Origin of the sequence: Clostridium tunisiense TJ (assembly GCF_000300195.1) — a bacterium.
In the GTDB taxonomy this organism is placed as follows: domain Bacteria; phylum Bacillota; class Clostridia; order Clostridiales; family Clostridiaceae; genus Clostridium_J; species Clostridium_J tunisiense.
The window spans coordinates 1-57,671 of sequence record NZ_AMQH01000004.1; the positions used below are offsets into that span (position 1 = coordinate 1).

The window sequence follows — 57,671 nt, forward strand, 5'->3', positions numbered from 1 at the left end:
TATAGGGTTCCATGATAGAATTTTAACTTATTCATCTTCATAAACCCTTAAGGGAACCAGGGTAGGACTAATGTATAAGTTAAGTTTTAACTCTGGTTCCCTATATAGTAGTTATGGCAGTAAGTTTACTATTATTTAAATAAGATATTAAGAGAAATTCAAAAGAAAATAATAAGATATAGACTTTATAGCTATATTTGGAATGTGATGAGTTTTACAACCGCTACTATATAAAGTATACTTATTTAGAAGTTATACTACATATAGTAGTTGTTTTATATTAATACATAGATAGGGTAGTAAGTATCTCTGCATCTAAGTGTGGAGATTTTTTATGATATTTAACAAGGGAGAAAAAAGCATGAAAGATAAAAATGTTGAAATCCAGAAAGATTATAGAATAATAAAAAGGGATGGACGTATTGTAGATTTTCAAATTGAGAAGATTGCTAGAGCAGTAGAGAGATCTTTTGCAGCATCAGAAGAAGAGTATACCTATGAGTACTGCTTACAAATGGCAGAAGAAGTTTTTGAAGCACTTATTTTGAATAAGGAAAGTGCTCCAACAGTGGAAGAAATTCAAGATGAAGTAGAAAACTTGCTTATAAAAAAGGGATACTCTAAAACAGCAAAGGCTTATATTTTATATAGAGCTGAGCGAAGCAAAGTTCGTGAAATGAATTCAAATTTGATGAAAGCCTATGAGGATATAACCTTTAAAGCATCTAAGGATAGTGATTTAAAGAGAGAGAATGCAAATGTCAATGGAGATACTGCAATGGGCTCTATGCTTAAGTATGGTTCAGAAGGATCAAAGCATTTTTCGGAAATGTTTATATTAAGACCAGAACATTCTAAGGCACATAAAAATGGAGATATTCATATCCATGATTTAGATTTTTTAACTTTAACCACTACTTGTTGTCAAATAGATTTAATAAAATTGTTCAAGGACGGCTTTAGTACAGGACATGGAACCTTAAGGGAACCAAATGATATTGCAAGCTATTCAGCTCTTGCATGTATAGCAATTCAATCTAATCAAAATGATCAGCATGGTGGACAAAGTATACCTAACTTTGATTATGCCCTTGCCTTAGGTGTGAAAAAAACTTACATAAAAAATTATATTAAGAATATGTGTAAGGCACTAGAAATCATGTTAGATGTAGATAATGCAAAAGAGATAGTAACTGAAATTAATACAAAGCTTTTAAATGAAGGAACTGACCTTAGAATTGGGTATCATGAAGAATATTGTAAAAGAGAAAGAGACGTATTAGTCTTAAAAGGATACAATGACACACTAATTGAAAAGGCGCAAAGTTTCTCATTAAAGGAAGCTTGGAATGAAACAGATAAGACAACATATCAAGCAATGGAAGCTTTAATACATAACCTTAATACTATGAACTCGAGAGCAGGTGCACAAACACCATTTTCATCTATAAATTATGGAATGGATACTTCAGAGGAAGGAAGAATGGTGGTAAGGAATTTATTATTATCCTTAGAACGAGGTTTAGGAAATGGTGAAACTCCAATTTTCCCTATTCATATCTTTAAAGTGAAGGAAGGAATAAATGTAAACCCAAATGAACCTAACTATGATTTATTTAAATTGGCTTGTAGAGTAAGTTCTAAAAGATTATTCCCTAACTTTGCTTTCCAAGATGCACCTTTTAATGCAAAGTACTATAAACCAGGAAAACCTGAAACCGAGATAGCTTATATGGGCTGCAGAACCAGAGTTATAGCTAATGCTTATGATCCAGAAAGTGAAATTACTTATGGAAGAGGTAACTTAAGCTTTACGTCAATTAACTTACCAAGGATTGCACTTAACTCAAAGGGAGATAAAGAGGTTTTCTTTAAAAAGCTAGATGAGTTAATAGATCTTTGCACCCAACAACTTCTTGAAAGATTTAAAATTCAATGCAGTAAAAAAGTTAAGAATTATCCTTTCTTAATGGGTCAGGGCATCTGGAGAGATAGTGATAAGTTAGACTTTGAGGATGAAGTTGGTGAGGTATTAAAACATGGTACCTTAACTATAGGTTTCATAGGACTTGCAGAATGTTTAGTTGCTTTAGTTGGAAAACATCATGGTGAAGATGAAGAGGCTAGAAAGCTTGGATTTGAAATAGTAAGCCACATGAGAAATAGAATGGATGAAGAAGCTGAAAAGACTAAGTTAAACTTCTCCTTAATAGCAACTCCAGCAGAGGGGCTATCAGGAAGATTTATAAAAATGGATAAGGAAATCTTTGGGGAAATTAAAGGGGTTACTGACAGGGAATACTATACTAACAGTTTCCATATTCCAGTATATTATAAGATAAATGCCTACGATAAGATTACAATTGAAGCACCTTATCATGAATTAACTAATGGTGGACATATTACCTATGTAGAACTAGATGGAGATGCTTCAAAAAATGTAGAAGCTTTTGAAAAAATCATCAAAACTATGCATAAATCTGGTATAGGCTATGGTTCAATTAACCACCCTGTGGACAGAGACCCTGTATGTGGCTTTAGCGGAATAATTAACGATACATGTCCTAAGTGTGGTAGAACGGATAAGGATATGCCATTTGAGAGAATTAGACGTATTACAGGCTACTTAGTAGGCACTCTTGATAGATTTAATAATGCCAAGTTATCAGAGGTAAGAGATAGAGTAAAACATAATTAAAGGAATGAGATACTCATTGTTTTTGATTTTATAACACTATAGAGCTAAAGAGAGTAAAATACAATTAAAAGGATGAGTTTTATGAAGATAAAAGTATCTAATATAATCAATGATTCAATTGTAGATGGACCAGGAATAAGACTTGCAGTTTTTACCCAAGGCTGTACCCATAATTGCATAGGATGCCATAATCCTCAGACCCATGATATAAATGGTGGACACCCTATGGAGATGAAAGACATAATTGAAATGGTTAATAAGAATCCATTGCTAGATGGAGTAACTATTACTGGAGGAGAACCATTTCTGCAAAGCAAGGAACTTTCTAGTCTAGCTAAAGAGATAAAGAGACTTGGTTTAAATGTGATGGTGTATACAGGCTTTACCTGGGAAGAGCTCATGAGAAATTATGAGGTTCATAAGAGCTTTTTAAAGGAAATTGATGTATTAGTTGATGGAAGATTTATGCCAGATTTAAAGTCTTTGGATTTAAAATACAGAGGATCCTCAAATCAAAGAATTATTGATGTGAAGAAGACTTTAGAACTGAAAGCAATTAAAAAATTTGAGTTGTAAAGGCTATAAGCTATATAGGGAACCAAAGTTAAGAATTAACTTTGGTTTTCTTAAGGCCTTTTGAAGATCACTAAAATAAATGTTCACCTTGGAAGCTTATATATTAAAAGCATTTAAAAATCATAAATAAACAAGCATTTATAAGCAGGACATTTTAAAAACTCTCATATAAGAAAAATAATAACCCTAGGGAAACATTATCCCTAGGGTTATTTATGTACCAATTAATTTTAACAGTTGTTTCTTGTTACGTGGAATAATATCATCATTGATTAATTCTTTAGCTTTCAAAGCTTTATAAACTTCAAAGACTAAGGGCTTTTCTATAGCTCCTGCTTCTATCCAATGATCATTTTCAAAAACTTCTTCTGGGGTGCCTTCACCTACTAATTCACCATTTTTAAGAATAAATATGTAATCTGACCAAGAGTAAGCAAAATCAATATCATGAGTTGATAAAAGTAAGGTAGTGCCAGTTTTGTTGATATCATTTAGTAACTCCTCAATCATTGCACTATGCTTAGGGTCTAAAGAAGAAGTTGGTTCATCTAAGATAACTACCTCTGGCTCCATAACTAAGATATCAGCAATGGAAACTCTTTTTTTCTGACCATAACTTAAAAAATGAGTAGGCTTATCCTTAAAATCAAAAACATTAGTATCTTCAAGAGCCTTATCAACTCTACGCTTTACTTCAGCCTTTTCTAAATTTAAATTCATAGCACCAAAGGAAACTTCTTGATAGACATTAGCAGAAAAAAGCTGAGTATCAGGGTCTTGGAATACAATTCCGACCTTTTGTCTAATTTTTTTCAATTCTTTATGAGAATATTTTAGAGGAACCTTATTGAAAATTATTTCACCCTTTGTGGGTTTTAGGATGCCATTAAGGTGTAAAAATAAAGTGGATTTCCCTGCACCATTTATTCCAAGAAAAGAAATCTTTTTTCCTCTTTCAATTTTTAGATTTAAATTATTTATAGCTTTAGTACCATCACTATATTTAAAGGTTAAATTATTTAGTTCAATTATGTAATCCTTCACAATACACCTCATTTGTTACAGGAAAATTGCTAAAATTAAAAGCAATAATTCTATTGTAATTATTTTTGGTAGGGATAAAAATTCTTGAAAATCTTCCAATTCAATAACATTTAGGTATCCGTTGTACCCTCTGGACTCAAGAGCTGTAAAGGTATCAAAGGAGCGCTTATAAGATTTGATAAAAAGGTTTGAGCATAGAAGAGCAATGGACTTTATAGAACTTTTCAAGTTTAAATAACCAAGCCTAGAATTTTGAGAGATAATAATATTGGCTGAAGTATTTAATAAAATAAATATAAAATAATAGACTAAAGACATAAGTTCTATAAATAATACTGGGACCTTTAGCTTTTTTAGTGCAAGTAAAATATTTGTCATAGGAGTGGTAACTGTTAGAAAGTATAGACAACTAACAGAGCCTAAGGATTTACAAAAGGTTCTCAAAGAAGTCCATAGGCTTTCAGAAGTACAACCAATATAAGTATTATAAATTTTTATGTAGAATAGAGCACCAACACTTGAATCTAATTTGTTAATAGCTATAGTTAAAACTCCAGTAATTAAAAATACAGTTGGAATTAGAAGAAGTTTTAGGTAAAGGGAGAGTGGAACTCCCCCTTTTACAATTGAAACATAGGACATAAATAATATTACTCCCATAGAAATAAATACAGAATTGCTATATATGCAAATAAACATAGTTAGCAATGAAAATAAAAGTTTTTCAATGGGATTGCTATTACTAAGTTTTGAATTATAAGCATAGTTATCTATACTAATCATTTTCCCCCCTATGTTCCACAGAATGTTTACCCTTTCCGTAGCCTAAGTAATATCCGATTAATCCTGCACCTATTGCAGCCTGAAGAGCAAACAATAAACTTTCAATTTCACCACTTGGTGGCTCCCAGATTGATGAAAACCAAGGAGTATATTCTGGGTTAATTTCTGTAATTAGCTCCTCTGCTTGTCCGTCAGCACCACCAAATTCAGCTCCTTTGTTAAGGAAGAGAGGTAATACTGCAAGAAAAATAACTAGTGCAATTATAATTAAATTGTTAGGAAAACTTTTATGTTTTTTTTCTTTAATCATAGTTGACATTTTAAACCTCCTCACTTATAACCTTTAGCTCTTGTAATTCAGAGTAGTTGTAAGCTTTTAATGCTTTAAAGATTAATACAGTTAGTAGACCTTCACTAATTGCAAGGGGAATTTGAGTTAATGCAAACACTCCTAAAAATTTAATTAATGAAGCATAAAAACCACCTGTGGCACTTGGGTATGCAGCAGCTAACTGAATAGAAGTTACTACATAGGTTGCAAGGTCACCAAGAGTTGCGGCTAAAAACACTGCAAGTCCTTGAGAGCCCTTTGATTTTATAATTAACTTGTAAGTATAATAAGCAACTAAAGAACCGACTACTGCCATAGAAAAGGTGTTAGCACCTAGTGTGGTAATTCCGCCATGCGCCAGTAGCAGGGCTTGAAAGATTAAAACAATTAACCCAACAACACTCATAGCAGTTGGTCCAAAGAGAATTGCACCTAGGCCTATCCCCGTTGGGTGAGAACAGCTACCAGTTAAGGAAGGTAGTTTTAAAGCAGAAAGTACAAAGGTAAAGGCTGCTGCCACTGCTAATATAAATTTGAGTTTTGGATTTTCTTTAAGCTTACTGTTAATAGATCTTAAACCAACCACAATAAAGGGTAAAGTTATTACTCCCCAAGATAGGCTCCAAAGTGGAGAAAGAAAACCTTCCATTATGTGCATGGCAAACACAGTTTTAGAAAGTGTGAGAGAAAAAAGTAGTGACATTAGAAAAATTTCACGTTTTTTTAGCATAATTAATGCTCCCTTCTAAGGCATGTGAAAATAAATAATAAGTCAAAGATGAGAAGGATATTTGGAGTTAGACAAGGAAACAGGTTCCGCAGATAGTAGAGCTATCTAAGGGTTCTGTTGACGAAGTATAGCTCAAAATAGACAAGCATACTGACTTATTTATTTTTTGAAGATGCCTAAATTTAATTTTCATAGTTACTGCTTTAAGAAAAATAGAATACACTAACAAAATGAATTTATTTATTATTTAAAGGAAAGCCTTAATTATTGCTTATTGCAAATAAAAAAACCTAACTTTAGAAAAGTTAGGTTGCCATATTAACATAATTATAAACAGTGGGTTTATTTAATCTACTTTGTAAGCTAAGTTCACAAAGAGAAAGTACTATTTAAGCATATTAGGCATATAAACTTTCCATGGAAGTGTATACCAAACATTAAGCAGGTCTCCTGACTTATAGATCATAACTTATCCTAATCCTTCTCAAAATTTCTTTCAATGGTTTATTTAGGTAAGCTCCCTAGTTACAGTGGCCGGACCGTTGGAGACTTTCACTCCATTCCCTTTTAATTCTCCATACTTTTTATGGAAAAACTCAATGTACGAAATATTCTATTTTATTTAAAGTAAACTATCTAATGTGATTATAAGCAATAACATAAAATATGTCAATGTTTTCGCCCTTGTATACCTAAAGGGGTTTTTTATAGCTTTACTGAAATAATTTAACTTCTAGTAGTAGGCTACAAACAAAGAAACACTGTATCAAAAAGGGTTTAGTGTATCAGTCAGTGAAATAATTGATACACAGTCATGTAAACCTTTAGATATAAGAGTGTGAAAAGTTGGCACGGTTTTTGCTCTTATATTAGTGTAAACATATTTAAAGGAGGTATCATATGAAGGTTCTTATGGTGTGTTCAGGGGGGATGTCTAGCGCTATTGTAGTTAAGGCTATAAAAAAGGAAGCAGATAAGCAAGGCTTTCAATTAGAGATTAAAGCTGTGGGTACACAAGAGTTTGAAGAAGAACTTAAGACAGGAACATATGACCTTGCAATAGTTGCTCCACAGGTTAAACATAGATTCAATGTGTTTAAAGAGCAAGCAGCAAGTGCTAATGTACCAATAGAACTTATTGTTCCAATGGGATATACACCAATAGGTGCACCAAAGGTACTACTGCAAATTAAAAAATATATGAAGTAAGGGGGATTAGTATTTATGGAAAGATTTCTAAAATGGGTTGAAGAAAAATTCATGCCTCCAATGGCAAAGCTAGCTGAGCAGAGACATCTTAGAGCAATCAGAGACGGTATTATATCAACTTTATCCTTAATTATTGTAGGTAGTTTCTTTTTAATTATAGCATCACCACCAGTAGAGTCTTGGGCAAAAGCAGTAGCACCTTATGCAGGTAAAATCCTTATACCTTTTAGAATGACAATGGGACTAATGTCTCTTTATGCAGCTTATGGTATGGGATATAGTTTAGCTAAATCCTATAAGTTAGATGGAATTTCTGGTGGAGTTCTATCCTTAGCAGCCTTCTTATTAATGACTATTCCTTTAAATATGGATGCAGTGTTAAAGGAAGCTGCAAAAGCTGGAGTGCAAGGAGCTAATACTGTAGGTTGGATCCTTCCTATGGGTAACCTGGGAGGAGCAGGTATGTTTGCAGCAATACTTGCCATGATTTTTGCAGTTGAGATACTGAGGCTTTTAAAGAAATACAATATAACAATTAAAATGCCAGAACAAGTGCCAGAATCAGTAGCTAGATCCTTTGAAGCATTGATTCCAGCAGCAGTTATTATCATTGTGGTTTGGTTTGTAAGAGTATGGTTAAACTTCGATATTCAAAGCTTCCTTATCAAAGTGTTCTCACCAATAAAAGGCGTTGCAGGAAACAGTATTTGGGGAGTTATAGTACCAGTATTCTTTATTTGTCTTCTTTGGGCAGCGGGTATCCATGGAGTTTCCATTGTAGGAAGTATTTTAAGACCTGTATGGTTAGTACTTCTTGAAGAGAATGCATCCTTATTAGCGGCAGGTCAGCCAATGGTTAATATTTTACCAGAACAATTTTTCCAATGGTTTATTTGGATAGGAGGATCTGGTGCAACCTTAGGCCTTTGTATATTAATGGTATTCTCTAAGTCTGAGTATCTCAAGAGGGTAGGTAGGTTCTCCATTATTCCAGGAATATTTAATATAAATGAGCCTATTATCTTTGGAGCTCCAATGGTCATGAATCCATTGCTAGCAATACCATTTATTCTAGGACCTTTGGTAACAGGAATAATTTCCTATGTTGCAGTTTCAATGGGTATAGTTGGTAAGTTTGCTATTAATGCACCATGGACATTACCAGCACCTATAGGAGCATATTTTGCAACCAATGGTAATTTACCAGCAGTAATATTAGTTTTGGTAAATATATGTATAACTACATTGATTTATTATCCTTTCTTTAAAGTGTATGAAAAGAAAATGATTAAAGAAGAACAAGAAAGCTCTAATTTAGAAGCATAAAAATTTAAGTAGCTTAGCCATAAAGTATTGAAATTATAAATATAAAATACCCCTTTATAAGTATAAAGAGAATAATATTAAACTGGCTAGGCTACTTAATTTTAAATAGGAATAGTTTTATTTATATATAAGTTGTAACAGTATTTTTGCATTACTCAATAAAATAAAAGAAACTTGTATGAAAGAGAAGGCAAAAGTAGGTTTATTGACGATGTAGCCTCTTTATTTCCTTATATATATTTAAAATTTTATTTACATATTAAGAGAGGAGGAGCTAAATGAAGGGTTTAAAGATAGCAATAATTGGTGGAGGAAGTAGCTATACTCCTGAAATAATTGAGGGATTTATTAAAAGAAGCGAAGAACTTCCAGTGGAGGAAATACATTTAGTAGATATCGAAAGTGGAGAAAACAAACTTAATATAGTTGGAAACCTGGCTAGGAGAATGATTGATAAAGCAGGGGCAAGCATAAAAATAGTACTTACCTTTGATAGAAAAACAGCATTAAAGGATGCAGACTTTGTAGTTACACAGTTTAGGGTTGGAGGGCTACAGGCTAGAGCCATGGATGAAAGATTTCCATTAAAATATGGGGTGTTAGGACAGGAAACTACAGGTCCGGGAGGCTTTGCAAAGGCCCTAAGAACTATACCAGTAATTCTTGAAATATGTAAGGATATAGAAGAACTTTGTCCAGAGGCTTGGCTAATAAATTTTACTAATCCTTCGGGGATTATCACAGAAACAGTGCTAAAGCATACTAAGACAAAGTGTATAGGGTTATGTAATGTTCCAATACACATGACCATGAATATAGCTAAAATTCTTGAAGTAGAGCCTAAGGATATATTTATTGATTTTGTGGGACTAAATCATCTCTTATGGGGTAAAAAGGTTTGGTATAAAGAACAAGATGTCACATCCAAAATAATTGAAGGATTTTTAGATGATAAAAGTTTAACAATGAAAAATATTGTAGATTTAAAGTGGGATGGAGAGTTTTTAAGAGCACTTAACATGATTCCCTGTCCCTATCATAGATATTATTATATGACCGATACTCTTGTTAAAGAAGAAATACTTTTAGTAGACAGTGGGAAAGGCACCAGAGCAGAGCAGGTGCAAGAAGTAGAAAGGGTTCTCTTTAAGAAATATAGTGATCCAAGTCTAGATGTAAAACCTAAGGAATTAGAGAAAAGGGGAGGGGCTTATTATTCAGAGGCGGCTGTATCTTTAATAAGTGCTATCTATAATAATAAGAGAGAAGTTCATGTAGTGAATACAAGAAATAATGGAGCAATTGATCAGGTTCCTGAGGATAGTGTAATTGAAGTAAATTGCTTAATTGACTCAAGAGGAGCCACACCCTTAAGTTATAAAGAAAGACTTCCAGTAGAAATAAGTGGGCTAATTCAACAGGTTAAAAGTTATGAAATTTTAGCAGTTGAAGCAGCAGTTAAAGGGGATATAAATAAGGGATTAATGGCTTTAGTGGCAAATCCGTTAATTCCATCAGTAGACACAGCAAAAAGCCTTTTAAAAGATCTGTTGGAAATAAATAAGGATTACTTACCGCAATTTATGGAGAAGCAGTGGTAGAATCAAATATTTAGTAATAAGAATAATTGCTCTATTGATAAAAAGGGGGAACTTTTATGGAGAATGAAATTTTTGAAATAATATCTCATGGTGGAAATGCCAGAGCCTTTGCTTTTGAAGCAATGAGGGCAGCTGAAGAGGGAAAAGCAAAAGAAGCAGAAGAGTTACTAGAGAAAGCTGAAGAAGAATTGAGCCTGGCTCATAAGACACAAACAAAGCTTATTCAAATGGAGGTAAATGGAGAAAGCCTTCAAATGTCACTACTCATGGTTCATGCTCAAGATCATCTTATGACTGCCCTATCAGAAAAAAGTTTAATTGAGCATATGGTAAAGTTATACAAAGTTATTCACAAAAATAATCTTGTATAAATTTAAGGTGGGGATTTAATCAGACACTTTATAAGTTATTTAAGTAAAGTTTACTTATAGTTTAATATAGAATTTCCTAGTAAAAATGAAATCTTTATAAATAAGAATATGGAATTAAGGAGAAGTGTATATGTGGTCAAAGATTTTGTACATTGCATTACTGATGGTAATAGTGCTTGCTTCAGTAAAATTTACTAAAGCTATGATGAAAAAATTTAAGCTCAATAGGTGGATTATAGGTAGTGCAGCACCTTTTGTTTTAATAATTCCATCCTTACTATTCGATAAAATTCATCCAGTAGTTTGGAATATACTTTCTATTATTTTTTCAGTGATGTGTATTATGTTTTTTGAAATATCTAGAAGTCTTCTTGAAGAAGGTAAGTATAAGGGTGTAATAAAATATAGTAAAAAATAATAAAAACAAAGAAAAACACTGAAAAGATTAAGTGTTAAAGAACTAAGGATAACATTCTTGCATTGCAATTTATCATAAATACCAACTTGTTTAGCATAGTATGTGGTAGAGATGAAAACAAGGTGGTAGTAATATGAAGCATTTAGAGATATATAATGCACTGCAAAGTTTATGCAATAATCATCAAAATGGTAGTGGAAAGATTAAAGGGTTTACTGCAGAGGAAGTTGCAAAGCTAATGAATATGAAAAGACCAAATGTAGTGAGGGAGTTCGCAAAATTAATAAATGAAGGGCTTATGGAAAAGGCTACTGGAAGACCTGTACTTTATTATGTAAAAAATTATAATAAACCTTCAGTTGAAAGGATAAATGAAGCTCTGCTTTTAGAAGACTCAGTGTTTAATTCCATAACTGGAAAAGAGTTAAGTTTAAAGCATTGTATAACTCTTGCTAAAGCAGCAATAATTTATCCACCAAGGGGGCTCCATTGTCTTATTGCAGGAGAGACTGGGGTTGGAAAGTCCTTTTTTGCAAAAACTATGTTTAAATATGCTTTGCAAACCAGAGTTATTAAGGATAATAATAGATTTTCCGTATTTAACTGTGCAGATTATGCTAATACTCCCCAACTTTTAGTTTCTCAAATATTTGGAGTTAAGAAGGGGGCCTTTACGGGAGCCACTGAGGATAGAGAAGGAATCATAGAAAAGGCAAGAGATGGGATTTTGTTCCTTGATGAAGTTCATAGACTTCCACCAGAAGGGCAGGAGATGTTATTTACTTTGATGGATGAAGGATACTATTCCCCTTTGGGAAGTACAAAGCAAGTTGCCATTAATTTAATGATAATATGTGCTACTACTGAAAATATAAATTCTTCATTACTTAGAACCTTTACTAGAAGGATACCTGTAACCATAGTTCTACCACCTCTTAGGGAAAGAAGTGTGGAGGAGAGACTAGAACTAATTCAAAACTTTTTAGGGGAAGAATCAAAAAGAGTTGGGAAAAAAATTGAAGTTCAAGGAGATGCTTTAACCGCATTAATTAACTATGATTGTTTTAATAATATAGGAGAATTAAAAAGTGATATTCAAATAGCATGCGCTAAGGCTTTTCTTAGAAGTATGTTTTCTCATGGAAACGTAAAAGTTCATATGGAAGATTTCTCACAAAAGGTAAAAGCTGGACTTTTAAAAGCAAAAAAAGTAAGCAACATGGATAGTAGTCTAAAGTTTTCAAACAACGAGGAACTAACAATGGGAGATATGGAAGAGAAGTATAAGCTTTCTAAAAATATTTATGAATTCATTGATAGTAGAAGCGAATTCCTCAAATCCTATGGCTTAGAGCAAATAGATATAAAAGGAAAGCTATCGGATGAGGTAGAGGATTTTATTAATAGGTATGTGGCAAGCATTAAAGATAAGCATGAGTTTAAAGAAATAAAATCTATGATAGACAATAATATTTATGATTTACTAAGTAATTTTATATATGTTGCAGAATATAGATTGAAGAGAAAGATTAGGAAAAATACCTTTATAGGATTATTAATTCATATTGATGCCTTTTTAAACAGAGCTAAGGTAAAAGGTATAATAGAAAATCCTAAAATTGATGAAGTGAGAAAGAAATATCCAGAAGAATTTAAGCTAGCAATGATTCTTGCGGACAAGCTTCAAGAAAAATTTAACATTGTAGTCCCTTTAGAAGAAATAGGGTTTATTACTATGTTTTTTGCAGCTGATGGAAAGGAAGTTCAAAAAAGGGTTACTGTAATACTTGCGATGCACGGCAATAGTACGGCAACGTCTATGGCAGAGGTAGTCAATGAATTGTTAAACACAAATCATGTTATTGGCTTTGATATGCCCTTATCAATGAAACCTGAAGAGGCACTTCAAAGTATTGAAAAAATTATTGTGGAAAACCATGAGGGTATGGGAGTATTACTTATGGTGGATATGGGGTCTTTGAAATTTTTTAATACAATAATAAGAAAAAACACAGGAATAGAAGTAATTACTGTAGATATGGTGACTACTTCTATGGTAATTGAAGCCACTAGAAAGGCAATTATGAATAAAGAACTACAACACATTGTGAAAGAATTAAGTCCCAATACTAAGGTAATAGAATGTCAAGATAAAGAAGAAGTAAAGAAGTCTGTAATTATAACTGCTTGCTCTACAGGGGAAGGAACAGCTCAAAAACTAAAGGAGTTTATATACAAAAATTTTACTGGAGAAAAATATGAAGTAATAAACCTAGGAATTAAGGATGAAGAAAAATTTCAAGAGGCAATAGAACAGCTAAAAAAAGAAGCTAATATTAAAGCTGTAGTGAGTCCTTTTAAAATAACCATTCCAGGCATAACCTATATACCCATGGATAAATTTTTTAGAGAGTTCATGGATGCAGATTTTCAAGATTATATCAGTGATGAATCTCTTTTAGAAAACATGAAAACCATATATAAAGATTACTTAAATTTAAAGGACTCAGAATATATGGTGAATACACTAATACAACTTATTACAAAAATAAAATACACCTTTGATATACATTTAGACAGTGAAAAATTGAATGGTCTTTTAATGCATTGGGGGGCATTAATTCAACGATTAATAGAAAGAGAAGAAACCTATAAATGCAAAAACTTGCAAACTGTATTGAAAAGGTATGGTGAACTATTCGAAGTTATTAGGCGAGGGGTTATGGAATTAGAAGCTAAAGTCAACATTACTTTTTCAGATGAAGATATAGGAAATATTATTGAAATATTAGTAAATCTGTAGGATACGGTAAGGCTTCAATGTGTAAGCAGAGAAAAAATATTCCCTATAGGCTTTTAAAGAGAAACTTTATATTAGTCATCTTAAAGCCTAAGGGATCAAGGTAGACTCATATATAAGAAAATAGCAATATAAAGGGGCTTGTTTTAGTATGGAAAAGTATGCAGTAGGACTAATGTCAGGTACTTCTTTAGATGGCATAGATGGTGCCTTGGTTAAAATACAAGGAGTAGGTGTAGACACGAAACTAGAGCTTCTTCATTTTATTAATGAGAGAATTCCAGAGAATATTAAGGAAGAAATAAGCAATTGCTGCTTAAAGGAAAAGTCTAATGTTGAACTTATCTGTAGCCTAAATTTCAAGTTAGGCTATTTGTTTAGCCAAGTGGTAAAAAAGCTTTGTGAAGGTGCAAGTTTTCCTCAAGATAAATTAGACTTTATTGGCTGTCATGGTCAAACTATATACCATATTCCAAGAGGTAATGGTGAAGTAGTAAAATCTACTCTACAGATTGGAGAGCCAGCGGTGATTGCCTATGAAACCGGAATTACAGTAGTATCTAATTTTAGAACCATGGATATGGCAGCGGGTGGACAGGGGGCTCCACTAGTTCCTTATACTGAATATCTTTTATATAAGTGTAAAAAGAATAGGGTGCTTCAGAATATTGGAGGAATTGGTAATGTTACAGTAATCCCTGCTAACTGCAGTCTTCAGGAGGTCTACGCTTTTGATACAGGACCAGGGAATATGGTTATAGATGAAGTAGTAAGAAATCTAAAGGGATTACCTTATGATAGAGATGGAAACTTTGCAAGAGAGGGAACTGTTCATCAGGGACTTTTAGAAGAATTATTAGCTATGCCTTACATTAATATGGAGCCTCCAAAAACTACAGGTAGAGAACTTTTTGGTAAAGAATTTGTAAGTAAAATTTTAAGTAGGAACAAAAATATATTGCCAGTCGACTTCATAGCTACAGTAACTGCTTTTACAGCTCACTCTATTGTGGAAAACTATAGAAGGTTTATATTTCCAAAGGTGAAGATAGAAGAAGTAATTGTGGGTGGTGGTGGAAGTTATAATAAAACCCTTATTAGCATGATAAGACAGTTACTGCCAGAGTGTAAGGTTATGACTCAGGAGGATTTAGGTTATTCTTCTGATGCAAAGGAGGCCATAGCCTTTGCAATTTTAGCCAATGAAACCTTAAATGGTATTGAAGGGAATGTAATTGGTGCTACGGGAGCAAAAGAAAGGGTAGTTCTAGGAAACATAACTCCTGGAGTAAATTTTTTTAGGAGTAAATAAAATCAGATTATATGTGTGTGGAAAGGCTAGTTTATTAGAAAGTATGACTTTAAAAAGGAGTTATTATCTATGATAATAGAAGATTTAGCTAAACTTACTACTGAGAGTATAAATATTAATACAACAAACATAGATAGGGTTTCAACTATTAATATGATAACCTTAATAAATGAAGAGGATAAAAAGGTAGCTTTAGCTATTGAAAAAGTAAAAGAAGAAATAGCAAAGGCTGTAGATATAATAGCAGAAAGGCTTATGGAAGGTGGAAGGTTAATTTATGTAGGAGCAGGCACTAGTGGAAGATTAGGAATATTAGATGCCTCAGAATGTCCTCCAACTTATGGGGTAGATGAAAATCTAGTTATGGGAATTATAGCTGGTGGGAAAAGCGCCATGTTTAAAGCAATTGAGGGGGCAGAGGATAATAGTGAATTGGGTAAGGAAGACCTAATTAAGATAAAGTTAAATGAAAAGGATGTTATTTGTGGGATAGCCGCCTCAGGGAGAACTCCATATGTTATTGGGGCAATGAGATATGGAAGAGAGATAGGTGCAACAGTTTTATCTTTAAACATGAATAAGAATAGTGAGATGAATAGGTATGCTGAAGTCTCAATTTCTGTAGAAGTGGGTCCTGAGACCATAATGGGCTCTACTAGAATGAAGTCAGGAACGGCACAAAAAATGGTGCTTAATATGCTTTCTACAGGAGCTATGATTAAAATGGGAAAAGTATATGGAAATTTAATGATAGATGTTCAACCATCAAATGAAAAATTAAAAATAAGAGCAAAAAGAATAGTAAAACTTGCTACAGGAGCCAGTGATGAAGTTATTGAGAGAATCTTAGAAGTAACAAAGTACAATGTGAAGGTTACTATACTAACTATGAAAAGCGGGCTCCCTATAGAGGAAGCTGAAAAACTCCTCCAAAAACATAGGGGGTATATAGCTAAGGCATTAGAGGAAATAAACATAAAATAATATGAGCAGAAACTATAGTGGAATTAAGTTGGATTAGAAAGATAAGTTTTAAAAATATTTCTGTAGATTCTTCTTAGAGTCCACAGAATTTTTTATGGTGTTCTATTAGGAATTAAAACTTACTAGTTTAATTTAAATGTGTCAAAATTCTACAAGATTAGATATTTGATTCTCAAAATAATATTATTTTTAATAAATATATAAACTAGTAATAAAAGGATACGAAATATATGGTAAGAAGATTAATGATTATTAACTTCATAAGAGTAACTCTTAACTGATTGACTAATTAATTCACTCAGGGGAAAGTTAATTACTGTGTTACAAAAGTTAAAATATATAGATAAAACCTATCTAGGACCCCCTTTCTCTAGATAGGTTTTAAAGAAAAAAACTAGGAAAAAGTAGTAAGAACTTTATGTTTTTACTACTTTTTATATTTAAGAAATTACACTTGAAATAGTTAATTATTAAATAAATAAAATAGGATGATAGTTCAGGGAAATCAATCTATAAGGTTGATAAAATAACTACCTTAAATAAAGTTTAGCTATTATGATGTGGATTTTTAGACACTATGTCAATGGCTTTAACTAGTTCTTTTACAATATCTGTACTAAATTGTATTTCTAACTCATTTACCTTAGCATATAAATTTCCTGCATTTGTAACTACATATATAGGCTTAAGATTATTTAAGGCTATAGCCTTAATATCATCACAGCATTTTTCACATTTGCACAGATTACTATAATCTGGAAGAATCTTTTTAAGAATATTATCTACTACAATTTCCATATAATTTTTAACCATTTACTCCATTCACCCCTAGTTTTAATATTTATAGTATTGCTAAATCTAATTTATAATAACTAAATCTAAAAAATTAAGATAATTTGTACTTAAATATGTATAATACAGTTTATGTAGATGTTTATAAGTTTAACACAGAATTACATTAAATTTTAAAGTAGTGAAAACCCTGATAAAACCCCATATAATATGTTAAACATTAAACAAATAAATCCTTTATTTTTATAAAATATTTTCATTGGAGAGAGAGATGGTTATAGTTACATAGGAAGAGGTAAAATCTTAAATTAATCTTAAATTTTGAAAGTTATGTAGAAAAATGTAATAAATTCAATTATAATAGTAAAATGTGTAGTAAAACTTTAGTATATACATTACAAAAAAGGGACGGGTGACGAGAAGATGAAAAAGGGGTTAGGGAGTAAGGTACTTAAGCTAATTGGTACAATTTCTTTTGTGTCAATGGGGCTAATTTTAGTAATGAACTTTGTTTTGTTTAAGGTATTGTTTACAAACATTCAAAATGAGGTGAAGCAGAGTATTGTTGAGGGGACTAAAATAATTAATGGTAGCACTATTGAAAAAATCATAAGTGATAAATCAATGGATAGTACCGAATATAAGCAATTACAAAATCAAATGCTAGTATTTAAAAGTGATAAAGATTTAAGTTTTTTTTATACTTTAACGAAAAGTGGAGAGAAAACCCAGTTTTTAGTTGATGGAAAGATTTCAGATGTAAGTAAGCTAGGTGAAGAATATATTTTTACTAAAGATATAGAAAAGGCATTTAACGGAGAAATATTATACACAAAAAAGCCTGTTAAGGATTCCTATGGAACATTCATTTCTGCTTATGCACCCATTAAGAATTCAACGGGTAAAGTAATTGCCATTGCAGCCGTTGATAAGAATGTAGAGTATTTTATAAATATGAGAAAAACTATACTTGTAAGCATTGGTATATCATCAATTGTTATTATGATATTGTCTATAATAGCTACTACAGTATTCTCAAAGAAAATAACCTATAATGCTAAAACCATAGAAGAAACCCTAATGAAAATGGCTAATGGTGAAATGAATACAAACTTAAACATAAATAGTAAAGACGAATTTCAAAGTATTGGAGAATCAATAAATAAACTTTCAAATAAATGCAGTGAAACTCTTAGGGTTATAAAACAAACTTCAGCAAGCTTGTTAGAAGACTCAGAAACACTGTCAGCTCTTTCGGAAGAAATGGCTGCATCAACTGAGTTGGTGTCTTCTTCCGTAGAAGAAGTCACTACTAGATCGGTAGAAGAGGCTAGAGAAATATCAGAAGTGGATAACAATCTAGTTAAATTTGGAACAGGATTAAATGAGTCCGCTGACTTTATAAACATTGCAAATAATACAGTGCAGGAAATGAACCTTGAAGCTCAAAAAAGTAATGAGGATATTTTAATCCTTGATAAGTCAGTAAAAGATATTGCAACGGCTTTTCATGATGTAAGACAAAATATAAATAACCTTAATGTAAATATATCTCAAGTTAGTGAAATAACTGATTTGATAAATTCAATTGCAGAGCAAACTAACTTACTTGCTCTAAATGCTGCAATTGAAGCAGCACGTGCTGGAGAGGCAGGAAGAGGGTTTTCTGTAGTAGCGGAAGAAATAAGAAAGCTTGCAGAAAAATCTAGAGAATCTTCTGAAGGAATTAGCAGACTAATTGAGAGAGTTTCCTTAGATAGTCATATAGTGGTAGAAACCTCTAGTGATATGGAAGATAAACTAAATGATGAAAGCAAAATAATACAGGACACTATTATTTCCTTTAAAGATATTATATCAAAAATGGGACAGGTTTCTGAGTTAACAGTAAAAGCAAATTCAAATATTGGCTCACTAAATTGTGAGAAGGATAAAATATTGAAGGGAGTAGAGGTTGTAGCTACGGGTTCCGAGGAGGTAGCTTCATTTACAGAGGAAATACTTGCATCTTCACAAGAGATTAGCTCATCTTCACAAGAAGTTGCAGTTTCATCTCAACAACTTCGTAAAAAAGCAGAAGAGATGATAGGAGCAGTAAACTATTTTACTGTTTAGATATTGAAGAGTAAATATAAAATTTGAAATATAAAATTCCAAGTAAAAGTATTATACTTTCATTTAAGTATAGTACTTTTATTTTTTATAGAATAAATATTTCATTGTTATGGAATAACTAAAATGAACGGAACAGGTAACCATTAGACGTTTAAAATGAGAAATATTTATGTTCATGTAGACTGGTAAAGCTTATCTCTTGGTGGATGAAGTGAAAATCCAGATTTAGTTAACATAAACCTTTCTTGTCTTAACAAAGGCATTTGTGATGGATGGTCTTACTATGGAGGTCTAAATTAGTTGGCAACATGAAAAGGAGAGAAAAACATGAAAAACAAAAGAAATAAAGTAATGTTATTAGCAGGTATAATAGCATTGATTACTATGCTTATTTTTAGTGAAACTTACGTTAAGGCTGGGGACAATGAAAATAAATATCCTTTTAAGCTACCCGCACTACCCTACAGCTATGAGGCACTAGAACCATATATAGATACACAAACTATGACAATTCACCATCAAAAACACCATCAAGCTTATGTAGATAACTTAAATAAGGCTTTAAGTAGTTATCCTGATTTACAAGGAAAAACTCTTGAAGAACTATTACTGAATTTGGAACAGGTCCCACAGGAAGTTAGAGAAGCCGTAAGAAATAATGGTGGAGGACACTATAATCATAGTTTCTTTTGGACCATCATGGGAAAAGATAAAGGAGGGGAACCAAAAGGAAAACTAAAAGAAGATATAGTTAAATCTTTTGGCTCTTTTGATAATTTTAAAAAGGAATTTAAAGATGCGGCCTTAAAGAGATTTGGCAGTGGATGGGCATGGCTTATTAAAGGCGAGGATGGTAAGTTGAAAATAATAAGTACACCTAATCAAGATAGTCCAATTATGGAAGGCATAACTCCAATACTAGGAATTGATGTTTGGGAGCATGCTTATTATTTAAAATATCAAAATAAAAGAGGGGACTATATTGATGCTTGGTGGAATGTAGTTAACTGGGAACAAATCGAAAAGGACTATAAATAGTTGTTTTAAAGATATATAACAAGTACAAATATCATATATTGTATAGTGGCTTTCTATATATACCCCAGGGTGGGATGTATAGAAAGCTTTTTTATATCTTAAAATTAAAAAATTAAATTAGAATAACAAAAGATAAAGATTTAATCGTAAAAACATAATATACAGATAAATAGTTGTTGACAAGTTATTGGCATATGCTATAATAAATGTAGGTTGTGTTTGAAATTCAATTTTCCAAACTCAAGTATATTAAAAAGTTAAATAATTAATCAATTTATTTGGAGGTAAAATATATGAATATTACAGTTTATTCAACAAATACTTGCCCATGGTGTGTAAAAGTTAAGGAGTACTTAAAGGGAAATGATGTTAGCTTTAAGGAAGTAAATGTAGCTGAAGATCGTGTTGGTGCCATGGAAATGGTAAAAAAATCTGGTCAAATGGGGGTTCCAGTACTAGATTTAAATGGAACTATAGTTATTGGCTTTGATAAAGAAAAAATAGATTTAATATTAAATCTCAAATAAGGGCCTTTAACTGGAATAACATTAAAAGAATATAACTATAATTTAGGAGCATAATATTATGCTCCTAAATTATGAAGTTAATTAAATTTGAAGTTTACAACTTTAAGAAATAGATTTAACAATTGAAAGGAGAAATTATGTTTACAACAATTACCTATATACTAGCAATAGGATTAACAATACTATCATTAATAAAAGACAAAAAGAAAACAAAAATGGCTTTAAAAAAGTCATGGAAATCTTTTGAAAATATTTTACCTCAATTTTTAGCAATTGTATTACTTATAGGAATAATGTTATCAGTTATGAGTCCCAAAACTATATCAGCTCTAATTGGAGAAAATTCAGGTGTTCTCGGTATGATTATCACAGGAATGATTGGGTCTATAACTCTTATTCCAGCCTTTATTGCATTTCCGTTAGTTGCTGCACTATACGAAAATGGGGCAGGAATTGCACAGATAGCAGTATTTGTTTCAACACTTATGATGGTTGGAATAGCTACAGTACCATTAGAGATAAAATACTTTGGAAAAAAAGTAACCCTAAGTAGAAATATTTTGGCCTTAATATTTTCATTTGTAGTAGCAATAGTTATGGGGGTAGTTTTAGCATGATAAAATTTATGAAAAGATATAAAACTTTTATAATACTATTTATAGTGAATTTAATTCTATTGTTCGCATATCCTACAATAGGTAAAGAAGCTTTTAGAATTACTGGAAAGAATATGATTGAAATGCTTTCAGTAATTCCGCCTATATTTGTTCTTCTCGGACTTTTAGATGTTTGGGTTAAGAAAGAAACTATGATGAAATACATGGGACCTAAATCAGGAATAAAAGGTATACTATTAGGATTCTTACTAGGATCTGCAGCGGCAGGCCCATTATATGCAGCTTTTCCTGTAGCTGGTATACTGCTTAAAAAGGGAAGCAAGTTATCTAATGTGTTAGTGTTTATTGGGGCTTGGTCTACAACAAAAATACCACTACTTTTATTTGAAGCATCTTCTATGGGTTTAAACTTTATGCTATTAAGATTTACATTAAACATACCAGTAATAGCCCTAATTGCTATAATAACAGAAAAGATATTAAAAGAAGAAGAAAAAAAAGAGTTATACGAAAGAGCTTTAACATTAGATGAAAATTAATAATAAAGGATATTTTCAAGAAGTTTACTAATTGACTTGAAAATATCCTTTTTACTTTAAAGTGTATTAATGAAAATATATTTCCTTGTGCAAATCAAATTTACATATAATATTTGAGAAAATTGTAAGTTATAAATAATTACTTATAACTACCTTTAATATTATTTATTTATTTTTTTACCTACAGCAGCTAGATATAGGGTGAATTCATTTTCACCATCTAGTTTTAATATAGTGTCCACCATAGTTTGGTCATAAATACCTATAGCACAGGTGCCAGAATCAATTGATTCGCTAGCTAAGTAAAGGTTTTGACAAATATGGCCTACATCTATAAGGATCTTCTTGTGAGCTGTTACATCAAACTTCCACTCAGATCTATAAGGAATAGTACTCCAAGCAAAAACTACTGAGGCTTTGGAGGCAAATCTTGGAACAAAAGGTTGTTCAAGAGTTAGATCATTTATTTTATCTTTAATATTTTCTATTTCATACATAAATAGTAGTTTATGTTCTAAGGGTAAGTACCTATAGATACCTTGGGTTAAACCCTCTACATTTATAATAAACAAATAAGTTTCAAAGGAATGGGTAGCTCCACTGCAGGGTACTGTTCTTAAAGTGAAGGTATTATTATCAGAAACCTTAGTTACTCCCTGTGTAGCCCATAATAAATAGGAAAGCTCCTCTAAAGATAATGGAGCGTCTTCGTATAATCTTACACTTCTTCTTTCTTTTATGCATTGAAAAATATTATCATTAGTTAATATTTCTTCAGTTACAAAAGGTAAGTCTACAATTATTGAATTATTATCATATTCCTTTACAAGGGCTGGCTGTGGAACACCAAGGGCTCTATCAGCTTTCTGGTTCTTCATTGGAGTAAAGTCAGTTTTTAAAAAGTCTCTATTAGTTTTAAATCTTTCCATTAATTTATCCTCCATCCATAGGTTATAGGTTGTTATAAAATTATTTCTTTTATAGTTGATTAATTTTAAAGCAATTAGAGTGTTTTAAGATTAATCAAGGGAGTTTAATAGCAGTATATTATTATACTAAATAAAAATATAAAATGCAGTAACATAAATCACTGTATTTAAATTAAATATATATATTTAATTTCAGAAAATCATTGAAATAGTAATGTTAATTAAGATAATATTAAATTAATATAAAAATAAGAAGCATATATTTCTAGAAGTATAATTAGGCTAAGTGAAACTTAGGAATTTTTTATGTGCAGGTTATTAATGAATCTAAACTTAGGATGATAAAGCTGAAAACAACTTGTTAGGAAAAGAAAATATGGATAAAGATCCTTAAACCTTGGAACAGGTTTAAGGAAGGTTATAACTTATATTTAAGAATAGAGTAGGTAATAGACATGAATTATATAAAAAAGGCTATAGATTTTGGAAAGAGAAAGTCAAAAGAGTTAAAGGTAGAAGTAGGAGCACTTTATTTAGCTTATAAAAGGAAAGATGTAGCTTGGTATGCTAAAGCTTTTGCAATTATTGTTGTTGGATATGCTATGAGCCCCATAGATTTAATTCCAGACTTTATTCCTATATTAGGGTATTTAGACGATTTAATTCTTATCCCTTTAGGTATAACTATTGCATTAAAACTTATTCCCAAAAATATAATTGAGCAGTGTAGGGAAGAGGCAAAGAACCTATTTCAAGGTAATAAGATAAATAATTGGATTGCAGGTTCAATAATAATAATAATATGGATAGTTTTCATAGTATTAATCTTTAGTAAATTTAAAGGCAAGAGCTAATAAAATAGCTCTTGCCTTATTTTAAGTTTTAGTATAAAAAGTTACATACTGGATTATAGGTATTTAATAGGTCGCCAAGTTCTTCATACCCTATAGGAATTCTGAATAATCCGTAGGAACTAGGAGTATATTCATCAACTTGATAGAAAAGCACAATTCCATTAGGAGTTAAATAGTATTGTTGATTGTCACATAAGCCTTCATAGTCACTTACTAATGGAACTTCTATTTCATCACATTTTTTAACAGCCATATCACTTAAGAGATTTTCATAATCACAATCATCTTTAAATAAGTCTTCAAGTTCATACTTTTCACCAGTATTAGTGTCAAAGGTTAGTGAGCTGAAAACTGTATTGTTCTGATTCATAGTTGCATTAATATAAATAGAGAACACTATACAAAGCAATCCTTTTTCCATTAAAGGTACCTGATAAGAAACTTCTACTTCTTTAATATCCTTTTGCTCTGGAACTAGAACTTGATTATTTAATAAAGAAGTAACCTCACTAATGATAGCATCATTAATATTATTCTGCACTTCTTCATTTGGTAAATCTTTAATCACTGGATAATCAACCTTTATCTTCTCAGGCTCTAAGGTTTGAGGTTCCAAATTGGCACTGATATCAGTAGTAACATTTGCATTTTCTGCAGTTTGGACAGGGGGAGGAACCTCCATAGTTTCAGTAGTTTCTACAGGTGTAATTACCTCCGTATTTAAATCCAAATCTAAATCAGTATCAATTGTTTCAGGAACTACATTTACCATATTTACAGGAGTAGGAGTTATGGCACCGTTCATGTTAGCAAGATCCTGCATATTAGCTAAATTACCCATGGTATTAGCATTTTCTGTAGCATTAAGATTACTCATATTATTAACATCAGGAAGGCCAGCTTTTTTCACTAATTTATCGCTTCTTCCTTCAAATCTTCTACCATAGCATTCAAAATAATTGATTGATTTCAAATCAACTCCAAAGTAAGTCCAGTTAAATCCAGTCCATCTATAGCCAGAAGCAGATTTTTTATCCACTCTAGTAAGCCAAGCCCAGAAGGAACGGCCATTATTTAGCCATATATATACATACTGATATAGACATGGTTTGATTGAACCAGGAGAAACAGCTTTAACCTGTGGACCTCCCATTAAGCTTTGAGAAGATACATTTGATTTACTAGGTGTTGATGAAGGTGGAGGTCCTGGAGGACCGTCTTGGTTTCCACCTGGACCATTTGCACCGCCAGGAGGTCCTGAAGGAGGTCCAAAAAGATTTTCAAATGGATTACCAAAACCTCTGTTATTATCTCTTCCATAGCACTCAAAATAATCAATTCTTCTTAAATCTACTCCAAAGTATACCCACCTTCGTCCGTTCCATCTAAAACCAGAAGCAGTTCTTCTATCTACATTAATGAGCCAAGCCCAGAAGGAAGTACCATTTCTAAGCCAAATATACACAAATTGAAATCTACAAGGTCTAATAGAGCCAGGGGAAACAGCTTTAGCCTGTGGTCCACCAGAAGAGCTTTGGGATTGGAACGAAGTACCGGACTTACTTGGGGTCATCGATGGTGGAGGTCCAGGAGGTCCTTGCACATTTCTTAAATCTTCTGGAACCTGAAAACTATCCTCTGAAACCTCAGAATCTCCTAAGCAATCCCTTCCAAAACATTGGAAGAATTCAATTCTACTTAAACTAACTCCAAAGAAAGACCAACTTCTACCAGTCCATCTAAAACCAGTAGCAGTTTTTCTATCTACATCTATTAGCCAAGCCCAGAAAGAAGTGCCGTTTTTTAGCCAAATATAAACAAACTGAAATCTGCATCGGCTAATAGATTCAGGCGAAACAGCAAAAGGCTGAGCGCCAAAAGCAGTAGCAGGTTTAGTAGGAGTCATTGATGGTGGAGCTCCAGGAGGTCCTTGCATATTTCTTAAATCTTCTGGAACCTCAGAAGCTCTTAAGCTATTTCTTCCATAGCACTCAAAATAATCAATTCTTCTTAAATCCACTCCAAAGTACACCCATCTTCGTCCATTCCATCTGAACCCTGAAGCTGTTCTTCTATCTACATAAGTAAGCCAAGCCCAGAAGGAACGGCCATTTCTAAGCCAAATGTAAACAAATTGAAATCTACAGGGTCTAATAGAGCCAGGGGATACAGCTTTAACCTGTGGTCCACCAAAAAAACCTTGGGATTGGAAAGAGGCACCGGACTTACTTGGGGTCATTGATGGAGGTGGACCTGGAGGCCCACCGAATCCGCCGCCAGGAGGCCCGCCACCTGGTCCACCAGGTGGACCGGGTGGATTAGAGGGCCCGAACAATAAGTCAGTAAGTGGATTATTAAGGAACGGTGGTAAGTAACGCTGATCACTGTCATCTTTATGAATATAAATATCCTCATCCTCTGAATCATCAAAAGCCTTATTATTTAAAGGCACATAAGATAATTCTTCATCTGTTTCTACAGTGTAATTAGAATTAGGATTACGCACAAACATTATTAATCTCCTTAGTATTATTACACATTACTATAATATACATTTCTCTTCAGATTGTGCTTTTTTATGGAAGTATCTATAGTAATTTCTCTAAGTTTTAATATTAATATAGGCTAGGGGGAATAACTAAGTATATAGGACAATAGGAAAACTAATCTTCAAATACTAGTTGAGCTTCCTTATTGAAGAAGGTTTTATATCCAAGTTGAACAAAGATTATAACTGTCAAAGCAACACTACCTAAGATTCCGAGCATTATGGCAATTTGATATTCTATGGCTGTTGTTGGTGCAGTACCAGATAGTATTTGCCCAGTCATCATTCCAGGAAGAAAAACAATTCCCATGCCTACCATAGAATTAATAGTAGGAAGTATTGCAGCATCAAAGGCAGCATTTATAATTGATTTTGCTGCAATCTTAGGGTGAGCTCCAAGCATTAGAGCAGCCTCTACAAGTGCCTTTTGAGTAGTCATACCATCTACAAGTCTATTTACACCTAAAGTAATACCTGTCATTGAATTTCCTATAAGCATTCCAGCAATGGGAATAAAGTATTGAGGATTGTACCAAGGACTAATTCTAACTACTACGAATAGAAAGTAAAAAAGGCTTGTAAGGGTACCAAAGATCATTGATAAGGCAATAATTTTTTTTAGCTTTTTTGAAAGTTTAAGGTTACTTCTTTTAAAAATGTTATATATTGAAAAAACCTCCATGGCAATTATAACTAAGATAGTGTAGATTGGGTTTGAGTTTTCAAATAAATAAACAAGTACATATCCAGTAATGATTAGTTGAATTGTCATTCTTATGGAGGAAATTAGTATTTCCTTTTCTCTAGAAATTCCTCTTTTCTTTACAATTATCAGTAAAATCACAACAAATATATAAACAGAAATCATTTGAATTATTCCCAAATCAATTACTCCATTCATAATTTAAAAGTCACCTCCATTTACTACTTTTCCACCACTAATCTCAATAATATTATCTGAAAATCTTAAAGCAATGGTTTTAGAGTGGGTAACCATTACTAAAGTTTTATTATTAGCTTTTATATAGGAAGCTAATTTAGCTACCATAAGATTTTCAGTTTCTTCATCAAGAGCTGATGAAGGCTCATCTAGCAAGAACACCTCAGGATTCATTAATATAACTCTCCCAAGGGCCAGACGTTGTTTTTCTCCACCAGATAAAATTTCTGCATTTTCTTCAAGAGGCTTATTTAGTTCCACTATTTCTAGAATTTCTTTTAGTTTATTATCCTGAGGAAAAGTTTTTTCAGAAAAACCTAAGCCACATAGCAAATTATCTTTTACTGTCCCAGTAAAAATAACAGGATTTTGAGAAAGCATTACTACTTTTCTTCTAAGCTCAACAGAATCTATTTCTGTTAAAGGGGTATTAAAATAAAATATACTTCCACTACTCGGAGAGATAAGCTTATTTAAATGTCTTAAAAGGGTAGTTTTACCACTACCGCTTGAACCTACGATAGAGGTGATTTTCCCATTTGGAATTGTAAGACTTTGAATATCTAAGATGTTCTTGTATTTTATATTCTCTAACTTAAACATAAAAATTCTCCTTTACTATTCACTAATTTCTTTTACCAGTTCAAGAGCTTTTTCTTTTAAATCCCTAAGTACTTCTTCACCATCTTTAGTAGTAGAGTAGTACTTTCTAATTTTACCTTCTACATTTTTTTCTTCCTTACTTAAAAGGCCACTTGATTCCAAATTATGTAATATTGGATATAAAGTTCCGGGGCTCATATCATAGCCATGATGTTTTAGCTCATCAATCATCCAAGAACCAAAGAAAGGTTCTTTAGCACCATGATGTAGAATGTGTATATGTATAAAACCTAAAAACAATTTTCTTGCAATTTGATTTTTCAAAAATGGAACCTCCTAAAATATTTATTTCCGATATCGGTTGTCAATATTATTATAACATATGGCTTTTTAAAAATGCAAAAATAAGATTATTTTTAACAAATAAAAAGATTATCCAAAGGGAAGAAAAATTACAAGGTCTATAAACTAAATATAAGGACAAACTATTAATAGAAAGTTACCTTCTGAAATTTAAGTGTAAATAAAGATAAAAAAAATTTCATAAGGGCTCTATTACTTTAATGTTTTTTATAGGCTTCTGTGGTAGAAATTTATTTCATTCATATCCAAAAGCCATAAGAGAATCAATGTAGATTATATGTATAAGTTCATTGTTGAATTTGGTTCCCTATAAAATAAATCCTTGAAAAATTTATTTTAATGAAATTTAATTCTAAAAATAAAGGAGGAATAGTTTATGAAAAATATTAATGTAGCTAGACACCGTGCAATAAGTCCCCAAGCAAAACAACAAATGACAAAGTTTAAACAAGAAATGGCAGAAGATTTTATTTGGAGGAGCCAAAAAGTAAGTAAAAATCAAAAATAAAATAACAAACTATAAAATAAAATCAAAGAAATAAAATAAAAAAACTGCTTCCAGAATATTTAATGGAAGCAGTTTTTTAAAGAATTTTTATTTAATTAATTCAAAGCAACTTTTTTACTAGGTAATTTGTCAGAGGCTATATCCTTCTTTGAAGCTTTATTTAAAAGGTATAAGGAGATAGAAGATGATATTAAATCGGAAATAGGATAGGCTATCCAAGCTCCTAAGGTTCCTAATATTTGAACAAAAATTATTGCTAAAGGGATGAAAACTACAAGTTGCCTAAAAATGGATAAAAAGAAACTTTTTTTAGCTTCACCAATTGCTTGATAATAATATATGCCAATGTAGTAAACACCAGCAAAAGGAAGCAATGAAATGCAAATTCTAAAGGCTTTTACTGCTGAAGGCAATATTTTTTCATCCATTAAGAAAAAGCCTATAATTTCATTAGATAAGAAACCAAGCACTGCGGCGAAAATTATTGATATAATGGTAACAGTTTTAATTGAGACTATAACTGTTTCTTTCATTCTATTATATTTTTCAGCTCCAAAATTGTAGGCAACTATAGGTTGCATAGCAGAGCTTATACCAATTATTGCAATAAACATAAACATAGAAATTTTTGTAATTACACCGATGATTATAATTGCTGTATCCCCACCTTTAGAATAAAGCAAATTGTTTAATATTACAGACACTACTGCATCAGAAATTTCAATTACAAAAGTAGAGAATCCAATAGCTATTATTCCACTGGTTATATCTAAACTTAAGGAAGAAAAAATTGATCTTATTGAAATTTTAATTTTAAAACTTTTAAATACTTCTTTAAACCTATAAAGAACAAAGAAAAAGGAAACAATTTGAGAAACTACTGTGGCAATAGCAGCTCCCTGTATTCCTACTCCATAATAGGCTACTAAAATGTAATCTAAAATAATATTCAATATAGCACCAATTGAATTAGCATAAAGGGTTATCTTAGTATTTCCTAAGGAAGTCATAATATAGCAACCTACTAATCCTAAGCACTGGAAAATACCACCCATTAAAACAATAGATACATACTCATTAGTTAAGGAATAGGTTACGTTACTGGCTCCAAGTTTATAGAGTATAGATTCTTTAAAGAAAAATATAAGAAAAGTCATAAACACCATAAGAGTTAGGGTAATTACAAAAGCGTTAATTATAGTTTTCTCAATTTCTAGGAAGTTTTTTTCCCCTAGATTTCGTGATACATAAGTAGAAGCACCAACGGCTACTAAAAAACCAAGTGCAATTAAAAATCTTTGAATTGGAAAAGCTATAGTTAGTGCAGCAATGGCATTAGCACCAATGTAGCGACCAACATATATAGTATCCACCATATTATAAAGTTCAGCTACTAATAAAGAAATAATAGCTGGTATAGCAAATCTTAAAAGTATCTTACTAATTTTTCCGTCGGAAAAAATTCTATCGTCCATTCCCATGAATTCCACCTCAATTTTATGTGTTCTATATAAAGTTGTTTTATTGATTTTATATAGTGAATCAAACTATCAATCCTCTTTCAAAATTATTTAGGGTTATAAAACAATGTTTATAAATTAAATGGTAAGCTTTGTACCTTTCAATTATTTAACCTGAAATTTTATTTGGTTTTAAATTAATTCCTATAATTCTATTATAGAAATTAAGTGAAATTTTTACATTCACTTGTATGCTTAATAAAAGGTACTTTTATGAGAAGGTTGTATATTCCTAAATGTAAAAAAAAGCACAAAACCACCTTATTAATGGTGGTTTTGTACTTTTTTAATTAAAATAAGAATGGCGCCGTAGCTATTCAGTAGACCTTGAAGATTTATTACAGCACTTTTTTTGAAATGTTTAAATCTTATTTGAGGAAAAGATGCTTTATAAAGAATTTCCTTTTCTTCCTTGCTTAATCTTTTAGGTTTACCCATTTGCAACCAATAGTTGAAAGAAGAACCTTGTTTTTCACTTATTTCGTAACTAGTAATTTTAATATCAGAACAAGTATTGATTATGTTTAAAGAAAGTTTCTTTGAAGTAGCATTTTTTACTCCTCTCAATTTTGAGAACCTTTCTAAAGGTATTAGTTTATCTATATCTTTATGAAAGTTATAAAGTAAAATTTGATATTCATCATTAGTTTTGGTGACAATATATCCATCTTCCTGAGCAACTACCGTATCACCAAGTTTATTTAAAAGGTAGTAACCATAGTAGGAAGGCTTTTTTATACCTTTATCATTAATTAGACCAGGGTATCCAAAAAATACTTCGTTTGTTAAGTCTACCTGTTTATCCAACACATCAAAGGGTCTTAAGAATGACAAGCTATTACTATTGGTTAGAATATTATGAATTACATAGGGAAGCATATAGCCAGTGTCATAAATAGGATTTATTTCTGAAGCTTTGTCCATTGGATAGGGCGTTTCAATTTCAATGTTATGGATATTCATAAATAATTCCTGTATTTTTAATTTTACGGAATCAGAAAGCTTACTACTAAGTTCAAACTTAAAGGATCTAAAGTCTACGGAATCTAAATCACTAAAATAACTCAAAAAGGATTCAATAACTTCTATAAAGTTATCTTCAGTAAAATCAGTAGAATCAATAACAATAAGTGGGTTAAGATTAATAGAATATAAAAATTCTAAAACGTCCTTTGTTCTATTCCAATTATAAAATCTGGAGTTTGGAAAGATAGCCATATCTGCGGTGAATACATTAAGAATACGGGCATATTCAAATCCAATTTCACGCTGTATTTCTTCTAGGGTATCCTTGTTATCTTCAATTAGAAGTTCAAAGGCATCTCCTATGGTAATAGTAGTCTTAAAACTTTTATCAAAGTTACCTAAGTCCTTATTCATATCAATATTTATTTGGAAAATCTTATCCTCATAGTTAAACCTATCATAGTCCTCTAAAAAATATGAAAGGTATGTAATGCTCTCATTTAGATCTAATACTTCGAAACTTTTAAGTTCTTCGAATTGAACCCCATTAGTTTTGTACCTTTTTCTAAACTGTAAGGGAGTAACCTTATAGTGAAGTTTAAAGTTTTTATTGAAGTATCTTGTATGAGAAAACCCTACCTCCTCTGAAATTTCAGATATAGTTTTATCTGTATCAAGAAGTAATTTTATTGATTCTTCTACCCTAGTAAGATTTATTAAATCTGTAAAGCTGTAGCCGGTAGCATATTTAATTTCATGAGATAAGTATTGAGGGCTTAAGAATTCATTATTTGCAATATCTTTTAGAGTTATATTGTTGTTGTAGTTATTAAAAATATATTTTGAAATACTATGATATCTTTGAAGTTGATTAGCATCATCCTTAAGTTCTTCTTTCTCATAAATTAAGTAATTAAAATTATTTATAAGGTGATAAAGAAGCTTAACCAATAAATCCTCAATTTCCTCATCATAATCTTCTTGTTTTTGAACTACTTCACAGAGTATTCTAGATAAATATGTTCTTAGCTCATCATACTCTTCACTACTTTGGGAATGTAAGGATGAGGATTTTGTATAGAAAAACATATTTTTTATATCTGAATAATACTTTTCAAAAAAATAAGGATCTATATGAAAAACTAGTATTTTATTATTTTCCTTACTATGAAGATGATGAACTTCATCTACATTTATAATTTCTAATTGGCCCTGATGAATTTCATATTTTACTGAGTTAATATAGACCTCTAAGGTACCTTTAAGAACATAAATAATCTCAATAGCGTAATGCCAATGAATAGGATATTCTTTAATATCCACATAAGATACAGTAATAGGTATATTTGAAGGGTAATTTACATATTCTCTTCTCAAAAGAAAACCTCCTTTGAATTTAACATGATAAAGTTATTATACCTATAATATATGAATAAATAAAATATACATAAGAATTAATAGGTTTGATTTTATATTTTCACTATTTTAGCAATAAGGGTAGTTTTAAACTTAGGACCATGGATATTATAAATTATAATAACATAAAAATTTAATGCTTTCACAGCCTATAGACTGCTGATTTATGTTAATATTAATATGTACAATTGGTTGAAAACTTCGAGTAATTCTAAATATTCATAGCATCTTTAGGAACAGATAAAATAAGTTTTTAGCCTGAGGCTAATATTAATAAATAGTTTATTTAAATTGGGGGATTAAGATGATTCAGGGGAAAAAAGTTGTTATAAGACAATTAGAAATAGGGGATGAGGAGTATCTTTATAAGTGGTGGAATGATAGTAACCTTATGGAACATGCAACTCACTGTTTTGGAACACTACAAAGTAAGGAAGCTATAAGAATAAACATTTTAAAGGAAATAGAAAGTACAGCTATGTTTCAGGAGCAAAAGAGATTTATAATTTGTGATAAAGATACCTTAAAACCTATAGGAGAAATGAATTATTGCGGATGGGATAGTAGAAACCAAAAATGTGAATTAGGCATAAAAATTTGTGAGTTAAAAGAACAAGGAAAGGGTTATGGAGAAGATGCATTGACCCATTTTATAGATTTCCTTTTTAGATTTTTAAATTTAAATAAAATAGAACTTACAACAATGATAGATAATAAAAGAGCACAAAAATTATATAAAAAGTTAGGCTTTAAAGAAATAGGCATTATAAGAGAGGGCTACTTCGACAGTAGAACTGGTAAATTTTCAGATGTAGTTTACATGGACTTATTAAAATGTGAATGGAACAATAAAGCGGATTAGTAGGAGGAGCATATTGAATAAAAGAAGAATACTAGTACTAGTAGTAATTTTTAGTATAGCATTGGGCTTTATTTATTACTCTAAGCCAACAAAAGTTGACCTTAATTTAGAGGGGGTAATATTAAATAAAAGCAAAGAAAGTAATGAAGAGAATGTTGATATAAGGGTTCAGGGTTATACTTACAGAAAAGTTCTAAAACCTAATAACTTTAGAGGATATATTTATATTAATGATAAAAAGTATCCTCATGTAAGTGTAGAACTAACAAAGAACTCTTATTCAAATATGTTATATTGGAGTGGCGATGAAAACTCACCAGTGGATGGTGTATTTTTAAGTCTTGGTGAAGCAGTTATAGGTGAAAATTTTAATAGTATTGGGTTGATATTTACTACTGAAGAGGGTGCAAGGAATGATAAAATTTTAATTGCACCTGCAAGAGATGTAAAAGAAGCAGAAGAAGTTTTAGAAGAAATTGAATTAAAAGTTGGTAGAGAATGATTATATAAATTTTATTAATGAAATGTACAGAGTTAGTATAGGGGTAAGATAATATATAGGAACAAAAGGAGAAAGGGAAATGGATAAGAGTTCTTTAGAGCAGTTATTACAGTTAGTTAAGGCTGATGAAATAAACATAGAAGATGCAGTGACAAAACTTGTAGACTTACCATATAAAGATATGGGCTTTGCAAATATAGATAACCATAGGGAATTAAGAGTTGGATATCCAGAGGTAATATACTGTGGAGGAAAAACTGTTGAACAGGTAAAAAGTATTTTTGAATTTATGGCTACAAAGAATTGCAACATACTAGGAACTAGAGCTACAGAAGAAATGTATGAAGAAGTTAAGAAAGTTTGTAAAGATGCTGAATATAATAATTTAGGTAGAACTATCACGGTAAAAAGGAAAGAAATGCAAACTACGAAAAGTTATATTGCTATAGTAGCAGCAGGAACCTCTGACTTACCAGTGGTAGAGGAAGCTTACGAAACTGCTAAAATCTTTGGAAACAAAGTTGAGAAGATTGTAGATGTAGGAGTGGCAGGAATTCATAGATTATTTAATAGATTAGAAGTTATAAGAGGGGCGAAAGTTGTAATAGTTGTGGCTGGAATGGAAGGGGCTCTTGCCAGTGTAATTGGAGGACTTGTAGATAAACCAATTATAGGAGTACCAACTAGCGTTGGATATGGTACAAATTTTGGGGGAGTTTCAGCACTTTTATGTATGCTTAACAGCTGTTCTAGTGGACTAAGTGTAGTAAATATAGACAATGGTTTTGGTGCTGCTTATCAAGCTAGTATGATTAATAAGTTATAGGAGGAAAGGTATGTTTGATAACAATAAAAGATTCCAGGTTATTCACAAGGAAAGTTCACTTGGAGAGGGTTGCAAGATATTTGTGGATAGGGAAACAGGAGTAAACTACTTATTTACTTGGGCTGGCTATGGAGGAGGCTTAACTGTGCTAGTAGATAGTGATGGAAAACCAATAGTTAGTGCAGTGGAAAGATAAAAAACTCTATAAAAAAACATGAACTAGTAATCCAATTGATTACTAGTTCTACTTCTCATTAGGGGATTAATGAAAAAGCATTACTTTATCTTATTAATGTTATAATAGTATAATAACAGAGTAATATGAAGAAATTATAAAGATAATGTTTATATTATATTAACATAGGGTGAAGGGATGAAAGTAATGGTTAATTTTTACAATAAGTGGGATGAGTTAATTAGTGGTGAATTTGAAAAGGATTATTACTTAAAGCTAAGAGAGTTTTTAATTGAAGAATATAAAACTAAAACAATATATCCAGACAAACATGATATTTTTAATGCTTTAAAGTTTACATCCTATGACGATGTAAAGGTAGTTATTATAGGGCAGGATCCATACCATGGTCCTAATCAAGCTCACGGGCTTTCCTTTTCTGTTCAGCCAAAGGTTCAAATACCACCATCTTTATTAAATATGTACAAAGAACTTAAAGCGGATTTAGGCTGTTTTATCCCTAATAATGGGTATTTAGTGCCTTGGGCAGAGCAAGGGGTATTACTTTTAAATGCAGTACTTACTGTTAGAGAAGGTCAAGCTAATTCACATAGAAATAAAGGGTGGGAGAAGTTTACTGATAAAGTAATACAATTGTTAAATGAAAGAGAAGAGCCGATAATATTTCTCCTTTGGGGAAACAATGCTAAAGAAAAGGGTGAATTAATTACAAATAAACACCACTTTATATTAACAACTGTGCATCCAAGTCCACTTTCAGCTAGTAGAGGATTCTTTGGCTGTAGGCATTTCTCTAAGACTAATGAAATCCTTAGAGACTTAGGAAAAGAACCTATTGATTGGCAAATTAAAAATCTATAATTAGTTAGTTATATTTATTATTGGGCTAGGTAGGAAAAATACCTAGCTTTTTTATTTAATATTTTTAGGCGTATATGTCAACGGATGGCTAAGTATGAATTAAAATTAAATATCTAGAAGGAATATGATAGAATATGTAGAATATGAAGTAGAAAGAAAAAATTGGAAGGTACAAACCCTTGTAATGTTATAATACTTTTAGTTATAATATTAGCAGGAAATATTATATTTATAGGAATATTATTAAATTTTCATAATAAATATAGTTATATACACATTTTTTTAATATTAGCATTAAAAAAACTACATTTTTTTACGAAATATAATAATGGGGAGTTTTTTAGCAGTATATTATTCTGACTAAATGTAATACATATTTAAAAATTAAAGGAAACTTAAAGTTCCTTTGTAAGTAATCACCGTTTTAATTTGCTTACATATGTCCAAATTCGACTTCACAAGGAATTTTCAAATTTTAGAAATAGATAATGGGATAAAGCTTATAAACTTATATTATTAATAAGTTGGCAAAGGACAAGCTTTATAGAAGGAGGAAGTATGAATAAAACAGTAAAATTCATAATTGCTACAGTATTGTGTGGTAATTTATTAACTACAACAGTTATGGCTAATGAGTTAGAAACAAAGAAACAGGAGGCAGGCAGCATCCAGCAGGATATAAAAAAGAATAAGGAAGCTATTAAGGCTTTAGAAAACACTAAAGGTGATATATTAAAGGAAGTAGAAGAATTAAATAAGAATATTTCAGTTTTAGATGAAGAAGTTGAAGTGTTAAATTTAAAAATTGAAAGTACATCAGAAGACATAGTAAATCTTGAAGGAAAATCAAAAAAGTTACAGGAAGATTTAGAAAAAAATAAAATTATAATGGATAAGAGACTTAGAGCCTTATATATAAACCAAGGGCAAGGATATGTTGAAACTTTACTTCAAGCTGAAGGTCTATCTGATTTTATAGAAAGAATAGAAGTTATATCAACGCTTATAAAGTATGATAAAGGTGTACTGGAGGACTTTAAGAAGAATCAAGAAGAGTTAGCTTCTACGTTAAAAGAGCTCGCTTTAGAAAAACAAAGTCTTGAAGATTCAAAGGTTTTAGCACAAGGGAAGCTAAATGAATTAAATGGGAAGAAGGATGAAAAAAACACTCTAGTAGCTAAAGCAGAAGAGGATATAGATAATCAAGAAAAAATTCTTGCACAATATGAAGATGAATTTGATCAGGTTACAGCTATGATTAAGGATATGGAACAACCATCAAGACCTTCAAGAGGAGGTTCAGTAGGTGGAGGAAATTCTGAAGATAGCGGAAGTGGACAAGTATCTAATGGAGAAATTTATTCAATCACTGGAGGCGTTGCCTACCCTATAACTTCTGGATATGCTTATAGAAATGGTCCTTATAAGGGAAATGGAGAGTTTCATCCTGCTATAGATATTGGTGCTCCTCATGGTTCGGGAGTATATTCCCTAATGGCTGGAACTGTAGTTTATGCAGGGTGGATGAATGGATATGGTAATGTAGTAATAGTAAACCATGGAAGTATCAGTAGTTTATATGCGCATAACTCACAGTTATTAGTAAGTAAAGGCCAGCAGGTTCAAGGTGGACAAAAGATTTCCTTAGTAGGTTCCACAGGATGGTCAACAGGGCCACATATACATTTTGAAGTTAGAAATTCAAGTGATGAAAAGATAAATCCAACGTCCTACTATATATACTAAAATAGGATTAGTATATATGGAAATATTGATTTAAAATGCATTTTAGCATAAACATAATAGATTAATTTTATAGATTAAATGAAGCACTCTCAAAATTACTGTAATTTTGAGGGTGTTTTTTAAAATAGCAATTATTAATATTACTATGTTTCCTCAAAAGATTTTAAAATTTAATTAGCATAATAATTTTAAGCCGTCATATAATTATATAAATTTACGGTATATAAATTTAAAGTGATTAACTTATGGGGAAGATTGATATTTAGGACTTTATAAGTAATTTAGGCACAGTTATTTAGAGGATACATGGAGTTTAAATATCAAAGTTTAATTTAGGTGGGGAAGAGAAATGAAGAAAAAAAGCAAGTTAAGTAATAGCTTTATGCTAACAAGAAAAAGTCTCAAGGCAATTGGAATTTCACTGATGGCCACTAGTATTATTGTAAGTGGATTAGATTTAGAAGTTAAGGCAGCGTCAGAGAATGCTAATAACAATAATAGTATAATATTTGAAAGTTTCATGAATAATACTATTTCTATTTTTAAGGCCAACTCAAAAGAGGAGCATAGCAGTATTTTAAATTTGCTCTCATTGAATCCTTTAAAAGTTATGCATAAGGAGTTAGCTTTTTTAGAGTTTAATAATATAAAGGAAGAATTTATTGATGATAAGGAAGATAGTAAAGTAGTTGAAGAAGCAAAGGTAGCAGAAGAAATTGCAATTAATCCATTCACTTTAAATGATAACAGTATTACTAAGGCAGAAAAGCCCTCTGTTGATGTTGTGGGAAATCCACAGGATAATTCGAAGAAAAAAATACTAATATATCATTCTCACACTACTGAAGCTTATGATTTGAAGGAAACGAGAAAGATGGACTTAACACAAACAGTAGCTGGGGTTGGAGATGAGCTGGCAAAGGAATTTGAAAAACAAGGTTTCACAGTAATCCATGATAAAACAATTCATGATTTAGATTATAACTCAGCCTATGCAAAATCTAGAGCAACCATGAATAATTATTTTAAAAAGTTTGGAGACTTTGATTTTGTAGTGGATTTGCACAGGGATGCTGGACCTGCAAAGGAAAATGTTACTGCTAAAGTAAACAATGAGAATGTTGCAAGGCTAGTAATTGTTACAACCACTAGTGATCCTAGATATAAAGCCCATATGAAAAATATAAATGCAATATTTAGTGTGGCAAAAGAAAAATACCCAAATTTGTTCAGAGAAAAAAATCTTCATACTAATTATAATGGGCAAAGGTACTATAATCAGGATTTAAGTGATAATGCCTTGTTATTAGAAGTTGGAGCAACTTCTAACACCGTTCAAGAAGCAAAAAATAGTATGAAGTATGTGGCTAGAGTTGTGGCTGAGGTTATTAATCAGAGGGGTAAGTAGTAATCATAAATATAAATATAAGCCAAAGGGACTATGTGAGGTTTACTTCACATAGTCCTTTTAGAAAATTATTATCAATGGGGATAATTTAATCAAATTTTGGGATGGGGTATTGATTAAATTTACGGTAACTTTATTCTAGTATAAAGTTATGTAGATTATATGAAGATATCTTTTTTTATTTTGTGGTAAAAAAATATCTTACAAAGTTTATAACTATAGTTTTATTAGAACATTATAAGTACATAGTATTTAAACACTTTCAATAAAGGCATTTAGTTCTTCTCTTTTAGCTCTAGCTTTTTCCTTCATGGATATTAAAGAAGTGTTTAGTCTATTAATAATAACTTGTACATTATTAGATACATTAATTACATTCTGGAGAGATTCTTCTATTTGTGATTGAACAACCCAGTCAGAAATTAACCCGTCAAAAAAGTAATCTGCAAAGGTGTCAAAGCTACCTACATTAAGAGCAAGATCAGAACCAATGCTTACATCCTTAAGCTCAGTCTCAAACTTATTAATAAGGTTTTGAGCTATAAAAGCATGGTCATTTGCTTCATCAATTTTAGAATGTTTTGAAGCCGTCGCTAAAAAGCCACCACCAAACATATCCCAAGTTCCCCAGTTCTCAGCACTTTCTAAGTCTGAAATCACCTCTTGTAATTTGGAGCTAACTGCATTTCCAGCAGCAAGTGCCTCTTCTAATTCTTTAATATTAGATTGGATGTTAGCCAACTCTTCAGTAATATTAATTAATTGGAGTTTAGTTTTATCATTAACATTAAATATAAGTTTCTTCTTTTCCTCAACTAAAGTTTCATATTCCTTTTCACAATCATTATATTCACTTAAAGAAGCTTCATATTTTGAAATAAATTGCTCTAAAGAAACCACACTGCTATGACATTCATCATATCTTAGTTTAGCAAGTAGTAACTCTTGCTTTTCCTTTTCTAATTGCTTATCCTTGTCCCTAAGAATACTATGAAATAAAGCATTAATTGTTAAGCCCTCTAATTTCTTTACATCTAGAGCTTCCTTATCAAGTTCTTCTTTTAAGTCTTCAAGTCTTAAGTTTTCTTTTTCTAGGTTTTTTTTAGTGGTTTTAAGCATTGCTTGAAGCTTTTCAAAGTCCCTTAACTTCTCCTTTGATTTAATGATTTCATTAGTAATTTCTGTAAACATATATCCCTCTCTTTTCTGAAATAGATAAATAATTTAAAACTATTTCAAACTTAATAAATTCTCTGGTAATTATAATAAATATTATAATTTATTTTCTCTTTATTAGCTATTATACAATTAAGCCGTTAAACAGAAAGGTCAGCAATTAGCTATAACTATCTACTTATAGCTAGAGAAAAAGCAATAGATTTTAAAAAAACAAATATGCGAACAAATGTTTGATTGAAGCTAAGTTTTATGGTATAATACTTTTATAGTTCTAATTAAGGGGTGTTAAAAATTGTATGAGAATTATTTAAAGACATCTTTAGAAGAGCATAAGGTAATTACAATAATGTATATGAAAAATAGTGAGATAACTCAAAGAAAAATTAAAGTATTAAAAATAAAAGATAGAGAAATAGAAGCCTTTTGTTACTTACGCCATAGTATTAGGCATTTTAGAAAAGAAAGTATTTTGGCGGCAGAATATATACAATAATAAGAGAAGATTTTCAAATAACCCTCAGTAGTATTACAGGAGGGTTATTATTCTTTTCTATACATTCTTAGACAAGTATTTAATTTTTTAAAATTGCTGTAACCAATATTGAAAAGAGGCATAATATAATATATCATATGATTATAAACGAATATGTTAATATGAGAGGTGAATAAATTGGATTTATTACAAGTGATGAAAGCCTTAGCTGATGAGACTCGAATGAGAATTTTATATCTACTAACACAGGGTGATTTATGTGTTTGTGAACTAGAACTTATATTAGATATAAATCAATCAAATGCTTCTAGACACTTAAACAAGCTAACTAATGCTAGAATTTTAGATTACTATAAAGCAGGTAAGTATGTTTACTACAAAATAAACGAAAAAGCTATAAAACAATATCCTTTTCTTTCAGAAGTTATTAATGACTATAGTGATGAAATGGAATTATTTAAAGAAGACTATGGAAGATTAAAAAAGTATAAGGATGCGGGATTGAATTGTGATAGCTTTAAAGATGGAAATTTAAAATTAAAGGACATTATAAAGTAAGGTAGCTTGAACTCAGTGATACTTTGCAAGAGAACACACTATACTAAGATTAATCCGCAAGGGAGAAAGAATTGGAGAAAAGAATTTACTGCTAAAGTGCAGTATTACTATATTTTGATTAAAGGAGAAATTTTATGAAACAAAAAGTAGCCTTTATATGTGTACACAATTCCTGTAGATCTCAAATGGCAGAGGCATTAGGAAAGTTATTTGCAGAAGAGATATTTGAAGCATATTCTGCAGGAACTGAAACAAAGCCACAAATAAATCAGGATGCAGTGCGAATAATAAAGGATTTATATGGAGTGAATATGAACCAAACTCAAAAGTCAAAGCTTTTATCAGATATACCAGAAGTTGATGTAGTAGTAAAAATGGGTTGTAATGTAGTATGTCCTTTCTTACCAGGAAAACATGTTGAAGATTGGGGATTAGAGGATCCTACAGGGAAAAGTGATGAAGAATTTATTAAAACAGCAAAAGTTATTGAGAATAAGGTTAAGGACTTAGCTAGGAGAATCCAAAGTGGAGAGCTTAATTTAAATTAAAAAGCTTTAATCATATCACAGTAGGTAAAGCAGTTGAATATAAAGCAAAATTACTTTTAAGACATTTTAATAATAAGACAATAGCTAACAAGTAGTTGACATGCTGTGGTACTTGGTTAGGATTTTACATAAAAATATAGAGGAGGCATAGTATATGTCAAAAGAAAATAAAAAAGTGGATAAGGGTATAGGTTTCTTTGAGAGATACTTAACCCTTTGGGTTGCAATTTGTATTGTAGTAGGTATTCTAGTTGGGCAAATTTTACCTATTATTCCACAGACTTTAAATAAGTTTGAATATTATAATGTATCAATTCCAGTAGCTATACTAATTTGGTTAATGATTTACCCAATGATGCTGAAAATAGATTTCTCAAGTATAGTTAATGCTACAAAAAAACCAAAGGGACTAATAGTTACCTGTGTTACAAACTGGCTTATTAAGCCTTTTACAATGTATTTAATTGCTGCATTTTTCTTTAATGTGGTTTTCAAAAGTTGGATACCAGTGGATCTTGCAAAAGATTATTTAGCTGGGGCAGTACTTTTAGGAGCAGCACCATGTACAGCTATGGTATTTGTTTGGAGCCACTTAACAAAAGGTGATCCAGCATATACTTTAGTTCAAGTAGCAGTAAATGATTTAATTATTTTGCTTGCATTTACACCAATTGTTGCTTTCTTGTTAGGGGTAAGTGATGTTACAGTACCTTATGGAACATTAATATTATCTACAGTTTTATTTGTTGTAATACCATTAACTGCGGGTTACTTAACTAGAAGAACAGTGATAAAAAATAAAGGGCTAGAATACTTTAACACTGTATTCTTAAAGAAATTCGATAACATTACTATAATGGGATTATTATTGACATTAGTTATTATCTTCTCTTTCCAAGGAGAGATAATAATTAATAATCCACTTCATATAGTTTTAATAGCAATTCCACTAACAATTCAAACCTTCTTAATTTTTGGTATAGCTTATGGATGGGCAAAAGTATGGAAGTTGCCACATAACATTGCAGCACCAGCAGGAATGATTGGAGCTAGTAACTTTTTCGAACTAGCTGTTGCCGTAGCCATTGCACTATTTGGATTAACGTCAGGAGCAGCACTAGCAACTGTAGTAGGGGTACTTGTAGAGGTGCCAGTAATGTTAACTCTTGTTAAAATAGCTAATAACACTAGGCATTGGTTTAATGATAAAGCATAATACTGATTTATGTTATGTAGATTTCCTTAGTTAAAGGTTAATTTACTCATTTTCAAAAATCTTAAGGGAACTAATGTAGGTTCTATGTACAAGTTAAGTATTTTATTTGGTTCCCTATATATAGCTTAAATTTAAAATTAAGTAGTAAAACATGAATTCCCAGTTGAAACTTGTTAGTATTCAACTGGGGATTTTGTGCAAAATAAAATATATAAGTTTTTTCATCGGAATTCAATTACTAGATTTATAACAATTTAATCTGCATATAGAAAATTATAAATTTCAATAATAGTTAAAATCACATATTAAAAAATAATAACATTAAGAATAAAGGGAGATATGAATTATGAAACTAGAATTTTTTGAGAAGCCAATGTGTTGTCCTACAGGTATATGTGGACCTTCTGTAGATGAAACTTTAGTAAGACTACAAGAGAATATAAAAACCTTACAAGAAAAATATAGTGATTTACAAGTGGAAAGATATCAACCACAAACCCATGGTCTTGTGTTTATGGTAGCAAAGGATGTAGCACAATTTGTAAAGGAAGAAAAGATGAAAGCTCTTCCTATAACAAAGGTTAATGGAAAGATAATAAAAAAAGGTGAGTACCCAACTTTAGAGGAAATAGAAGATGCACTAAGGAGTGAATAAAAATGAATCCTAAGTTTATATTTTTTTCTGGAAAAGGTGGAGTGGGAAAGACTTCTATGGCCTCAGCTACAGCAGTATATAATGCTGATAAGGGGCTAAGAACACTAATTGTAACTACAGATCCTGCTTCTAATCTATCAGATGTATTTGAACAGGAAATTGGTCATAAGATAACAAAAATTGAAAATATAGAAAATCTTTATGCCATGGAAATAGACCCAGATAAGTCTACAGAAGAATATAAAGAAAGACTTTTAGCTCCAATGAGAGAGTTATTCTTTGATGAGGATATGATTAAGATTGCTGATGAACAACTAAGTGGACCTTGTACGGCAGAAATGGCTTCCTTTGATAAGTTTATTGATTTTATGGGAGAAGAGGATTATGAGGTAATAATTTTCGATACTGCCCCAACGGGTCATACCATAAGATTGTTGGAGCTTCCTATTGATTGGAGTAAGCATATTGAAGAAGCATCAAAAGGTAGTGGGCAAACTTGTATGGGGCCTGTGTCAATGATTCAGGAGAGTAAGGGAAAGTTTGATAGAGCCATAGAAAAGCTTAGAGATAAAAGACAAACAGAGTTCATCTTTGTTATGCAACCTGAGGCCACATCCTTAGATGAGACCTTGAGATCCTCAAAGGAATTAGAAGAACTCCAAATTCCTACCTCAAAAATTATAATAAATGGCTTTATACCCAAGGCGGAAGCTAAAAACTCCTTTTTTCAAAGTAGATATGAAATGCAGCAAAGATATTTTGAAGAAGCTAAGAAAACTTTTAAGGGAATTCCAATGGACACTATGGAGCTATTTCATACAGAACTTAAGGGAATTGAAAAGTTTAGAATTATTGGGGAAGCCTTATTTAATAGAAGAACTATAAATAAGGAAGATATAAAAGCGGAGTTTAGTGATATTAAGGATATAATCTCACAAAAGGATGATATAAGTAATCTTATATACCCAAGAAAAAATCAGCATAAGAATATTTTCTTTTCAGGTAAAGGCGGAGTTGGAAAAACTGTAATGGCTTGCGTTACTGCTGTAAACACTGCATCAAAGGGATATAAAACACTATTGCTTACAACAGATCCAGCAGCTCATATTGGGAAGGTTTTAGACAAACCCATTGGAGATTCGCCGACTAAAGTAGAGGGAATTGAAAACCTTTATGCCGCTAAAATAGATCCAAAGGCTGCCTTTGAGGAATATAAGAAAAATGTATTAGAGGAGGCTAGAAAAAGATTTAATGAAAATACAGTGCTTACTATGGAAGAGGAGTTAAATTCCCCTTGTACAGAGGAAATGGCTGCTTTTCAAAAGTTTATTTCATATGCCAGTGAAGAGGCCTATGAGGTAATAGTTTTTGACACAGCACCAACGGGACACACTTTAAGATTACTAGAACTTCCTATGGATTGGAGTAAACAAATCCAAGTTAAGGCAGGTGTTGGGGCAGAAATAAGTGAAGAGGATAAAAAGCAAAAGGAAAGATTTGATAAAGTTATTTCTATGATGAAAGATAAGGATAAAACTACTTTTGCCTTTGTAATGTATCCAGAAAAAACACCAATAATTGAGGCTTATAGAGCCTCACAGGAACTAAAATCTGCTGGGATAGAAACTCAGCTGGTGGTAGCTAACTTAATAATTCCAGAGGACCAGGCAACTACTGACTTTTTTAGAAATAGAAGAAATATGCAGGAGAAATATTTAGTGGAAATAAAGAATACCTTTAATTCATCTAAAATAGTGAGAGTTCCTATGTATGATAGAGAAATTAAGGGACTTGAAATGCTTAATAAAATCAGTATGGAGCTAGTTTAACAACATGAGTTTGTTCATTATTTAATTAAAATTAGAACAGGTTGCCCTAGAGTTAATTTAATCACTCTAGGCAACCTCTTTAAGTTTTATAGAACTTTAGAACACATAAATAGGAGAGTTTAAAACACAGTTTTTAAAAAAATTATAACAAATTTATGTAGAGAATATTATTGACCATAAAAAATTTTAGAGTTATAATACCTATATACCCATATGCGTATATAGGTATTTTGTTGTTAATTTATAGAAGTTACAAAGAGTATTAAAGAAGAGGTGATATTTTGGATAAGTTAACAGATTTTTTTAAACTACTATCAGATGAAACTCGTTTGAGGATTTTAATCTTACTTTATCATAAAGAATTATGTGTATGTGAAATGTGTGGAATTATGGAGGAGTCTCAACCAAAGATTTCAAAACATCTAGCAAAGCTAAGAGATATGGGACTAGTGAGAGATGAAAGAAAAGAGCAATTTATCTTTTATTACTTAAAAGCAGAGGACGAGATGTTTAAAGAAATAATACATAAAATTGTAGAAAATATAGAGTCTTATCCTGTATTGAAAAATGATTTTGAAAGAAGCAAGGATGCAGAAAAATACTTAGAGAGTTGTAAAACTAAGGCATTAGAAGTGATAAAAAACAAATAGGATCATAAAGTAAAATTTTAACTTAAAAACTATAACTGGTGATTAATAATTTTATTGGGGGTGTTTTTAGTGGGTATTATAGAAGTTATATTTAGTACACTAAATAATGTTTTATTAAAAATGACTTGGCTTTGGGATTTAGTAAAATTACTTGTAGAAAAGGTCTTTAGACTTTCTACTGAGGATAGACTAGGTGGAAGTATACATTTCTTTATTTACGATACCATAAAAATATTTATACTATTATCTGTGTTAATATTTCTAATATCTTATATCCAAAGTTACTTTCCACCAGAGCGAACTAAAAAGATTCTTGGAAAATTTAAAGGTATAAAAGGAAATATACTTGGAGCATTACTTGGAACTGTAACCCCCTTTTGTAGCTGTTCTAGTATTCCTATTTTTATAGGATTTACTTCAGCAGGACTACCACTAGGAGTAACCTTTTCCTTTCTTATATCTTCTCCTTTAGTAGATTTAGCTTCCCTTCTATTATTAATGTCCTTTTTCGGTGCTAAAATTGCTATAGCTTATGTAGTGGTGGGTCTAGTTCTTGCCATAGTAGGAGGAACTATTATTGACAAGTTGAATATGAAAGAATATGTGGAAGAGTATGTATTTGGAATTCCTAGTGTAGATGGGGAATTAGCAGAAATGACAAGGAAAGATAGAATAGCATATTGCAAAAGTCAAGTTGTAGAAATCATCCACAGAGTGTGGATATATATTCTAGTGGGTGTGGGTATAGGAGCAGCTATTCATAACTGGATTCCTCAAGAAGTTGTAGAAAGAATTATAGGAGGAAACAATCCTTTTGCAGTGGTACTTGCAACAGCTGTTGGAATTCCTATGTATGGAGATATTTTTGGAACACTACCAATTGCAGAAGCACTTTTTGGAAAAGGTGTAGGTGTGGGAACAGTGCTATCCTTTATGATGGCAGTTACAGCCCTTTCACTTCCATCCATGATAATGCTTAGTAAGGTGGTTAAAAAGAAGCTTTTAGGTATATTTATTGGGATAGTAACTAGTGGAATCTTAATAATTGGATATTTATTTAATGTATTTTCTTATCTATTTATGTAAAGAGGAAATATAATTAAATTTAAAATTACTTTAGCAATATTCCATAAAAATGTTACGATAGTTTATACAAGTTTGATTATTGCTTTTATATTGCTTTTATATAATGAAAGAATTAAGTTATATCTAATATAAATCCATTGCTATAGGAAATTTAAAATTATGGAGGTATGAAAATGGAAATTAAAATTTTAGGTTATGGTTGCGATAAATGTGATAAGGTAGAAAAAAACACAAGAAAAGCAATTGAAGAATTAGGAATTGAAGCTACCATAGAAAAGGTGGAAGACCTTAAAACAATACTTGGATATGGTGTTATGAGTACACCAGGGTTTATGGTAGATGGAAAGATTAAGTCTGTGGGAAGAGTACTTTCTACAGAGGAAATAAAGAAACTTTTAAAATAGGGTGAAGTTAGGATTCAAGGAAACTAAGGCAGATTCATATACAAGGTAAGTTTCAACTTTGGTTTTCTAAATACAGTATTTTTAATTTAAAGGGGAGATAAAAAATGACTAAAGAAAAAATTAATCTTTACTTACTTACAGGATTTTTAGGCTCAGGTAAAACTACGGTACTTTTAAGAATTTTAGATAAACTTCAAAAAGAAAAGGTTGGAGTTATTCAAAATGAGTTTGGGAAAATTGGAGTAGATGGAACTATATTAAAGAGAGATAATATAGAAATGGTAGAAATCAATAAGGGCTCTATATTTTGCTCTTGTCTACAACTATCCTTTGCTCAAGCTATGGCAGAGATGTCAAAAATGGATTTAAAATATTTATTTGTTGAGAGTTCAGGACTTGCTGACCCATCTAATGTAGAAGAAATTTTAGGTGGAGTAGAGGTTTTAGCTGGAGATGTTTATGACTTTAAGGGGGTAATTTGCCTTATAGATGGAGTAAACTTCTTAGAACAATTAGAGGATTTAGAAACAGTAAATCGTCAATTAAAGCATTGTCATATGGCTATAATAAACAAGGCAGACTTAATAGACCAAGTTCACCTTGAGAATGTAATTCAAGACGTGAGAAGTATAAACCCTAAATGTGATATTCAAATTTGCTCTTATGGTCAAGTTGAATTTGATTTCTTAGAGAAAAATCTACTAGAAAACAAATGGGTTGAAGGTGAAGAAACAACAAATTCTCCAGAAACCAAACCCAAAAGCTTATTTATGAACTTTAATGGTTCCGTAGAAAAAGAAAAGTTAGAGGCATTTTTGAATGTTATTAAAAAGGATTGCTACAGAATAAAAGGCTTCTTTAAACTAAGTGATGGATGGAATCAGGTGGATGTAGTAGGGAAAAATATTGATTATAAACCTTGTGAAGAGAAGGAAGTTTCTCAGTTAGTGTTTATATCAAAAGTGGGTCCAAAGGTTATAAAACCTATATTTGATACTTGGGAAGAAATTGTGGGAGAAAAAATGGAGCTTAAAAATTAGATAAGTGGTATAAGTTCTAGAAAAACCATGTTAGCGCCAACATTAAAACTTATTAAATAACTAGATTTTATTATTCCCATTGCATTGATAAAATAGCATATCTAAAGAGGTAAGGTATAAGTTGAAATCAGCTTACACCTTACCTCTTTTTATAAATCTAAAATAACTTCTTCTAAATTTCTTTTTGGTACATGATGAATTTTATTCTCATCACGGTAATATTTAATATCTCCAGCCTCATTTAGTTCCTCAAGAACAACCTCTTCCTTAGGTTTTCCAAGGGCAATGACTAAAAGTAATTCATATCTTTCAGGAAGCTTTAATCCTTCAATTAGCTTTTCTCTATCAATAGATCCAAACATACAACCTCCTAAGCCTTTTTCAGTGGCTCCAAGAAGTATACTTTGACATGCAATTCCATGATCCCAAAAATAGTTTTTACTAATCTCTTTATCAGCAACCATAACGATATATCCAGTAGGTCTTTCACCTTCTTCAGGGCCATTCCAATCTTTTAAGTACCCTGCCCATCTTAGATGAGGGAAGATAGTGTTATTTTTTTCTTCTGTATAGGAAATTATATATTTTAAGGATTGAAGATTTGCACCTGATGAAGATAAGCGCGCTAAATCTACAAGTTCTTTTAAGGTGCTTTCATCAAGCTTTACATCCTCATAGAATCTTCTGTAGGTTCTATTTTTAAGGATAAGATCTTTAATCATTGTAAAAACTCCCTTCATTTATATATAAATATATTTTAACATATTTAACATTAAGTATAGTGAGAATTAAATGGAATTTTTATACTTCATTCTATATAATAAAAACGAAGATAATAACAAAGTAAAGCATTTAACTATGTTACAAAAGAATTAGAAGATATATAATAAAAACAAAGGTAGGAACAAAGGAGAGAGAAAATGAGCCATTATGGAAATTTGCAAAAAATAAGAGATGGGAAAAGAAAGTTTGGAATTACTCCACACATACCAGGAGGATTCATTAGCGCAGATAATCTTGAGAAAATAGCTAGAGTAGCTAAAAAATATGATGGAGTTTTAAAGATAACCTCAGGACAAAGAATATTAATCACTAATCTTGAAGAAAGTGATTTGCCAGCCATATGGGAAGAACTAGGCATGGTTCCAGCAGTAAAAACACAAAACTCTGTAAAGAATGTAGAGATGTGTCCAGCAGGATTCTGTAAAAGAGCTAAATACAATACTATTGGGATAGGTATGAAGTTATCAAGAAAGTACCATTGGGCAGAAATGCCTTGTAGAACCAAAATAGGGGTAGCAGGCTGCCGAAATGCCTGTGGAAGTGTTTATAGTAAAGATGTTGGAATTATAGCAGATAAAACAGGGATAATGGTTACAGTAGGAGGTTCAGCAGGTTACAACCCAAGGCTTGCGGATATAGTAGCTGTAGACTTAGATGAAAAAGCTGCAGAAAAATTAGTGGATAATATATTTGAATACTATAAAGAGAATGCTGAGGATGGTGAAAAACTAGGATTTTTTATTGATAGAATAGGCCTAGAAACCTTTAAAAAGGATGTGTTGGAAAGAGCAGCATTAGAAGTTAAGTAAGTTTTATAAGGAAGGAATGCAACCTTTAGTAAGACTTGCCCATAGAAATAACTTGAAAAAATAAAGCTATAAATAAAGCTAAAGTAATTTAAACATTGCAGAAGTTTATATAATTATAAGTTTGGGGGTAAAAAAATATGAAAAGCAACAAAATTAAGTTAAGCAAAGAGAAAAGAGATGCTATGATATCTCAAGTAAAGGAATATTTTTATAATGAAAGAGAAGAAGAACTAGGGGATTTAGCAGCAGGCTTAATTGTAGATTTTATAACGGAAAAATTTGCACCAGAGTTTTACAACCAGGGAGTTTTTGATTCCTATGTATACATGAATGATAGAGTTGAAGATTTATTAGGAATTCAAAGATAAATGCAAATCCTTATTTAATATAAGTGGTTCTGAACATATCATGAAAAAAGTAGCATGGTGTCTATAAAGTTTAGGAATTTTATTTATTTTGAATATTAATTGATGCTTTGAGAGATTCTTTCTATATAGGGCATCTTTAAAAAATAGTTAGCTAGGATGCTAGCTATTTTTTATTTAAAAGTTTTAGTAATTTTATCATGTACATAAGTTTAAAAAAATTTTAAGGAGGATTTTTTATGAAGTTTAAAAAAGGCATTACAACTTATTTATTATTGGTATTATCAGTTTTCATTCTTACTTCCTGTGGACCTAAAAAAGTGGAATTGGGGTTTAATGTAAAGCAAGGGGAAAAATATAAGGTTCAGCAAAGTATTGAACAAAAAATAGTTCAAACTCTAGAGGCTCAAAGCTTAGAATCTAACCAAAATATAAAAATGGGGTATACCTATGATGTAACGGCAGTAGATGATAAAGGGGTGGCTACAATTACAACGACTTTTGATAGTGTCTCTGTAACTATAACTGGAAATGGAGAAAATCTTCAGTATGACTCAACAAAAACTGAAAACAGTAATGATCCTCTTGCAACAGTATATGGTGGAATCATAGGAAAATCACTGACTATGAGAATTGATAAACAAGGAAATGTTTTAGAGCTTCAAGGAGTAGATAAGTTAATGGGAGATTTAATAAATAATTTAAACATAGAAAATCCTCAGGAGAAACAACAGATTCTAAAGGCCTTAGAACAAAACTTTGGTGATGAGGCTCTTAAGGAATCTTTCTCAAAGGTAACAAAAGTATATCCACCAGCTAGTACAAAGGTTGGAGATAGCTGGGAAGATACACAAACACTAAATATGGGATATCCAATAACTATTAGCAATAAGTACACCCTAAAGGAAGAGCAAGGTGATTTCTTAACCATAGATATGAATTCAGATATAAAAACAAGTAGTGCTGAGCCTATGGATATGATGGGAATAAGAGCTAGATATGATTTAAGTGGAAGTCAAACAGGAAGCTTTAAACTTAACAAAAACTCAGGTATAGCTGAAAGTGGAAATTCCACACAAAAAATGGCAGGAAGTATTGTTTTTGAACCAAGTGACCTTGCACCACAAGGACTCACAATGCCAATTACTATTGATGCTAAAACTAATTTTGAAATGAAAAAACAATAACATAGCTAAAAAAATTATCTTATAATTTCCAATTTGAAAGTTATAGGATAATTTTTTTATGATGTGTCTGGGTGAAAAATTTAGCCTACTAAAAATCATGCTAAATATATTATAGCTACATATAGAAAGTAAATTTAAGTTTTAAAATAAACAACCTTCGAAATAGTTATATACATAATTAAATATATCCATGGGAAAACTTAGTAGAGAAAAATTAAAAGGAGTGAAACTTTAATGGGTGAAACTATATTAGAAAAAACAGAAGGACGTGTAAGTTACCATGATTCAGTAGAGGAAATGGTGAAAAGAATAAGAGAAGATGGAATGTCTAATGTATTTGACAGATATGCTCTTCAAGAAAAGATTCGTTGTAAATTTTGTTTAGAAGGTCTAAGTTGTAAACTATGTTCTAATGGACCCTGCAGAATAAGTGAAAAGGGCGGCCAAACCAAAGGGGTATGTGGTATAGGACCTGATGCTATGGCCATGAGAGAATTTTTATTACATAATATTATGGGAGCTGGAACCTACAGTCACCATGCTTACGAAGCTTTCCGTACTCTAAAAGCAACGGCAGAAGGAAAAACACCTTTTACAATTAAAGATGTTGATAAACTAAAATGGATGTGTGAAAAGGTTGGTATAGATACTAATCAAGAAGTAAATGACATGGCAATTGAGCTTGCAGTTTTACTTGAAGACCAACAAAGAATTGGGGTAGAAGAAGAGAATATTATGGTTAAAGCCTTTGCTCCAAAGAAAAGACAGGAAAAATGGAGAGAAATTGGGATATATCCAGCAGGAACTGTTCATGAGGAGCAAAACTGCGTAGCAAGCTGCTTAACAAACGTAGATGGAAGCCACGTATCACTTGCTATGAAGGCTTTAAGGCTTGGTATAGCTACAATATACAACACCCAAATAGGACTTGAAATGGTTCAAGACATATTATTTGGAACCCCAACTCCTCATGAAGTAAACGTTGACCTTGGTATAATGGATCCAGAATACGTAAATATAGTATTTAATGGGCACCAACCTTGGGCAGGAGTTGCAACTATGCAAAAGGCTAGAGGAATGGATGTACAGGATAGAGCAAGAGCAGCAGGAGCAAAAGGACTTCGTATAGTAGGTTCCATAGAAACAGGTCAAGAGCTTTTACAAAGATTTGATGTGGATGATATATTCGTAGGACTTATGGGTAACTGGCTTGCAATAGAGCCTCTTCTAGCAACTGGTACTGTTGACGTATTTGCTATGGAAGAAAACTGTTCTCCACCAGCTATAGATATGTATGCTGAAAAATATCAAGCAACTTTAGTTGCTGTAAGTACCCTTATTGATATGCCAGGCTTAGAGCATAAGATTCCTTATGATCCATCTGAAGTGAATGCCATGGCAGATAAATTAATTGACCTTGCTATAGAAAACTTTAAGAAGAGAAAAGACAACGTAAAACCAATGGTGCCACAAATGACTACAAAAGCTATTGCTGGTTTCTCAACAGAAGCAGTTTTAGGTGCTCTTGGAAATAAACTTGAGCCACTTGTAGATGTAATTGTGGCTGGAAAAATCAAAGGAGTAGTAGCTCTAGCAAACTGTTCAACCTTAAGAAATGGCCCACAGGACTGGATGACAGTAAATCTTACAAAAGAACTAATTAAGAAAGATATATTAGTTGTTGCTGGTGGATGTGGAAACCATGCTCTAGAGGTTGCAGGACTTTGTAACTTAGATGCAAACAATACTATGGCTGGAGAAGGCTTAAGGGAAGTTTGTAACGCACTACAAATACCACCAGTATTAAGCTTTGGAACTTGTACAGATACGGGCAGAATATCAATGCTAGTTACGGCTCTTGCAGATCACTTAAATGTAGACGTACCAGATCTACCAATCGCTGTAACTGCGCCAGAATGGATGGAGCAAAAGGCTACTATAGACGGCGTGTTTGCTGTAGCATATGGAGCATATACTCATTTATCTCCTGTCCCATTCATTACAGGTGCTCCTGAATTAGTTGATTTACTAACTAATAAGGTAGAAGGAGTAACTGGTGGTAAGGTGGCTCTTGGAGATGATCCTGTTCAAGTTGCTAATGATATAGAAGCTCATATAAATAGCAAGAGAAAAGCAATGGGCTTAAGCTAATCCTATAAAAAAAGAGGGGATTCTTAAATTATTATTTAAGAATGCTCCTCTTTATCTTTTATTAAGCAAATATTACAATTACTAAATTTATTTTCTATAATGATTTTTATAAAATAAACTAAGAATAATTTTGTAATCTATCACATTACTTAAATATGATAGAGGTATATTCATAAAAGTGAAAATACATTTATTCAATTTACATATACATAATTGTTTGGTAGAATTATGTATTACAACAAGATAATGAGGAGAGATAATATGGATTTAGAAAGTATTAAAGCAAGTGTAGTTACAAATGTTTATCACATTCATGCAGAAAAAAATGTACCTCTTCATAAACACCCTAAAAGTGATGAAATATTTTATTGTATTAAGGGAGAAGGTTTTGGAGTTTTAGAGGATGGAGAAGTTCAGCTAACTGTTGGAAAAGCTTTTATAGTTCCAGCAGGAGTGATGCATTCTCTAAGAACTGATAGTAATCTTTATGTTACCTCCTTTTTAATACCTGTAGTTGAATAAGTAACAGTAAATAGTTGATAGTTAATAAGTCCTTTGGTGAGCGTAGCCGAAGGATTTATTTTGTTTTTGAGGAATATATAGGTCTTATAGGATGTAAATTTATTTTACTCAGATTTTAAATCATTACTTAAACTAACTATTATATAATAATTATCGTAAATAATATAAAGAGGAAAGGGCAAAAATAAATTAGGATAAGTATTGGGCTATGAATTTTGTTAATATTAAGAGTAACTCAGATATTTACACTACATTGAGCCTATCTATCTCGTTTAGGGAAATTATTTTCAGGAAACAATAGTTTAAATGTTGAAGTAATTTTTCTATATAAGTAAAATTGTAGTAATAGCGGAATAGTAAAATAGAAAGTATAAAGGGGAGAAGTAAGATGAAAAAGAAATCCTTAATAATATTAGTAGTTTTGTTAGTTATATTGATTCCAACCTTTGTATTAATTATAGGTAAGGAGAAGAATAACATGGAAAAACCAACAAGTACAAAATTAGAAAATAAAGAGCCAAAAAGAGGAGAAAATCAAGGCATAACTGTGAATAAGCTAGAAGTGCTTTATGTTAATCCAAGTGAAGCAGAAAAAATTTTAGGAACAAGTTATACTAACATAAAAAGACTAAAAGGATATAAGTTAATAACTGTAAACAATGATGTGTATCTTTATATTGGTCTAGGAAAGAAGAATACAGGAGGATATGACTTAGAAGTAACCCACTTAGAGGACAATGAAGGAATCTTAAATGCAGAAGTAAATGTAAGAGAACCAAAAGACACAGATATAGTAACTCAAGCAATAACTTATCCTCATAAGGTTCTAAAGCTTAGCTTTTCACCAAGAAAAGTTAATATTAAATCTATGAATACAGAAGATGTTTTTGAAGAAGTTGTTCCTGAAGGAGTCAGTCAGTAGTAAAACTATGTTGAGACTAATTTATAGTAATTTTCATAAGGATAAGGATTACAAAATAGTAAAAGTAGTTAAATCTTCATAAAAGCAATGACTATTATATTGTATTATTATATAATATAAACAAAGAATTATATGATTGAGGTGAGAGAAGTGAGTCTAGCTGAAAAACTTATAAGAGATTTTGAAGATCTACCAGAAATTCAAAAAAGAGAAGTTATAGATTTTGTTGAGTTTTTGAAGATAAAAAATCAAAGAAGACTAGAAAAGATGATGGATGAAGTTATATTTGAGAATAAAGAAGCATTAGATGAGCTTGCTAAATAATGGAACTTTTAGAACTCAGTTGTTGCTCACGGCCTCATAAATAATCATGGCTTTGTAGACGGAAACAAAAGAATTGGAATAGCAGTTATGCTATTATTACTGAAAATGAATAATATAATGATAAAGTATACTCAACAGGAATTAATTAGTCTTGGATTAGGTGTAGCAGAAGGCAGACTTAAGGAAAAAGATATACTAACATGGATTGAAAGTCATAAATAATAAAATAGAGATAAAAAGGACTTCTCATTGTTGCATCCTATGCATTATGAGGTAGTCCTTTTGTTATGAATTCAAATTTCTACAAATCTTGGCTTAAATTCTTTAGTAGAAGAACCTAAATCAATACTTGTGTGAGGAAGGGATTTACTCTTTAACAGATTATCTGCATAAGTTAAACCTGTGATTTTATATGAACAATATTAGAATAAATCTTTATGAAAGATAATGAAGCCAACTATACATAGATTTTTTAGGTTTAATGGATAATAAGAAAAAGAGAATTTGGAGGTAGAAATTATGAAGAGAGATTTAAGCAGAAGAAATAAAAGCTATACTATAAGAGAAGTTGAAGATAATTTAAATGGAATGACAAATCATATAACAGAAGGTTCGGATGTAGGAAGCGAGCCTTTTCCTTTTACTGAAGAAGAAAATAAGACTAAAGAGCAATTTCATTTTGGAGCTATTCAAAGTAATAGACCTTTATAATTTATGCAGATAAAACACTGAAATATTAAAGTTATGCTGGAGCCTAGGTAGGCTACGGTATAACTTTAATCATCATTTTAAAACACCATTAAGAAAATAAATTATAACACAAAGGTTAATTGCTCAAAAAAGTATTATAATCTATTCCTTTGTGGCATAAATTGGATTAATATAGAAATATGTTATTTACTTTCAGAAGCCTTATTAAAATCATGGGGGAGTGGATATGTACTTAAGGAGAGAAAGTGTTAGAAATAGAAAAGGTGGAACAAATAAATTTAAAGCTTGGATTAAGATATTATTTTTTATTCATTTAGCAGCTTATATTGCTGTGAATGGATTCTTAGCCTTTGTAAACTTCTTTACATGGAATGGCTACTTATGGTTTGTGTGGCCTTTATTTTCATGGGGAATAGGAGTTATGATACATGGAGTAATTACACTGTTAGCAATTTATTTATGTAGTAGCACACAGGATGGACAATCTAATTATATAAACAAGTAAGATGTTATGGAGGAGAAAAAAATGAGTTATTTACTAAAACCTTTAAAAACTAAAAAACTAGAATTAACTAACCGCTTAGTTATGCCACCTATGGCTACAGCTAAATCCCAAGGTGCTGGTGAGGTTAGTGAGGAAATTTTAAATTATTATAAGGAAAAATCAGAAGGAGGATACATCTCCTTAATCATTGTTGAACATAGTTTTATAAATCAACAAGGGAAGGCTGGAAATGGTCAGCTTTCAGTAGCACAGGATAGTGACATTGAAGGATTAAAAAAGCTAGCAAAAGTAATTCAGGCAAATGGTTCCAAGGCAGTAATGCAAGTCAACCATGCAGGGGGAGCAGCAACTAGGGAAGTTACAGGAATGGCTCCAACAGGGCCATCAGCAACAGAAAATCCTCGTTTTAAAGATAGAGAAGTACCACAAGAACTATCTAAGGAAGATATAAAAAATATAATAAAAGATTTTGCAGAGGCAGCAAGACGTACTAAGGAAGCAGGTTTTGATGGGGTAGAAATTCACTCAGCTCATGGATATTTACTTAATCAGTTCTTTTCTCCACTTTCTAACAAGAGAACAGATGAATATGGTGGAGATGTAAATAGCCGTATTAGGATTCACCTTGAAGTAATTGAAGCTGTGAAGGAAGCAGTAGGGGATGAGTTCCCAATACTTTTAAGATTAGGTGCAGCAGATTATATTGAAGGTGGAACTGTGGTTGAGGATAGCATAGTGGCAGCTAAGGCTTTTGAAAAGGCGGGAATAGATATTCTTGATATTTCTGGAGGCTTTTTAGGTTATGTGATGCCAAATGCAACAGAACAAGGATACTTCTATCCTTTAACAGAAGCAATTAAAAAGGAAGTTTCAAT

The 57,671-nt window shown here is 31.4% G+C and carries 58 protein-coding genes, 1 pseudogene and 1 riboswitch (1 of these 60 running past the window's edge); of the genes and pseudogenes, 45 read left to right on the forward strand and 14 right to left on the reverse strand.

Annotated elements, in window-relative coordinates; translation table 11 throughout:
* Positions 1–361 precede the first annotated feature (361 nt).
* Positions 362–2,698 (forward strand): anaerobic ribonucleoside triphosphate reductase, encoded by a 2,337-nt coding sequence (locus C661_RS0102645; protein ID WP_050551812.1) that lies wholly within the window; start codon positions 362–364, stop codon positions 2,696–2,698.
* Between the two features lie 81 nt (positions 2,699–2,779).
* Positions 2,780–3,274 carry an anaerobic ribonucleoside-triphosphate reductase activating protein gene (nrdG, locus tag C661_RS0102650; RefSeq protein WP_017413747.1) on the forward strand — a complete coding sequence of 165 codons (495 nt, stop codon included), beginning with the start codon at positions 2,780–2,782 and terminating at the stop codon, positions 3,272–3,274.
* 213 nt (positions 3,275–3,487) lie between these two features.
* Here nrdG and C661_RS0102655 read toward each other — a convergent pair whose 3' ends face one another.
* Genes C661_RS0102655 through C661_RS0102670 form a run of 4 tightly spaced genes read right to left on the reverse strand, consistent with a single transcriptional unit; the run spans position 3,488 to position 6,162 of the window.
* A complete protein-coding gene (locus C661_RS0102655; protein WP_017413748.1) occupies positions 3,488–4,318 on the reverse strand; it encodes an energy-coupling factor ABC transporter ATP-binding protein in 831 nt (276 codons plus the stop codon).
* A 15-nt stretch (positions 4,319–4,333) separates the two neighbouring features.
* Positions 4,334–5,101 carry a cobalt ECF transporter T component CbiQ gene (cbiQ, locus tag C661_RS0102660; RefSeq protein WP_017413749.1) on the reverse strand — a complete coding sequence of 256 codons (768 nt, stop codon included), beginning with the start codon at positions 5,099–5,101 and terminating at the stop codon, positions 4,334–4,336.
* Positions 5,094–5,420 (reverse strand): energy-coupling factor ABC transporter substrate-binding protein, encoded by a 327-nt coding sequence (locus C661_RS0102665; protein ID WP_017413750.1) that lies wholly within the window; start codon positions 5,418–5,420, stop codon positions 5,094–5,096. The genes cbiQ and C661_RS0102665 overlap by 8 nt, the downstream gene beginning before the upstream one ends.
* A 1-nt stretch (position 5,421) precedes the next feature.
* Positions 5,422–6,162 (reverse strand): energy-coupling factor ABC transporter permease, encoded by a 741-nt coding sequence (locus C661_RS0102670; RefSeq protein ID WP_017413751.1) that lies wholly within the window; start codon positions 6,160–6,162, stop codon positions 5,422–5,424.
* Between the two features lie 423 nt (positions 6,163–6,585).
* Positions 6,586–6,777: riboswitch (cobalamin riboswitch) on the reverse strand.
* A gap of 285 nt (positions 6,778–7,062) precedes the next feature.
* On the opposite strand from C661_RS0102670, the gene C661_RS0102675 reads away from it, so the two are divergent.
* The 8 genes from C661_RS0102675 (at position 7,063) to murQ (ending at position 16,183) form a co-directional block, all read left to right on the forward strand.
* On the forward strand, positions 7,063–7,371 hold the full coding sequence (locus tag C661_RS0102675; protein ID WP_017413752.1) for a PTS sugar transporter subunit IIB: 309 nt from the start codon (positions 7,063–7,065) through the stop codon (positions 7,369–7,371).
* Between the two features lie 15 nt (positions 7,372–7,386).
* Positions 7,387–8,697 carry a PTS sugar transporter subunit IIC gene (locus C661_RS0102680; protein ID WP_017413753.1) on the forward strand — a complete coding sequence of 437 codons (1,311 nt, stop codon included), beginning with the start codon at positions 7,387–7,389 and terminating at the stop codon, positions 8,695–8,697.
* Between the two features lie 278 nt (positions 8,698–8,975).
* A complete protein-coding gene (locus tag C661_RS0102685; RefSeq protein ID WP_017413754.1) occupies positions 8,976–10,298 on the forward strand; it encodes a 6-phospho-beta-glucosidase in 1,323 nt (440 codons plus the stop codon).
* Between the two features lie 56 nt (positions 10,299–10,354).
* Complete coding sequence (locus C661_RS0102690) at positions 10,355–10,669, forward strand: PTS lactose/cellobiose transporter subunit IIA (RefSeq protein ID WP_017413755.1); 315 nt, start codon at positions 10,355–10,357, stop codon at positions 10,667–10,669.
* Positions 10,670–10,799: 130 nt separating this feature from the next.
* Entirely contained in the window at positions 10,800–11,087 is a 288-nt protein-coding gene (locus tag C661_RS21145; protein WP_017413756.1) for a hypothetical protein, read from the forward strand.
* Between the two features lie 133 nt (positions 11,088–11,220).
* Positions 11,221–13,890 (forward strand): sigma-54-dependent transcriptional regulator, encoded by a 2,670-nt coding sequence (locus tag C661_RS0102700; RefSeq protein WP_017413757.1) that lies wholly within the window; start codon positions 11,221–11,223, stop codon positions 13,888–13,890.
* Positions 13,891–14,038: 148 nt separating this feature from the next.
* Complete coding sequence (gene anmK, locus C661_RS0102705) at positions 14,039–15,199, forward strand: anhydro-N-acetylmuramic acid kinase AnmK (protein WP_017413758.1); 1,161 nt, start codon at positions 14,039–14,041, stop codon at positions 15,197–15,199.
* 69 nt (positions 15,200–15,268) lie between these two features.
* Positions 15,269–16,183, forward strand: coding sequence for an N-acetylmuramic acid 6-phosphate etherase (murQ, locus tag C661_RS0102710; RefSeq protein WP_017413759.1), 915 nt, complete (start codon positions 15,269–15,271; stop codon positions 16,181–16,183).
* A gap of 546 nt (positions 16,184–16,729) precedes the next feature.
* On the opposite strand, the gene C661_RS0102715 is transcribed toward murQ, so the two are convergent.
* A complete protein-coding gene (locus C661_RS0102715) occupies positions 16,730–16,996 on the reverse strand; it encodes a late competence development ComFB family protein (protein ID WP_017413760.1) in 267 nt (88 codons plus the stop codon).
* 402 nt (positions 16,997–17,398) lie between these two features.
* Between C661_RS0102715 and C661_RS0102720 the strand changes: the two genes are divergently transcribed.
* The 5 genes from C661_RS0102720 to C661_RS0102740 all read left to right on the forward strand — a co-directional run bounded on the left by C661_RS0102720 (position 17,399) and on the right by C661_RS0102740 (position 21,811).
* Positions 17,399–19,090 carry a methyl-accepting chemotaxis protein gene (locus C661_RS0102720; RefSeq protein WP_017413761.1) on the forward strand — a complete coding sequence of 564 codons (1,692 nt, stop codon included), beginning with the start codon at positions 17,399–17,401 and terminating at the stop codon, positions 19,088–19,090.
* Positions 19,091–19,417: 327 nt separating this feature from the next.
* Complete coding sequence (locus C661_RS0102725) at positions 19,418–20,128, forward strand: superoxide dismutase (protein ID WP_017413762.1); 711 nt, start codon at positions 19,418–19,420, stop codon at positions 20,126–20,128.
* A 293-nt stretch (positions 20,129–20,421) separates the two neighbouring features.
* Complete coding sequence (locus C661_RS0102730; protein ID WP_017413763.1) at positions 20,422–20,655, forward strand: glutaredoxin domain-containing protein; 234 nt, start codon at positions 20,422–20,424, stop codon at positions 20,653–20,655.
* Positions 20,656–20,792: 137 nt separating this feature from the next.
* Positions 20,793–21,272 carry a hypothetical protein gene (locus C661_RS0102735; RefSeq protein WP_017413764.1) on the forward strand — a complete coding sequence of 160 codons (480 nt, stop codon included), beginning with the start codon at positions 20,793–20,795 and terminating at the stop codon, positions 21,270–21,272.
* A complete protein-coding gene (locus C661_RS0102740) occupies positions 21,269–21,811 on the forward strand; it encodes a permease (RefSeq protein ID WP_017413765.1) in 543 nt (180 codons plus the stop codon). Before C661_RS0102735 ends, C661_RS0102740 begins: the two co-directional genes overlap by 4 nt.
* A 161-nt stretch (positions 21,812–21,972) precedes the next feature.
* Here C661_RS0102740 and C661_RS0102745 read toward each other — a convergent pair whose 3' ends face one another.
* Positions 21,973–22,740 (reverse strand): SagB/ThcOx family dehydrogenase, encoded by a 768-nt coding sequence (locus tag C661_RS0102745; protein ID WP_017413766.1) that lies wholly within the window; start codon positions 22,738–22,740, stop codon positions 21,973–21,975.
* Positions 22,741–23,195: 455 nt separating this feature from the next.
* On the opposite strand from C661_RS0102745, the gene C661_RS0102750 reads away from it, so the two are divergent.
* Positions 23,196–23,594: a YkvA family protein gene (locus C661_RS0102750; protein WP_017413767.1), complete on the forward strand. Its 399-nt coding sequence runs from the start codon at positions 23,196–23,198 to the stop codon at positions 23,592–23,594.
* Between the two features lie 28 nt (positions 23,595–23,622).
* On the opposite strand, the gene C661_RS24475 is transcribed toward C661_RS0102750, so the two are convergent.
* From C661_RS24475 to C661_RS0102780, 4 genes are all read right to left on the reverse strand, one after another.
* Positions 23,623–26,106 carry a DUF3298 domain-containing protein gene (locus C661_RS24475; RefSeq protein WP_050551809.1) on the reverse strand — a complete coding sequence of 828 codons (2,484 nt, stop codon included), beginning with the start codon at positions 26,104–26,106 and terminating at the stop codon, positions 23,623–23,625.
* Positions 26,107–26,257: 151 nt separating this feature from the next.
* Positions 26,258–27,043: an ABC transporter permease gene (locus C661_RS0102770; RefSeq protein ID WP_017413768.1), complete on the reverse strand. Its 786-nt coding sequence runs from the start codon at positions 27,041–27,043 to the stop codon at positions 26,258–26,260.
* Positions 27,044–27,046: 3 nt separating this feature from the next.
* Positions 27,047–27,685 carry an ABC transporter ATP-binding protein gene (locus C661_RS0102775; RefSeq protein WP_017413769.1) on the reverse strand — a complete coding sequence of 213 codons (639 nt, stop codon included), beginning with the start codon at positions 27,683–27,685 and terminating at the stop codon, positions 27,047–27,049.
* Between the two features lie 15 nt (positions 27,686–27,700).
* Positions 27,701–28,009, reverse strand: a complete 309-nt coding sequence (locus C661_RS0102780) for a PadR family transcriptional regulator (protein WP_017413770.1) — start codon at positions 28,007–28,009, stop codon at positions 27,701–27,703.
* Positions 28,010–28,424: 415 nt separating this feature from the next.
* Here C661_RS0102780 and C661_RS24375 point away from each other — a divergent pair, with 415 nt between their 5' ends.
* Positions 28,425–28,556 carry a hypothetical protein gene (locus tag C661_RS24375; RefSeq protein WP_017413771.1) on the forward strand — a complete coding sequence of 44 codons (132 nt, stop codon included), beginning with the start codon at positions 28,425–28,427 and terminating at the stop codon, positions 28,554–28,556.
* A 95-nt stretch (positions 28,557–28,651) separates the two neighbouring features.
* Here the strand turns inward: C661_RS24375 and C661_RS0102790 are convergent, their stop codons facing one another.
* Positions 28,652–30,031: an MATE family efflux transporter gene (locus C661_RS0102790; protein ID WP_242825966.1), complete on the reverse strand. Its 1,380-nt coding sequence runs from the start codon at positions 30,029–30,031 to the stop codon at positions 28,652–28,654.
* Positions 30,032–30,340: 309 nt separating this feature from the next.
* Positions 30,341–32,419, reverse strand: coding sequence for a helix-turn-helix domain-containing protein (locus C661_RS0102795; RefSeq protein ID WP_017413773.1), 2,079 nt, complete (start codon positions 32,417–32,419; stop codon positions 30,341–30,343).
* 343 nt (positions 32,420–32,762) lie between these two features.
* Between C661_RS0102795 and C661_RS0102800 the strand changes: the two genes are divergently transcribed.
* The 7 genes from C661_RS0102800 (at position 32,763) to C661_RS22600 (ending at position 38,859) form a co-directional block, all read left to right on the forward strand.
* Positions 32,763–33,320: a GNAT family N-acetyltransferase gene (locus C661_RS0102800; protein WP_017413774.1), complete on the forward strand. Its 558-nt coding sequence runs from the start codon at positions 32,763–32,765 to the stop codon at positions 33,318–33,320.
* 13 nt (positions 33,321–33,333) lie between these two features.
* A complete protein-coding gene (locus C661_RS0102805; protein ID WP_017413775.1) occupies positions 33,334–33,822 on the forward strand; it encodes a hypothetical protein in 489 nt (162 codons plus the stop codon).
* A 79-nt stretch (positions 33,823–33,901) separates the two neighbouring features.
* On the forward strand, positions 33,902–34,648 hold the full coding sequence (larB, locus tag C661_RS0102810) for a nickel pincer cofactor biosynthesis protein LarB (RefSeq protein WP_017413776.1): 747 nt from the start codon (positions 33,902–33,904) through the stop codon (positions 34,646–34,648).
* 10 nt (positions 34,649–34,658) lie between these two features.
* The gene (locus C661_RS0102815) at positions 34,659–34,844 is read left to right on the forward strand and encodes a DUF6440 family protein (protein ID WP_017413777.1); all 186 of its coding nucleotides are present in this window, start codon (positions 34,659–34,661) and stop codon (positions 34,842–34,844) included.
* A 186-nt stretch (positions 34,845–35,030) separates the two neighbouring features.
* Positions 35,031–35,705: a uracil-DNA glycosylase gene (locus C661_RS0102820; RefSeq protein WP_026050912.1), complete on the forward strand. Its 675-nt coding sequence runs from the start codon at positions 35,031–35,033 to the stop codon at positions 35,703–35,705.
* 558 nt (positions 35,706–36,263) lie between these two features.
* On the forward strand, positions 36,264–37,451 hold the full coding sequence (locus C661_RS0102825; RefSeq protein ID WP_017413779.1) for a murein hydrolase activator EnvC family protein: 1,188 nt from the start codon (positions 36,264–36,266) through the stop codon (positions 37,449–37,451).
* Positions 37,452–37,800: 349 nt separating this feature from the next.
* Positions 37,801–38,859 (forward strand): stage II sporulation protein P, encoded by a 1,059-nt coding sequence (locus C661_RS22600; RefSeq protein WP_017413780.1) that lies wholly within the window; start codon positions 37,801–37,803, stop codon positions 38,857–38,859.
* A gap of 252 nt (positions 38,860–39,111) precedes the next feature.
* Here C661_RS22600 and C661_RS21175 read toward each other — a convergent pair whose 3' ends face one another.
* A complete protein-coding gene (locus C661_RS21175; RefSeq protein ID WP_017413781.1) occupies positions 39,112–40,050 on the reverse strand; it encodes a hypothetical protein in 939 nt (312 codons plus the stop codon).
* 280 nt (positions 40,051–40,330) lie between these two features.
* On the opposite strand from C661_RS21175, the gene C661_RS0102840 reads away from it, so the two are divergent.
* The 10 genes from C661_RS0102840 to C661_RS0102885 all read left to right on the forward strand — a co-directional run bounded on the left by C661_RS0102840 (position 40,331) and on the right by C661_RS0102885 (position 48,517).
* Entirely contained in the window at positions 40,331–40,531 is a 201-nt protein-coding gene (locus tag C661_RS0102840; RefSeq protein ID WP_017413782.1) for a hypothetical protein, read from the forward strand.
* A 168-nt stretch (positions 40,532–40,699) separates the two neighbouring features.
* Positions 40,700–41,089 carry an ArsR/SmtB family transcription factor gene (locus C661_RS0102845; RefSeq protein ID WP_242825967.1) on the forward strand — a complete coding sequence of 130 codons (390 nt, stop codon included), beginning with the start codon at positions 40,700–40,702 and terminating at the stop codon, positions 41,087–41,089.
* Positions 41,090–41,223: 134 nt separating this feature from the next.
* Positions 41,224–41,637 carry an arsenate reductase ArsC gene (locus tag C661_RS0102850; protein WP_017413784.1) on the forward strand — a complete coding sequence of 138 codons (414 nt, stop codon included), beginning with the start codon at positions 41,224–41,226 and terminating at the stop codon, positions 41,635–41,637.
* Positions 41,638–41,791: 154 nt separating this feature from the next.
* The gene (gene arsB, locus C661_RS0102855) at positions 41,792–42,853 is read left to right on the forward strand and encodes an ACR3 family arsenite efflux transporter (RefSeq protein ID WP_017413785.1); all 1,062 of its coding nucleotides are present in this window, start codon (positions 41,792–41,794) and stop codon (positions 42,851–42,853) included.
* A gap of 346 nt (positions 42,854–43,199) precedes the next feature.
* The gene (arsD, locus tag C661_RS0102860) at positions 43,200–43,508 is read left to right on the forward strand and encodes an arsenite efflux transporter metallochaperone ArsD (protein ID WP_017413786.1); all 309 of its coding nucleotides are present in this window, start codon (positions 43,200–43,202) and stop codon (positions 43,506–43,508) included.
* Positions 43,509–43,510: 2 nt separating this feature from the next.
* Positions 43,511–45,337 carry a TRC40/GET3/ArsA family transport-energizing ATPase gene (locus C661_RS24190; protein ID WP_017413787.1) on the forward strand — a complete coding sequence of 609 codons (1,827 nt, stop codon included), beginning with the start codon at positions 43,511–43,513 and terminating at the stop codon, positions 45,335–45,337.
* Positions 45,338–45,618: 281 nt separating this feature from the next.
* Positions 45,619–45,987: an ArsR/SmtB family transcription factor gene (locus C661_RS0102870; RefSeq protein WP_017413788.1), complete on the forward strand. Its 369-nt coding sequence runs from the start codon at positions 45,619–45,621 to the stop codon at positions 45,985–45,987.
* Positions 45,988–46,107: 120 nt separating this feature from the next.
* Entirely contained in the window at positions 46,108–47,073 is a 966-nt protein-coding gene (locus tag C661_RS0102875; protein ID WP_439328869.1) for a permease, read from the forward strand.
* A gap of 173 nt (positions 47,074–47,246) precedes the next feature.
* Positions 47,247–47,477, forward strand: a complete 231-nt coding sequence (locus tag C661_RS0102880; protein ID WP_017413790.1) for a thioredoxin family protein — start codon at positions 47,247–47,249, stop codon at positions 47,475–47,477.
* A 104-nt stretch (positions 47,478–47,581) separates the two neighbouring features.
* Complete coding sequence (locus tag C661_RS0102885) at positions 47,582–48,517, forward strand: CobW family GTP-binding protein (RefSeq protein WP_017413791.1); 936 nt, start codon at positions 47,582–47,584, stop codon at positions 48,515–48,517.
* A gap of 149 nt (positions 48,518–48,666) precedes the next feature.
* On the opposite strand, the gene C661_RS0102890 is transcribed toward C661_RS0102885, so the two are convergent.
* Complete coding sequence (locus C661_RS0102890) at positions 48,667–49,239, reverse strand: nitroreductase family protein (protein ID WP_017413792.1); 573 nt, start codon at positions 49,237–49,239, stop codon at positions 48,667–48,669.
* A 198-nt stretch (positions 49,240–49,437) separates the two neighbouring features.
* Here C661_RS0102890 and C661_RS0102895 point away from each other — a divergent pair, with 198 nt between their 5' ends.
* The 11 genes and pseudogenes from C661_RS0102895 to C661_RS0102945 all read left to right on the forward strand — a co-directional run.
* Entirely contained in the window at positions 49,438–50,109 is a 672-nt protein-coding gene (locus C661_RS0102895) for a ferredoxin-like domain-containing protein (RefSeq protein WP_017413793.1), read from the forward strand.
* Between the two features lie 137 nt (positions 50,110–50,246).
* The gene (locus C661_RS0102900) at positions 50,247–50,477 is read left to right on the forward strand and encodes a DUF2164 domain-containing protein (protein WP_017413794.1); all 231 of its coding nucleotides are present in this window, start codon (positions 50,247–50,249) and stop codon (positions 50,475–50,477) included.
* A 236-nt stretch (positions 50,478–50,713) separates the two neighbouring features.
* Complete coding sequence (locus C661_RS0102905; RefSeq protein WP_017413795.1) at positions 50,714–51,661, forward strand: DUF6263 family protein; 948 nt, start codon at positions 50,714–50,716, stop codon at positions 51,659–51,661.
* Between the two features lie 234 nt (positions 51,662–51,895).
* Positions 51,896–53,812 (forward strand): anaerobic carbon-monoxide dehydrogenase catalytic subunit, encoded by a 1,917-nt coding sequence (gene cooS, locus C661_RS0102910; protein WP_017413796.1) that lies wholly within the window; start codon positions 51,896–51,898, stop codon positions 53,810–53,812.
* 261 nt (positions 53,813–54,073) lie between these two features.
* A complete protein-coding gene (locus C661_RS0102915; protein WP_017413797.1) occupies positions 54,074–54,334 on the forward strand; it encodes a cupin domain-containing protein in 261 nt (86 codons plus the stop codon).
* 388 nt (positions 54,335–54,722) lie between these two features.
* On the forward strand, positions 54,723–55,256 hold the full coding sequence (locus tag C661_RS0102920) for a protease complex subunit PrcB family protein (protein WP_017413798.1): 534 nt from the start codon (positions 54,723–54,725) through the stop codon (positions 55,254–55,256).
* A 150-nt stretch (positions 55,257–55,406) separates the two neighbouring features.
* Complete coding sequence (locus C661_RS23435) at positions 55,407–55,580, forward strand: DUF2281 domain-containing protein (protein ID WP_017413799.1); 174 nt, start codon at positions 55,407–55,409, stop codon at positions 55,578–55,580.
* 33 nt (positions 55,581–55,613) lie between these two features.
* Positions 55,614–55,802: pseudogene (locus C661_RS23050) on the forward strand (type II toxin-antitoxin system death-on-curing family toxin); the annotation flags it as partial.
* A gap of 297 nt (positions 55,803–56,099) precedes the next feature.
* Positions 56,100–56,291, forward strand: coding sequence for a hypothetical protein (locus C661_RS0102935; RefSeq protein ID WP_017413801.1), 192 nt, complete (start codon positions 56,100–56,102; stop codon positions 56,289–56,291).
* A 226-nt stretch (positions 56,292–56,517) separates the two neighbouring features.
* Positions 56,518–56,796 (forward strand): 2TM domain-containing protein, encoded by a 279-nt coding sequence (locus C661_RS21190; protein ID WP_017413802.1) that lies wholly within the window; start codon positions 56,518–56,520, stop codon positions 56,794–56,796.
* A gap of 21 nt (positions 56,797–56,817) precedes the next feature.
* Positions 56,818–57,671, forward strand: partial view of an NADH:flavin oxidoreductase gene (locus C661_RS0102945; protein ID WP_017413803.1) — the 5' portion only. The gene runs 145 nt beyond the window's last position; 854 of the gene's 999 nt are visible here — the first part of the coding sequence; the start codon lies at positions 56,818–56,820; its stop codon lies beyond the right edge, outside the window.

Excerpts from the sequence above, each read along its gene's own strand:
- C661_RS0102645 (WP_050551812.1), top strand. The coding sequence starts at position 362 with ATGAAAGATAAAAATGTTGAAATCCAGAAAGATTATAGAATAATAAAA.
- nrdG (WP_017413747.1), top strand. The coding sequence starts at position 2,780 with ATGAAGATAAAAGTATCTAATATAATCAATGATTCAATTGTAGATGGA.
- cbiQ (WP_017413749.1), bottom strand. The coding sequence starts at position 5,101 with ATGATTAGTATAGATAACTATGCTTATAATTCAAAACTTAGTAATAGC.
- C661_RS0102665 (WP_017413750.1), bottom strand. The coding sequence starts at position 5,420 with ATGTCAACTATGATTAAAGAAAAAAAACATAAAAGTTTTCCTAACAAT.
- C661_RS0102670 (WP_017413751.1), bottom strand. The coding sequence starts at position 6,162 with ATGCTAAAAAAACGTGAAATTTTTCTAATGTCACTACTTTTTTCTCTC.
- C661_RS0102675 (WP_017413752.1), top strand. The coding sequence starts at position 7,063 with ATGAAGGTTCTTATGGTGTGTTCAGGGGGGATGTCTAGCGCTATTGTA.
- C661_RS0102680 (WP_017413753.1), top strand. The coding sequence starts at position 7,387 with ATGGAAAGATTTCTAAAATGGGTTGAAGAAAAATTCATGCCTCCAATG.
- C661_RS0102685 (WP_017413754.1), top strand. The coding sequence starts at position 8,976 with ATGAAGGGTTTAAAGATAGCAATAATTGGTGGAGGAAGTAGCTATACT.
- C661_RS0102690 (WP_017413755.1), top strand. The coding sequence starts at position 10,355 with ATGGAGAATGAAATTTTTGAAATAATATCTCATGGTGGAAATGCCAGA.
- C661_RS21145 (WP_017413756.1), top strand. The coding sequence starts at position 10,800 with ATGTGGTCAAAGATTTTGTACATTGCATTACTGATGGTAATAGTGCTT.
- C661_RS0102700 (WP_017413757.1), top strand. The coding sequence starts at position 11,221 with ATGAAGCATTTAGAGATATATAATGCACTGCAAAGTTTATGCAATAAT.
- anmK (WP_017413758.1), top strand. The coding sequence starts at position 14,039 with ATGGAAAAGTATGCAGTAGGACTAATGTCAGGTACTTCTTTAGATGGC.
- murQ (WP_017413759.1), top strand. The coding sequence starts at position 15,269 with ATGATAATAGAAGATTTAGCTAAACTTACTACTGAGAGTATAAATATT.
- C661_RS0102715 (WP_017413760.1), bottom strand. The coding sequence starts at position 16,996 with ATGGTTAAAAATTATATGGAAATTGTAGTAGATAATATTCTTAAAAAG.
- C661_RS0102720 (WP_017413761.1), top strand. The coding sequence starts at position 17,399 with ATGAAAAAGGGGTTAGGGAGTAAGGTACTTAAGCTAATTGGTACAATT.
- C661_RS0102725 (WP_017413762.1), top strand. The coding sequence starts at position 19,418 with ATGAAAAACAAAAGAAATAAAGTAATGTTATTAGCAGGTATAATAGCA.
- C661_RS0102730 (WP_017413763.1), top strand. The coding sequence starts at position 20,422 with ATGAATATTACAGTTTATTCAACAAATACTTGCCCATGGTGTGTAAAA.
- C661_RS0102735 (WP_017413764.1), top strand. The coding sequence starts at position 20,793 with ATGTTTACAACAATTACCTATATACTAGCAATAGGATTAACAATACTA.
- C661_RS0102740 (WP_017413765.1), top strand. The coding sequence starts at position 21,269 with ATGATAAAATTTATGAAAAGATATAAAACTTTTATAATACTATTTATA.
- C661_RS0102745 (WP_017413766.1), bottom strand. The coding sequence starts at position 22,740 with ATGGAAAGATTTAAAACTAATAGAGACTTTTTAAAAACTGACTTTACT.
- C661_RS0102750 (WP_017413767.1), top strand. The coding sequence starts at position 23,196 with ATGAATTATATAAAAAAGGCTATAGATTTTGGAAAGAGAAAGTCAAAA.
- C661_RS24475 (WP_050551809.1), bottom strand. The coding sequence starts at position 26,106 with ATGTTTGTGCGTAATCCTAATTCTAATTACACTGTAGAAACAGATGAA.
- C661_RS0102770 (WP_017413768.1), bottom strand. The coding sequence starts at position 27,043 with ATGAATGGAGTAATTGATTTGGGAATAATTCAAATGATTTCTGTTTAT.
- C661_RS0102775 (WP_017413769.1), bottom strand. The coding sequence starts at position 27,685 with ATGTTTAAGTTAGAGAATATAAAATACAAGAACATCTTAGATATTCAA.
- C661_RS24375 (WP_017413771.1), top strand. The coding sequence starts at position 28,425 with ATGAAAAATATTAATGTAGCTAGACACCGTGCAATAAGTCCCCAAGCA.
- C661_RS0102790 (WP_242825966.1), bottom strand. The coding sequence starts at position 30,031 with ATGGACGATAGAATTTTTTCCGACGGAAAAATTAGTAAGATACTTTTA.
- C661_RS0102800 (WP_017413774.1), top strand. The coding sequence starts at position 32,763 with ATGATTCAGGGGAAAAAAGTTGTTATAAGACAATTAGAAATAGGGGAT.
- larB (WP_017413776.1), top strand. The coding sequence starts at position 33,902 with ATGGATAAGAGTTCTTTAGAGCAGTTATTACAGTTAGTTAAGGCTGAT.
- C661_RS0102815 (WP_017413777.1), top strand. The coding sequence starts at position 34,659 with ATGTTTGATAACAATAAAAGATTCCAGGTTATTCACAAGGAAAGTTCA.
- C661_RS0102820 (WP_026050912.1), top strand. The coding sequence starts at position 35,031 with ATGGTTAATTTTTACAATAAGTGGGATGAGTTAATTAGTGGTGAATTT.
- C661_RS0102825 (WP_017413779.1), top strand. The coding sequence starts at position 36,264 with ATGAATAAAACAGTAAAATTCATAATTGCTACAGTATTGTGTGGTAAT.
- C661_RS22600 (WP_017413780.1), top strand. The coding sequence starts at position 37,801 with ATGAAGAAAAAAAGCAAGTTAAGTAATAGCTTTATGCTAACAAGAAAA.
- C661_RS21175 (WP_017413781.1), bottom strand. The coding sequence starts at position 40,050 with ATGTTTACAGAAATTACTAATGAAATCATTAAATCAAAGGAGAAGTTA.
- C661_RS0102850 (WP_017413784.1), top strand. The coding sequence starts at position 41,224 with ATGAAACAAAAAGTAGCCTTTATATGTGTACACAATTCCTGTAGATCT.
- arsB (WP_017413785.1), top strand. The coding sequence starts at position 41,792 with ATGTCAAAAGAAAATAAAAAAGTGGATAAGGGTATAGGTTTCTTTGAG.
- arsD (WP_017413786.1), top strand. The coding sequence starts at position 43,200 with ATGAAACTAGAATTTTTTGAGAAGCCAATGTGTTGTCCTACAGGTATA.
- C661_RS24190 (WP_017413787.1), top strand. The coding sequence starts at position 43,511 with ATGAATCCTAAGTTTATATTTTTTTCTGGAAAAGGTGGAGTGGGAAAG.
- C661_RS0102875 (WP_439328869.1), top strand. The coding sequence starts at position 46,108 with ATGACTTGGCTTTGGGATTTAGTAAAATTACTTGTAGAAAAGGTCTTT.
- C661_RS0102880 (WP_017413790.1), top strand. The coding sequence starts at position 47,247 with ATGGAAATTAAAATTTTAGGTTATGGTTGCGATAAATGTGATAAGGTA.
- C661_RS0102885 (WP_017413791.1), top strand. The coding sequence starts at position 47,582 with ATGACTAAAGAAAAAATTAATCTTTACTTACTTACAGGATTTTTAGGC.
- C661_RS0102890 (WP_017413792.1), bottom strand. The coding sequence starts at position 49,239 with ATGATTAAAGATCTTATCCTTAAAAATAGAACCTACAGAAGATTCTAT.
- C661_RS0102895 (WP_017413793.1), top strand. The coding sequence starts at position 49,438 with ATGAGCCATTATGGAAATTTGCAAAAAATAAGAGATGGGAAAAGAAAG.
- C661_RS0102900 (WP_017413794.1), top strand. The coding sequence starts at position 50,247 with ATGAAAAGCAACAAAATTAAGTTAAGCAAAGAGAAAAGAGATGCTATG.
- C661_RS0102905 (WP_017413795.1), top strand. The coding sequence starts at position 50,714 with ATGAAGTTTAAAAAAGGCATTACAACTTATTTATTATTGGTATTATCA.
- cooS (WP_017413796.1), top strand. The coding sequence starts at position 51,896 with ATGGGTGAAACTATATTAGAAAAAACAGAAGGACGTGTAAGTTACCAT.
- C661_RS0102915 (WP_017413797.1), top strand. The coding sequence starts at position 54,074 with ATGGATTTAGAAAGTATTAAAGCAAGTGTAGTTACAAATGTTTATCAC.
- C661_RS0102920 (WP_017413798.1), top strand. The coding sequence starts at position 54,723 with ATGAAAAAGAAATCCTTAATAATATTAGTAGTTTTGTTAGTTATATTG.
- C661_RS0102935 (WP_017413801.1), top strand. The coding sequence starts at position 56,100 with ATGAAGAGAGATTTAAGCAGAAGAAATAAAAGCTATACTATAAGAGAA.
- C661_RS21190 (WP_017413802.1), top strand. The coding sequence starts at position 56,518 with ATGTACTTAAGGAGAGAAAGTGTTAGAAATAGAAAAGGTGGAACAAAT.